The organism is Pisciglobus halotolerans (assembly GCF_900113675.1).
Lineage (GTDB): Bacteria > Bacillota > Bacilli > Lactobacillales > Carnobacteriaceae > Pisciglobus > Pisciglobus halotolerans.
Genome location: NZ_FOQE01000003.1, coordinates 1 through 43,134, shown reverse-complemented (window position 1 = coordinate 43,134; position 43,134 = coordinate 1). Strand labels below are relative to the sequence as shown.

At 39.4% G+C, this 43,134-nt stretch carries 38 protein-coding genes and 1 pseudogene; 11 read left to right on the top strand and 28 right to left on the bottom strand.

Going from position 1 to position 43,134, the window contains the following annotated elements:
• Positions 1-26: 26 nt before the first annotated feature.
• The 9 genes from BM057_RS01745 to BM057_RS01705 form a co-directional block, all read right to left on the bottom strand.
• A complete protein-coding gene (locus BM057_RS01745) occupies positions 27-569 on the bottom strand; it encodes a helix-turn-helix domain-containing protein (RefSeq protein ID WP_047390253.1) in 543 nt (180 codons plus the stop codon).
• Between the two features lie 229 nt (positions 570-798).
• On the bottom strand, positions 799-1,230 hold the full coding sequence (locus tag BM057_RS01740) for a DUF3284 domain-containing protein (RefSeq protein ID WP_092091065.1): 432 nt from the start codon (positions 1,228-1,230) through the stop codon (positions 799-801).
• Positions 1,230-1,427 (bottom strand): hypothetical protein, encoded by a 198-nt coding sequence (locus BM057_RS01735; RefSeq protein ID WP_092091063.1) that lies wholly within the window; start codon positions 1,425-1,427, stop codon positions 1,230-1,232. The genes BM057_RS01740 and BM057_RS01735 overlap by 1 nt, the downstream gene beginning before the upstream one ends.
• A 15-nt stretch (positions 1,428-1,442) precedes the next feature.
• Positions 1,443-1,667, bottom strand: coding sequence for a hypothetical protein (locus tag BM057_RS01730; protein WP_047390256.1), 225 nt, complete (start codon positions 1,665-1,667; stop codon positions 1,443-1,445).
• A gap of 76 nt (positions 1,668-1,743) precedes the next feature.
• Positions 1,744-3,168: a PTS sugar transporter subunit IIC gene (locus BM057_RS01725; RefSeq protein ID WP_092091061.1), complete on the bottom strand. Its 1,425-nt coding sequence runs from the start codon at positions 3,166-3,168 to the stop codon at positions 1,744-1,746.
• A gap of 698 nt (positions 3,169-3,866) precedes the next feature.
• Complete coding sequence (gene murB / locus BM057_RS01720) at positions 3,867-4,775, bottom strand: UDP-N-acetylmuramate dehydrogenase (RefSeq protein WP_052181764.1); 909 nt, start codon at positions 4,773-4,775, stop codon at positions 3,867-3,869.
• Between the two features lie 121 nt (positions 4,776-4,896).
• Positions 4,897-5,568 (bottom strand): potassium channel family protein, encoded by a 672-nt coding sequence (locus BM057_RS01715; RefSeq protein WP_047390259.1) that lies wholly within the window; start codon positions 5,566-5,568, stop codon positions 4,897-4,899.
• A gap of 12 nt (positions 5,569-5,580) precedes the next feature.
• The gene (locus BM057_RS01710; RefSeq protein WP_245741768.1) at positions 5,581-6,966 is read right to left on the bottom strand and encodes a TrkH family potassium uptake protein; all 1,386 of its coding nucleotides are present in this window, start codon (positions 6,964-6,966) and stop codon (positions 5,581-5,583) included.
• A gap of 69 nt (positions 6,967-7,035) precedes the next feature.
• Positions 7,036-7,947, bottom strand: a complete 912-nt coding sequence (locus tag BM057_RS01705; protein WP_092091059.1) for a Gfo/Idh/MocA family protein — start codon at positions 7,945-7,947, stop codon at positions 7,036-7,038.
• A 93-nt stretch (positions 7,948-8,040) separates the two neighbouring features.
• Between BM057_RS01705 and BM057_RS01700 the strand changes: the two genes are divergently transcribed.
• On the top strand, positions 8,041-8,793 hold the full coding sequence (locus BM057_RS01700) for an exodeoxyribonuclease III (RefSeq protein WP_092091057.1): 753 nt from the start codon (positions 8,041-8,043) through the stop codon (positions 8,791-8,793).
• A gap of 133 nt (positions 8,794-8,926) precedes the next feature.
• Here the strand turns inward: BM057_RS01700 and BM057_RS01695 are convergent, their stop codons facing one another.
• The 3 genes from BM057_RS01695 to BM057_RS01680 form a co-directional block, all read right to left on the bottom strand.
• The gene (locus BM057_RS01695; protein WP_425439008.1) at positions 8,927-9,631 is read right to left on the bottom strand and encodes a GntR family transcriptional regulator; all 705 of its coding nucleotides are present in this window, start codon (positions 9,629-9,631) and stop codon (positions 8,927-8,929) included.
• 341 nt (positions 9,632-9,972) lie between these two features.
• Positions 9,973-11,259: a PTS cellobiose transporter subunit IIC gene (gene celB, locus BM057_RS01690; protein ID WP_092091055.1), complete on the bottom strand. Its 1,287-nt coding sequence runs from the start codon at positions 11,257-11,259 to the stop codon at positions 9,973-9,975.
• A 1,287-nt stretch (positions 11,260-12,546) separates the two neighbouring features.
• Positions 12,547-13,941, bottom strand: a complete 1,395-nt coding sequence (locus BM057_RS01680) for a glycoside hydrolase family 1 protein (protein ID WP_092091051.1) — start codon at positions 13,939-13,941, stop codon at positions 12,547-12,549.
• Between the two features lie 1,027 nt (positions 13,942-14,968).
• On the opposite strand from BM057_RS01680, the gene BM057_RS01675 reads away from it, so the two are divergent.
• Positions 14,969-17,659, top strand: coding sequence for a cation-translocating P-type ATPase (locus BM057_RS01675; protein ID WP_425439007.1), 2,691 nt, complete (start codon positions 14,969-14,971; stop codon positions 17,657-17,659).
• Between the two features lie 107 nt (positions 17,660-17,766).
• On the opposite strand, the gene BM057_RS01670 is transcribed toward BM057_RS01675, so the two are convergent.
• On the bottom strand, positions 17,767-19,170 hold the full coding sequence (locus BM057_RS01670; protein WP_092091047.1) for a glycoside hydrolase family 1 protein: 1,404 nt from the start codon (positions 19,168-19,170) through the stop codon (positions 17,767-17,769).
• A gap of 172 nt (positions 19,171-19,342) precedes the next feature.
• Between BM057_RS01670 and BM057_RS01665 the strand changes: the two genes are divergently transcribed.
• From BM057_RS01665 to BM057_RS01655, 3 genes are all read left to right on the top strand, one after another.
• Complete coding sequence (locus tag BM057_RS01665) at positions 19,343-19,876, top strand: 3'-5' exonuclease (RefSeq protein ID WP_047390268.1); 534 nt, start codon at positions 19,343-19,345, stop codon at positions 19,874-19,876.
• 543 nt (positions 19,877-20,419) lie between these two features.
• Complete coding sequence (locus BM057_RS01660) at positions 20,420-21,886, top strand: amino acid ABC transporter substrate-binding protein/permease (RefSeq protein ID WP_245741767.1); 1,467 nt, start codon at positions 20,420-20,422, stop codon at positions 21,884-21,886.
• Complete coding sequence (locus tag BM057_RS01655) at positions 21,879-22,610, top strand: amino acid ABC transporter ATP-binding protein (RefSeq protein ID WP_092091045.1); 732 nt, start codon at positions 21,879-21,881, stop codon at positions 22,608-22,610. The genes BM057_RS01660 and BM057_RS01655 overlap by 8 nt, the downstream gene beginning before the upstream one ends.
• Before the next feature lie 183 nt (positions 22,611-22,793).
• On the opposite strand, the gene tnpB is transcribed toward BM057_RS01655, so the two are convergent.
• The 6 genes from tnpB to BM057_RS01625 all read right to left on the bottom strand — a co-directional run bounded on the left by tnpB (position 22,794) and on the right by BM057_RS01625 (position 28,409).
• Positions 22,794-23,960: an IS200/IS605 family element RNA-guided endonuclease TnpB gene (tnpB, locus tag BM057_RS01650; RefSeq protein ID WP_092091043.1), complete on the bottom strand. Its 1,167-nt coding sequence runs from the start codon at positions 23,958-23,960 to the stop codon at positions 22,794-22,796.
• Positions 23,961-24,416: 456 nt separating this feature from the next.
• Positions 24,417-24,938, bottom strand: coding sequence for a GNAT family N-acetyltransferase (locus BM057_RS01645; RefSeq protein ID WP_047390271.1), 522 nt, complete (start codon positions 24,936-24,938; stop codon positions 24,417-24,419).
• 63 nt (positions 24,939-25,001) lie between these two features.
• A complete protein-coding gene (gene tsaE, locus BM057_RS01640; RefSeq protein ID WP_092091041.1) occupies positions 25,002-25,460 on the bottom strand; it encodes a tRNA (adenosine(37)-N6)-threonylcarbamoyltransferase complex ATPase subunit type 1 TsaE in 459 nt (152 codons plus the stop codon).
• 163 nt (positions 25,461-25,623) lie between these two features.
• On the bottom strand, positions 25,624-26,259 hold the full coding sequence (locus BM057_RS01635; protein ID WP_047390273.1) for an NAD(P)-dependent oxidoreductase: 636 nt from the start codon (positions 26,257-26,259) through the stop codon (positions 25,624-25,626).
• Between the two features lie 331 nt (positions 26,260-26,590).
• Positions 26,591-27,568, bottom strand: a complete 978-nt coding sequence (pta, locus tag BM057_RS01630) for a phosphate acetyltransferase (protein WP_047390275.1) — start codon at positions 27,566-27,568, stop codon at positions 26,591-26,593.
• Positions 27,569-27,689: 121 nt separating this feature from the next.
• Positions 27,690-28,409 (bottom strand): uracil-DNA glycosylase, encoded by a 720-nt coding sequence (locus BM057_RS01625; protein ID WP_092091039.1) that lies wholly within the window; start codon positions 28,407-28,409, stop codon positions 27,690-27,692.
• Between the two features lie 128 nt (positions 28,410-28,537).
• On the opposite strand from BM057_RS01625, the gene BM057_RS01620 reads away from it, so the two are divergent.
• Together BM057_RS01620 and BM057_RS01615 are read left to right on the top strand one after the other, a co-directional pair.
• Positions 28,538-29,407 (top strand): Cof-type HAD-IIB family hydrolase, encoded by an 870-nt coding sequence (locus BM057_RS01620; protein WP_047390277.1) that lies wholly within the window; start codon positions 28,538-28,540, stop codon positions 29,405-29,407.
• A gap of 95 nt (positions 29,408-29,502) precedes the next feature.
• Positions 29,503-29,667: a YvrJ family protein gene (locus tag BM057_RS01615; RefSeq protein WP_081981906.1), complete on the top strand. Its 165-nt coding sequence runs from the start codon at positions 29,503-29,505 to the stop codon at positions 29,665-29,667.
• 86 nt (positions 29,668-29,753) lie between these two features.
• On the opposite strand, the gene BM057_RS01610 is transcribed toward BM057_RS01615, so the two are convergent.
• Entirely contained in the window at positions 29,754-30,152 is a 399-nt protein-coding gene (locus BM057_RS01610; RefSeq protein ID WP_092091037.1) for a VOC family protein, read from the bottom strand.
• Positions 30,153-30,541: 389 nt separating this feature from the next.
• Between BM057_RS01610 and BM057_RS01605 the strand changes: the two genes are divergently transcribed.
• Positions 30,542-31,063, top strand: a complete 522-nt coding sequence (locus tag BM057_RS01605) for an LURP-one-related/scramblase family protein (RefSeq protein WP_177186147.1) — start codon at positions 30,542-30,544, stop codon at positions 31,061-31,063.
• A gap of 379 nt (positions 31,064-31,442) precedes the next feature.
• On the opposite strand, the gene BM057_RS01600 is transcribed toward BM057_RS01605, so the two are convergent.
• Positions 31,443-32,012: a GNAT family N-acetyltransferase gene (locus BM057_RS01600; protein ID WP_092091035.1), complete on the bottom strand. Its 570-nt coding sequence runs from the start codon at positions 32,010-32,012 to the stop codon at positions 31,443-31,445.
• Between the two features lie 184 nt (positions 32,013-32,196).
• Between BM057_RS01600 and BM057_RS01595 the strand changes: the two genes are divergently transcribed.
• Together BM057_RS01595 and BM057_RS01590 are read left to right on the top strand one after the other, a co-directional pair.
• Positions 32,197-32,541, top strand: a complete 345-nt coding sequence (locus BM057_RS01595; protein WP_092091033.1) for an iron-sulfur cluster biosynthesis family protein — start codon at positions 32,197-32,199, stop codon at positions 32,539-32,541.
• A gap of 327 nt (positions 32,542-32,868) precedes the next feature.
• Positions 32,869-33,598 (top strand): annotated as a pseudogene (locus BM057_RS01590) (DUF554 domain-containing protein).
• Positions 33,599-33,766: 168 nt separating this feature from the next.
• On the opposite strand, the gene uvrC reads toward BM057_RS01590, so the two are convergent.
• Both uvrC and BM057_RS12020 read right to left on the bottom strand, forming a co-directional pair.
• Positions 33,767-35,545 (bottom strand): excinuclease ABC subunit UvrC, encoded by a 1,779-nt coding sequence (gene uvrC, locus BM057_RS01585; protein ID WP_092091031.1) that lies wholly within the window; start codon positions 35,543-35,545, stop codon positions 33,767-33,769.
• A 125-nt stretch (positions 35,546-35,670) separates the two neighbouring features.
• Positions 35,671-36,858, bottom strand: coding sequence for a 3D domain-containing protein (locus tag BM057_RS12020; RefSeq protein WP_092091029.1), 1,188 nt, complete (start codon positions 36,856-36,858; stop codon positions 35,671-35,673).
• A gap of 167 nt (positions 36,859-37,025) precedes the next feature.
• Here BM057_RS12020 and BM057_RS01575 point away from each other — a divergent pair, with 167 nt between their 5' ends.
• Complete coding sequence (locus tag BM057_RS01575; RefSeq protein ID WP_177186146.1) at positions 37,026-37,502, top strand: nucleoside 2-deoxyribosyltransferase; 477 nt, start codon at positions 37,026-37,028, stop codon at positions 37,500-37,502.
• A gap of 379 nt (positions 37,503-37,881) precedes the next feature.
• Here the strand turns inward: BM057_RS01575 and brnQ are convergent, their stop codons facing one another.
• From brnQ to BM057_RS01550, 5 genes are all read right to left on the bottom strand, one after another.
• On the bottom strand, positions 37,882-39,240 hold the full coding sequence (brnQ, locus tag BM057_RS01570) for a branched-chain amino acid transport system II carrier protein (protein ID WP_092091025.1): 1,359 nt from the start codon (positions 39,238-39,240) through the stop codon (positions 37,882-37,884).
• Positions 39,241-39,528: 288 nt separating this feature from the next.
• Positions 39,529-40,212 carry an amino acid ABC transporter permease gene (locus BM057_RS01565; protein ID WP_092091023.1) on the bottom strand — a complete coding sequence of 228 codons (684 nt, stop codon included), beginning with the start codon at positions 40,210-40,212 and terminating at the stop codon, positions 39,529-39,531.
• Positions 40,213-40,224: 12 nt separating this feature from the next.
• Positions 40,225-41,091 carry a transporter substrate-binding domain-containing protein gene (locus tag BM057_RS01560; RefSeq protein ID WP_092091021.1) on the bottom strand — a complete coding sequence of 289 codons (867 nt, stop codon included), beginning with the start codon at positions 41,089-41,091 and terminating at the stop codon, positions 40,225-40,227.
• Between the two features lie 226 nt (positions 41,092-41,317).
• Positions 41,318-41,995, bottom strand: a complete 678-nt coding sequence (locus tag BM057_RS01555) for an MgtC/SapB family protein (protein ID WP_092091019.1) — start codon at positions 41,993-41,995, stop codon at positions 41,318-41,320.
• A 114-nt stretch (positions 41,996-42,109) separates the two neighbouring features.
• Positions 42,110-43,134, bottom strand: a 1,025-nt coding sequence (locus BM057_RS01550) for a phosphoglycerate dehydrogenase (RefSeq protein ID WP_342708078.1), incomplete at its 5' end; no start/stop codon positions are given.

Below are 43,134 nucleotides of genomic sequence, written 5' to 3'. Positions count from 1 at the left end.
TCGTTACTCGCCTAGTTTCCTAGCCCTTATAAATAGGAATCAGTTACCACCATCAGTAGCTCAGTCTCCCCTTTGGCATCATTGAAGATTTGATGAGGATCCGAAGCATGATAATAAATCGCTTCGCCTTCTTTAGCATAGTAACGCTTCATTCCTATCTCTATACATACCGCACCTTTTTGTACAAATGCAAATGTTTCGGCTAGAGAGGGACCAAATTCTTTAAACGAACCATTTTTCTGCAATCTGAGCAAAATAGGTTCCATCTCATTTTCATTAGATTCCGGCACTAACCATTCCAGCACGTATTGTTTGTCTATTTCTTCAAAAAACGTGCGATCTTCTTTTGTATACACTACACGCTGTTCTTTTTGACTTTCATCAAAGAAATCCTTAGGCGTACATCCTAAAACTTCCAGCATATCAAAAAAAACTTCCATTGAAGGCATACTCAAATCACGCTCTACTTGAGAAATATAGCCTTTGCTCAAATCAGTCCGTTCTGCCAATTCCTCTTGAGTTAAATTCTTTTGGATACGCAAATTTTTGATCCGATTTCCGATCTCCATGATTTCCATCCTTTTTCTTTTTAGTTTACCTTAAGTGAACTTCCAAGCACAAATGTTTTCTACTACTAATCTTTTTGTTTAGTAAGACCTCTTTTATTATAATCGAAATGTTGATAAATACAATAAAAAAAATATTCTTTAGAATCAGTCCACAAAAAATCCCCTACTTGAATGTATCTGTCTCGTTCAAGTAAGGGACTTTTTATAAGTGCCGTAAGCTATTTTTTGTTTATTCATATGCTGCAGTCTGATAGGATTGCTCCATTTGTTTGAGCATTTCCTTAAATCGTTTCTTTTTAAAATGAGACAATAGCATTCCAACGATCATATCGTTCATTTTTTGGATAGAACCAGTTGACTCCATCTTTTCGATGTAATGAAGTTCGCAGACCGTATCACTGATTGGAACAATATCATATTGGACAAAAAACTGATTTCTATTCGTAGCTGTACTGTAATGATAAGCTTGATCTTTATGGTATTTTTCAATTCTGATATTGGCTCGTTGATTTTTGGAGAATTCCTTCACGTATTCAAAGCCATCCAACTGTTTCTCGGTTAGTTTCTTCCCAGTTGCCTGTTGGATATCATACAGCACAGAATTTGTGATTTGATCAAATAGAAACGGAACCGGGACCTGCATTTTCTTAACAATGTCCATTAAACTTCACCTTTTTCTTTTCCTAAATTTTCCTGTTTTTTCTTTTTATTCGCCTTATACATCAGCCAGCTTCCTGTTCCAATGAAGAAAACAGCAGTCGTCATACTTAAAACATCATAAGCCAACGTTTGCTGGTTCACACTGAACATGAATAACAATAAACCGAGGCTGAGCAGGAATAGGCCATTCTTTGACATAACAGACCCTCTTTTCTATTTGACAGGAACAGCTTGGAAATAAAGAACGCTCCCCCAAGTTTGAGCTTTAATAGCTGCTTTTGCTATTTTACAAGCTTTTTCAAGATCTTCTGCATTCGTTTCAAAGTATAATTTGATACCTTTCTTTTCTTTATAGTCAAATGTGACCCCGTCTTCTTCGTAATGATCCAGCAGTTCAATCACATTTTCCTGTTGCATCGCCATCGTAATTTCAATCATATGGTTTCTTCCTTTCTATTCAGTTAAATATGCTACCGCTTCCATTATAACAGAAACGGCAGCATCTTCCGCAGAATTATTCTGCGTCTTCCATTTTACCTTCACCTAAAGCAGGGTCCATTTTGTTCGCAGCAATGACAAATGGTATCCAAATCACAAAGGTAGCAAGGAATGCCACTAAAGTAACGATTGGTGCCCGCCAGTCAGCTCCTGTTGCCAAGAAGGATAACAAGAACGGCGGCGTGACCCAAGCCACTTGTTGCGAGACAGGGTTGACCCATCCCCAGATCGTTGCAAAGTAACCAATCGAAACTGAAACGATCGGCCCAATAAGGAATGGGATAAACATGATCGGATTCAATACGATCGGCAAACCAAACATGACTGGTTCATTGATATTGAAGATACCAGGTCCTACTGATAGATTGGCAACTGTACGATAGTCAGCGCGTTTAGAGAAGATCAAGATTGCTAGAATCAAAACGATCGTTCCGCCAGAACCACCAAACCAAGAGTAAGCGTCAAATGAACCACGTACCCATTTGTAGCCTTCTGCGTTGACGAGTGCGGCGCCGCCTTCTTGGAACAAGTTAACGTTTTTCAACTGAGCGACTCCGAACACGCCTTCAAGAATAGGCGCCAACACATTTGGACCATGGATCCCAAAGAACCAGAAGAGTTGCACAAAGAAGGTAACAAGAATAACAGCACCAAAACCTTGCGACAAACCTAATAGCGGCTTAGCAATCGTTTCTTGCAGCCAATCTAGGAACGTCATATCTGGTACAAGTTTTGCAAATAACCAGTAGAAAACAGCAACAGCATACAATGCGGCTGTAGCTGGGATGATAGAAGCGAAAGCTTTTGATACAGCTGGCGGTACAGATTCAGGAAGCTTGATGGTGATATCTGCCAACATTAATTTGACAAAAATCATCGTTGCCACAAATCCGATGATCATAGCTGTAAAGAAGAAGTTACTATCTAAGTTGCTCAGCGGCAACCAGCCCCAGCCATTTGCTGTAATGCCAGTCGTTGTCGCTGTCCAGCCTGCCTCATTGCTATTGATCGCATCAACTGTTGTTGGATCTAATGTTAGATCTGTGATTTCACCAGCGAAAGAGAAAGTGATGCCGGCAATCGAAGCAGCTAGTGCAACGATCCCGCCTGACAGTTCATTGACGCCATAAGCACGGGCGATATTGTATCCCCATGAAAAGACAAAAATGATCCCGGCGATCGCCAATGTCCCATTCCAAACGAATCCATTGATCGCAATGATCTCTTTGATCACAGGTATCGTATTTCCGTCATAACCGTCAATAAACTGTGGCGGTAAGTCACGAATAATAGCGTTGATCATAACGGCCACTGAACCTGCCATTGTAGCAGGAAGCGTACCGATAAAGGCATCCCGTAAAGCAACTAAGTGCTTTTGAGCACCAATCTTGGCAGCAACTGGAAGAATATATTTTTCTAACCAAGTTGTTAAAGCATCCATTAAAAAAACCTCCTAAAGATTATGATTAAAAGATCTTTATTACATACTGCATCTTGTTGTACATATCGATTTCTAAAAAGTAGGCGCTCATTCTTTTCTTTACAGGAACCTCTTCCCTCACTTTCTTGAACTCATATTAGACGGTTCGCTTTTCAATTTAGCTCACTCAATCTGTTAACGCTTTCTTTTGTTGGAATAGAAATCGTTCCCCTCTTCTTATTTATGTACACATCTTAAAATAAAGCAATTTTTGTGCCAGTCTTACTTTTTGCAAAAAAGAGTCGAAAACCTTTTTAGCTTAAGCAATCGGCCGATACCCACAACAATTCTTTACATTACACACTTTATTAAAATGATACACACTATTTTACTTGCCGGATAAAACGTTTTTGTTATTTGAAGCTTTTATATTTTTTTAGATTCTTTAGAAGCCATCTTTGAAATTTCTGTAGGAATAAGGGCTGCTTGAAGCCATGTACAAGGACTCAATGCGAATAATGAAGCGTTGGTGCTTCAGCACTTACGCTTCGTCTGAGGCTTGAAAGTCTGGAGACCTTGGCTCCAGACGGTCCCATGGCTCCTGTCAAGCAAGCCCGTTCATTCTGAAAGAAATTTCTTTTGAACAAAATCACTATTAAAATATAAAAAACGCCTTTTCAAAAAGCTGCAAAAGCTTTTGAAAAGGCATTTCAGCTGATTTATTTTGCTACTTCTTCTCCGATAATGCGAACTTCCGTCTCCAAACGTACTTGATTTTTTTCATAAATCACTTCTTGAATATGATGGATCAGTTCGATGTAATCGGTCGCTGTTGCATGATTGATATTAACAATAAACCCAGCATGTTTTTCGGAAATTTGTGCGCCGCCCCACATCAATCCTTGCAAGCCTGCTTCTTGGATCAATTTGCCAGTAAAGTAGCCGGTCGGGCGTTTAAATACACTCCCGCAGGAAGGATATTCTAATGGTTGCTTAGACTCACGCAGTAAAGTCAGTTCATCCATACGTTCTTTAATGGCTTCTTCTTTTCCTTTTTTAAGATCAAAAACAACTTCAAGAACGATGTCATGGGTTTCTTGCAAAATACTATGACGATAACTAAAATCTAAAGCTTTATTTTTTAATTTCTTCACTTCGCCGTCTCTTGTTAGAACCGTAACAGATTCGATCACTTCTTTTACTTCGCCGTCATAAGCGCCCGCATTCATGAAAACAGCGCCGCCGATGCTGCCTGGAATCCCACAAGCAAACTCAAGTCCAGTCAATTGATGTTCATAAGCAGCATAGGAAGTATCGATCAAGCGAGCACCGCTTTGAACGGTCAGCGTCGTTTTTTCGACGTCGATGCGATCCATCTTGGTCAAAATCATCACAACTCCGCGAATCCCTCCATCTTTAACGATCAAATTGCTGGCATTTCCTAGAACAGTCAATGGCAGTTCATGGGCTTTGATCCATTGCACCAGTTCAGCAACTTCTTCAGGTGATTGCGGAAAGACCAGGATATCGGCTGGACCGCCTGTTTTTGTATAAGTATAACGTGACAAAGGCTCATGTTCTTTTATGATCGAACTTGGAAAACGTTCTTGTATCTTTTCTTCTATCATCAATAGCTTACCCTCTCAAATTGATTTCTATCTGACATTCTACCATGCTGAATGAAAAAAAGGCAAAATACCATGCGTTTTTAATCAAAATCCTTTTTAGCAGCGTTTTTATTTCAACCTTTTATCTTAACTTGTTTAAATAATCGTACCGTTCGATCTTATCCGACTCCGCGATCCCAACAAAAATATCATCTGCTTGTACTTGATGATCTGGACCAAACGATACATCGAGTTTTCCATCATCTTTATTCCGCAGCCCGATGATATTGATCTCATATCTTTTGCGCAAGTCTAGCGTTTCAATGGTTTCTCCAATCCAAGTTTTTGGCGGAAAAAATTCCACAACAGCGTAGTTTTCGTCTAGCTCTACCATATCTGTGATGTGGCGTCTTAATAAACTTTTCGCAACACGTTTGCCCATTTCTTTTTCGGGCTGAATCACTGTGTTCGCTCCGATCGCCACCAATACATCACGGTAATCTTTATCTTGAGCTTTTGCTACGATGCTATTGATTCCCAATTTTTTACAATTCATGATTCCCAAGACACTAGATTCTAAGCTGTCGCCTGTCGCCACTACTGCTACATCACAATTGGCCATACCGATATTTTCTAAAAAGTCAAAGTCTCTAATATCGCCTTGGATTGCTTGAGTCACATAAGGTTCGATCCACTCTACATTTTCTTGATTTTTATCGATGACGATCACTTCACAGTCAAAGGTACTCAGTTCTTGTGCGACTGCTCTGCCAAATCGCCCCAACCCTAGAATACCGATCGTTATGGTTGCCATTTTTATCTCTTCCTATCCAATTAGTATATTTGTCGTCGCATATTTTACATCTGTTACTTCTCTGTTTTTACGTTCTAGACTCAAGAAGATCGTGATTGGACCAATTCTTCCAACAAACATGATCACCATCAGCACGACCTGACTCATCCAAGAAAGTTCTGTCGTCAAGTTGATGGAAGCACCAGTTGAAAAAGCTGCTACTGTTTCAAATAACAGCCGCAAAGGTTCTTTGTCTGGTTCAAATAGGAACAACAAGCCTGCCCCTAAGACTAGAAAAACAAAGAAAGCACCGATAACAACGATGGCCTTCCGAACAGTTGCGATCGCGATGGTATGATAGTGGTAATTGATATTTTTCTGTCCTCTGACGTCGTTATAAATCAGCAGCACGAGCAAAGCCAAGGTTGTCGTTTTGACACCACCAGCTGTCCCACCCGGTGATCCGCCGATAAACATATTCAATATAAAGTAAAGCAACGTGAAAGGCCTCATATTAGCTAAATCAATTGTAGTAAATCCACCCGAACGCATCGTCACGGTTTCAAAAAAAGCCGTCAATAATTTTTCTCCAAATGTAAAATCTCCAATGGTGACTGAATTATTCCATTCTACTAAAAGAAACAAAATGATCCCTGTTACGACCAATATAAAAGACATTGTTAAAGCTAACCGTGAATGGACTTGTAACCGTCTAAAGAAACTTTTGGTCCGGATTCTTCTCTTTCTCTTAAAAAGAGAGCGAAAATTATTAGACAAATCAAACCAAACAGGAAAACCGATGCCCCCCAATACGATCAACGACCCGACAACAAGATTCACCACAGGTTGATGAACATATTCTTGAAGACTTCCAGCACCGAACAAATCGAAACCAGCATTACAAAAAGCAGACACTGCTAAAAATAATGACATAAAGAATCCGCGATCCCAACCAAATTCCGGAACAAAATGCGTAAGCAGCAATAACGTTCCGATTCCTTCAAAAAGTGCTGTATATAAAACAATCGAAATGAGATAAGGTTTAAAATCACCCATTTTTTCTCGGTTCAATGCTTCTTGGACTGCGATCGTATTAGCATAACTCATCTTTTTCCCGATGCCCATTACTAAAGCTGCCAGCAGGGTCATCAAACCCAGTCCACCGATTTGAATCAACCCTAAGCTGATCACTTGACCAAAAAAAGAATACGTCGAGGCGATTGGAACAGAAAACAACCCTGTTACACACACCATTGAAGTGGCCATGAAAAGATGGTCAAAATAAGTAGCCTCTGAAAAAGAGGTTTGACTGATCGGAAGTGCTAATAAAAACGAACCAATCAAAATCATGATTAAAAAGCTCAAAGCAATCTTAGCAGCAGGTGATAGTTTTTTTATTTTACCGATGATTATCCCCACCTTCTTCCTTACTTATTTAGTAGTATAACGAAGACACTCTTCTTTTAAAACCATTGCACAAAAAATTGTTTATTTGTCTCCTTTTTCATAGCTAGAAACGATCTCAGCACAAATTTGATGGCTTTTCAATGAAGATGCAAGGCTGACGGGGTTTTCTCCTGTTTGGACAGCTTGAACGAAAGAACGAATCAGTGGTGAAAAACCTCTTTTTTCTAAAGTCGTTTCCCAATCACCAAATGTTTTTTGAGCGTGCTTTTCAAAGGAATGACTTTCATATTCTGTCAAGTTGGTCACACGATAAGTTCCTTCAGTAGACTGTACTTCTGCTGTTTCTAAGTTTGCGCCGCTCACATAATTCATAGAAGCCACACAAATCGTGTGGGCTGTTTTCAACTGCAGCACGCAGTTTTTTAATTGGCCTTCTTCTTCATAAAGGCGATGACTGATTTCTTCCACCGGTTCATCCAATAAATACAAAGCTGTATCTACCACATGTATAAAGAGATCAAAAATAGCAAATTGTACACTGCCTGAACTAGCTGGCTTATTTTTTTGGATAAAGAGCATATTTTTATGCGGTACCTTTTTGAGCTCTTGGATCATGGGCGCAAAACGGCGGTTAAACCCTGTCACTAGCAGCAATTCTTTTTCTTTGGCAAATGCCATCAGCTCTTCTACTTCTTCCAACTGCTCACTGATTGGCTTATCAACATATACATGAATCCCTTGTTCTAAGCATTGACGAATCAGTGCAGCATGGGTGTGGGTTGCTGTATGGATAAAGACAGCTTCGATCCCACTTTGGATCAATGCTTCAACTGACGGATACAAATAAGCTGTACGATACCGTTGGCCAATCTGTTTCAATTTTTCTTGATCACGCGTATAAAGGTGCCACTCTACTTGATCACTCATCTCCATCATAACGGGCAAATAAGCTTTTTGCGCAATGTTGCCTAATCCTACTATTCCTATTTTCATGCTGCTGCCTCATTTCAAATTTATTTATTCGTTTTTTACATTTTTTCTTGTACAATTATTGTAATACGTTTTTTAAAAGGAGTTTGAAAATCAATGAAATTTGTTTCATGGAATGTCAATGGTCTGCGTGCCATTGTTAAAAAAGGGTTTCTGGATATTTTTGATGCCTTAGATGCAGATTTTTTTTGTATTCAAGAAACCAAATTACAAGAAGGTCAAATCGATTTAGAGCTTCCAGGTTATTATGATTATTGGAATTATGCTGAAAGAAAAGGTTATTCAGGAACAGCTATTTTTACAAAACATCAGCCTTTATCCGTGGCTTATGGAATGGGGATCCCTGAACATGATACTGAAGGGCGTTTGATTACTTTAGAATACCCTGAATACTATGTCGTGACCTGCTATACACCAAACTCTCAGTCTGAACTGAAACGCCTCGACTATCGCGTTCAGTGGGAAAAAGATTTTTTAGCTTATTTAAAAGAACTAGATGCAAAAAAACCGGTTATTTTATGTGGTGACTTAAATGTAGCACATCAAGAGATCGATTTGAAAAATCCCGCCCGCAATCGCACCAGCGCAGGTTTTTCAGATGCAGAAAGAACACGTTTTTCCATGCTTTTAGATAATGGATTTGTAGATACTTTCCGCTATTTTTATCCTGATCAAACGGGCGCTTATTCATGGTGGAACTATCGCTTCAATGCGCGCAAAAATAATTCCGGCTGGCGAATCGATTACTTTTGTGTATCCGAACGACTGGCACCTAGATTAGAAGACGCAGCCATTCTTTCTTCGATTTACGGCTCAGACCATTGCCCTGTCCAATTAGAACTCAAATAGAAAAACAAGTACAGTGAACTTTGGGTTTTACTGTACTTGTTTTTTTTAGATGCTTGAAAAGATCCTCTATTCCTATCTTGAAAATAAATTTTCATTTTCCTGACGTCTCTATCGACCTCGCTCCACGCCCTCTTTATTTTTGGCGGCGTTGGATGTCTACAATAGTGTAACTGCGTGTGTCGTATCGGTTGCGGCTGCGTGAGTATTCGAATGGTGTGCCGTCTTCTAGATGCACGATTTGTTCAACTTCTAAAACAGGGTCGTTTTCTTGGCAAGCTAAGTATTTTTTGTCATATTCAGATGGTTTAACGGCTTGGATTTTGCGGTAAGCTCCTCCAAATGATAATCCTAAGTTTTGGTGGATAAATTCGTAAACGGATTTGTTCAAAATTTCTTCTGTTAGTCCTGGTACTAGAGCCGTTGGAAAGTAAGTATGTTCAATCACGTAAGGTTTTCCATCCACTAATCTTAGACGAACAATATTATACACTGGGTCATTTTTTTCCAGTTGTAAAGCTTCTCTGATTTTTTCATCAGGAAATTCTACATTAAAAGAAATGGCTTTGCCTTCTACCTTGTAGCCAGAAAGCTGTTTTGTCAGTCCTTCATATTCCATTGCGTTAGAATCTGAACTGTTGAGGAGTGCATTTTTTTTAACATACGTACCAGAGCCGCGTTTTCGAAAGATCAGTCCTTCCATCGCCAGAATATCCATCGCTTTTTTGACGGTCATCCGGCTTACGCCAAATTCCTTAGACAAGGTGACTTGATCAGGGATCAACGTATCTTCTGCGTATTCTCCTTTTTGGATTCGCTCTCTGATTTTATTGGCGATCATTTCATATTTTATCAAGCTGCTTTCCCCTCATCTTTCTATGTCGTTTTTCGTTTATCTTCTGTTTCAACTAAAGGCTATCCTATTATTAGGATACTCTATTTGATACAAAAAGACTAGTCTTTATTATACTTTTGACAGCGTTCGCTTATGCCGGCGTTGATTTGCTTTTCTTGGTCATTTCTATCTCTTGCACCTTCTTTTCAAGAAACTTCCTCAATCAAAATAACCACCAGTCTATAAACATTTCCTACTTTTATACTTGGGCGCCCATTTGCAAATCATTCGACAAAAAAACAGCTCCAAAAATAACATTTTCAGAACTGCTCCTATCGATTCAAACTTTATTCTGCTGTGCTCATATCAACTTGTTGCAAATTGGTTCTATCCAAAATCTTCAAGAATGGATACCAAATGACACCGATCAAAGCCATATCGATCAGCTGTAATACGCCGCCCATTATAGAGTTTGTTGCCAACATGCCATTAAAGAAGACAGGTACGGTCCACGGAACAGTGACTCCAGTTGGTGTCGGGAAAATACCAGCTGCCATAACCAAGTAGTTAAAAGTAGTAGAAACAAGCGGTGCTAACAGCCATGGGATAAAGATCGCCGCATTTAGCACGATCGGCATCCCGAAGATCACCGGCTCATTAACGTTGAAGATCCCAGGTGCCAAAGCTAAACGGCCCACATCTTTCAACTGCCGACTCTTCATAACAAAAGCCATCAAAATCACTACGATCAATGTGCTACCAGATCCACCCATACCCACTGTAAAGATTTCCATGAACGGTTTTGTTACGATATGCGGCAAAGTTTCTCCCTTTTGAAACGCTTCAAAGTTATCCAGCATCAGCGTATTCCAAATCGGATCCATCACAGAATTTACAATGATTTGTCCATGCAAGCCAAAGAACCAAAGCAACTGGACAAAGAAAACAGCAATTAAGGTTGCAGGCAGTCCGCTACCTAACCCAACTAACGGTTTTTGAATCACATTATAAACCACGTCATGCAAGTTTGTATCAAAAACGCCGGTAACAAAAGCGTTTACAAGAGTGAAAATTGTTAATGTAATAATAGCAGGAATCATAGCAGCAAATGACTTAGCTACTGCAGCAGGTACGGCTTCAGGCATTTTGATGACAATACCCTTTTTCGTGATTCTTGAATAAATTTCAGCCGCAAGAAAAGCAGCAATGATCCCAATGAACATTCCTTTTGCACCTAAACGATCCGTTGTTAATACCCCAGTGACCGTTTCTCCACCTTCTGTTACAGTAGCAAATGGCGTTACGATCAAATAAGCAGCCAACGATACTGCTCCGCCAAAGATAGGTTCTACATCATGCGTTTTCGTTAAATAATAACCAATACCAAATGTTACAAATAAAGTCATGATCGACATGGTTGCGTTTTGCCCATTGCCAAATAAGTTGCCTAGTGTACCTTTCAACTCGTCGCTAAAGAAAGGCAAATTATTGATTACAACGACTAGTGAACCAAACATCGTCAAGGGGAAGGCCAGCATAAATGCATCGCGCAAAACTAATAAATACTTATTTTGTCCTAGTTTACTTGCAATAGGAACCAACTTTTCACTCAGCTTGTCTATAAAACCATTCACATGAATCCCTCTTTCTTTTTTTAAGTTACTTGCTTGTATCTTAAGTGGCCACAAAAGATCGGAACCAAAAAGTATCCGTTTACAACATTTCTAACTAAAGTATAACATTCTATAGCTATATGTATATACTTATTTAATAAAAAAATGTACTTTATCTTTTTGATTCGTCACATTTTGTTCATTTTTTTTAAAGCGTTTTCTTTCCATAAAGATAAGACTCGTCTATGACGAGTCTTTTCCTATTTATCTTATTATATTTCAGCTATTTTGCTTCCTTAAAAACTGCTCAGATACGTTATTGAAACCTTGGTATAGCTGCTCATTTGTTTATTGGCCAACTCAATGACACTTATGCTCCTGAGTTGGAACGATAATCTTTTTCCACTCCCACTCAAATGAGTTTCTGCTCCTGAGTTGGAACGATAACCTTTTTCCACTCCCACTCAAATGCGTTTCCGACCCTGAGTTGCAACGATAGCTTTTTTCCGTTCCTACTCAAATCAGTTGCTGTGCCTGAGTTGAAACGATAACTCGTTTCCGCTCCTACTCAAATGAGTTTCTGCTCCTGAGTTGGAACGGTAACCTTTTTCCGTTCCTACTCAAATCAGTTGCTGTGCCTGAGTTGAAACGATAACTCGTTTCCGCTCCTACTCAAACTATTGCACCCACTTAAGCATAGACTAATTAAGCTTTTGCCATTCATTTAACTTCTTCCTCTTTTAAGAAAGCTTTAAGAAGCTTAATCAGCAAAAATCAGCTGTCAGACTAAAATGTTTGAAGATGCTTTTGAAGCATCGATCCATTCTTAGTCTAACAGCTGATGTTAGCGTTTTGATTGCTTGCGTTGTTCCTACGTTAGTGCTTGCTACCGAGCTTGATTTATAAAACAATTCTTAGCGAAATAATACAAAGCGAGCATAGCGAGTCTTTGCGACTTAATTATTCTTGCAGGGTCGCTGCGTTCCCTGTGGTTGAGTTGCGCCGCGCTTTTTCATTTTCCTGTCGCCTCTGTCGACCTCGCTCCGAATCCTTGTAGTTGAACTGCGAAAGCCAGATTCTTTGCAAAAAAGATAAGTTGTTTTGATGCGCGCTGCGCTGCTCTCTTCAACAACTTCTTGTTTTTGCGGTGACTCTTTCAAGCATTCTCCGTATCCTTATATTTTAGTTGAGCTGCGCGAGGTAGAGTCTCGGGTAAAATTCAAAAGACGCTCGCATGCGCGGGATGCTCTGCGCCGCGCTTTTTCATTTTCCTGTCGCCTCTGTCGACCTCGCTCCGCATCCTTGTTTTTAGTCGTCGAAGCCGTTGTTGTCTGTCATTTGTTTGAACCATTGGCCGCTCTTTTTGATGGTTCGTTTGCAGTCGTTGTCTAAGTCAACTGCGATGAAGCCGTAGCGGTTTTTGTAAGCGTTCAGCCATGACCAGTTATCCATGCAAGTCCACATATGATAGCCTTGTACATTGCTGCCTTCTTGGATAGCTTGGTGCACATATTTCAAATGGTCTTTGACAAATTCGATTCGGTAGTCATCATCGATGCGGCCGTCTTCGTTGATATAACGTTCTTCGCCTTCAACGCCCATACCGTTTTCCGAAATGAAGCAGCGAATGTTGCCATAGTTTTCGCGCAGATTTGTCAAAATATCATAAATTCCTTTTTCGTAAATTTCCCATCCACGATAAGGATTCATTTTGCGGCCAGGCATTTCGTAGTTGTCGAAGTAGTCATCTGGCATTGGACCATCTGACAACTTTTCAGCAGATTCTTTCGCTTTGATACGACGCGGTTGATAGTAGTTGACCCCTAGCAGATCAACGGTATTTTCTTTGATAATGTCCAAGTCGCCTTCTTCAATAACAGGCAAATAATCGATTTCTTTCAGCAAATCTACCAAGTCAGTTGGAAAGACACCTTTTACAGCCGGTTCTAAGAAAGAGCGGTTAAAGATGGCATCTGCGATTCTTGCTGCTTTGACATCTTCAGGATTATTTTCATCACGCGGATAACTTGGCGTCAAGTTTAAAATGATGCCGATTTCGCCGCCTTGATTCAATTCATGATAAACTTTGATGGCTTTCGCACTCGCCAACGCTTCATGATAACCAACTTGCGCAGCCTTTTTCATATCAACGATGGCTGGATAATGGAATTGGTATAAATAGCCACCTTCAACTGGTACGATCGGTTCGTTGTGTGTAAACCATTTTTTTACACGATCACCAAATAGTTCAAAACAAGTTTTCGCAAAATGAACATAGGCTTCTACTGTTTCTCTATTTTCCCATCCACCTTTTTCCTGCATCTTCATAGGCATATCAAAGTGGTAGAGGTTCATGAAGGGCTCAACATCATTAGCAATCAACTCATCAATAACTGAATTATAAAAATCAACCGCTTTCTGGTTTACTTCTCCTGTACCATTTGGAATCAAACGGCTCCATTGAATAGACGTCCGAAAACTATTGTGTCCTGTTTGTTTCATTAACTGAATGTCTGCTTTGTAGTTCTTGTAAAAAGCTGACGTCCGATTTGGTCCAACTTGATCGAAAAATGCTTCAGGCTGTTCTGCATACCAGTGATCCCAAATATTTGCTCCTTTTTGATCTCCTTCATATGTACCTTCTGTTTGCGGTCCACTTGCAGCCGATCCCCACCAGAAGTTTTCTGGAAATGTATATTTCATTTAACAACGCTCCCCTTTTTAATAGGACTATACTTTTTATTTTTAATATTATACTTTTTTAGTTTAACAAAAATGGATACATTTGTCTTGCTTTTTTCTTCTTTATTAAACGTTTTCTAACCAGTTGCATTCTCTATTGCTCAAATGAATCCCTTCAACATAAAAAAATAGGTCTCCCTATTCCTATGAAGTTAAGTGTCACTTTACATTTTTGTCACTATGACTAGCATAAATGTTATAGTCAGTTTTATCAAGATGGTTTATGTGAACGGCTTCAAAAAAGTGTGCCGAGATCATGATCAAAGAATAAAGCAGCGAGACTGTTCAATGAACATCCTATTTTAATGACAAAAACCAACCGATGCAATCCAGCATGTCCGTTTATCTCATTACCCGCTTCTGCAGAAGATTTATTTTTCTTTTAGATGAAAAGCTCAATAGCAAAAGCGAAGTGTCTGCATTGCGAATAGTATCGCTTGTTAAAAAAATTAAAGTGGAAAAACTTATGGATATAAGTGCAAAAACTTTTTTCCAACCATTCATTGACACTATTCCTTTCAATTTTTTGTTGCATCCTGTATATGAATCGGCTATACTTATACAAGATGAAATCGATAATTCCCCATAAGGGAGTAACTGGCAGCTTCGGCTGTGGCAACATCACCAGCAAGTAGATGTGAACCAACTACTGGTGTTGTCTTAAATAGTGAGACTTATGCAGATTGTTTATTGATAGATAGGTTCTATCTGTCGCCTGAAACAATTTTGCATGAGTCTTTTTTTTATCGCATTTCTAAAAGTGATCTCTAAAGGAGGAATGGTCTGGATCCAACTCTACTAAGAGCTGTTTGCCGAACTTCTGCTTTTTTTATGCCCAGAAAGCTCTTGCTGACAGGGTCATTTTCTTGTTAGAAAAAAATCGGTATGGTAGTATAAACTGTAACAAAATGCATTTTTCGGCCTTTCCTTTTGGTTCTCTCACACAGAAAAATCATCTGGTCAGAAAATCAACAGGAAAACGAATTTAATGGAAAGAGAGGAGAAAACAATGTCCAAAGAACAAACAAAAAAGGATTTTTACGCTTTAGACGAAGCGGCTGTATTTTCAGAAGTTGATTCTTCCAAAAACGGTCTGACAAAAGAAGAAGCGGCTTCAAGGCTGGAAACTTATGGACCTAACGAACTGGAAGAAGGAGAAAAGCGGTCCACTCTCCAAAAGTTTATTGACCAGTTCAAAGATTTTATGATCGTTGTCTTGCTGATCGCAGCCATCATCTCTGGTACGATCGGTGGAGAAATGGCAGATGCCATCATTATTTTAGTTGTTGTTATTGTTAATGCTGTATTAGGTGTATTTCAAGAAAACAAAGCTGAGGAAGCCATCGATGCTTTGAAGAAAATGGCTTCTCCTATGGCAAACGTTAAGCGAAGCGGCGAAATCGTCCAAGTCAAATCAGGTGAACTCGTTCCCGGAGATGTCATCATTATGGAAGCCGGAGATGTCGTTCCTGCTGATATTCGTTTATACAACACAAATTCCTTGAAGGTTGAAGAAGCTGCTTTGACTGGTGAATCTGTTCCAGTTGAAAAAAGCTTGGAATCAGTTGAAGCAGGTGCTGCGATCGGTGACCGTACCAATATGGCTTTTTCAAGTACAAACGTCACATATGGCCGCGGTGAAGGTGTTGTTGTCAGCACTGGAATGAATACTGAAGTCGGAAACATTGCCAACATGTTGCAAAATACGGAAGAGAAAAAGACGCCTCTACAACAAAACCAAGATAATCTTGGTAAGTCATTGACGATCTTGATCCTGATTATTGCTGCTTTAATGTTTGTTATCGGTTTTGGATTCAATGACCGTCCTTGGTTGGATATGCTGATGGTTTCGATTTCTGTTGCCGTTGCCGCTATTCCAGAAGGTCTGCCGGCTATCTCAACGATTATCTTAGCTTTGGGTACACAAGCAATGGCTAAAGAAAATGCGTTGATCCGTAAATTGCCAGCTGTTGAAACACTTGGTGGTACGGAAGTTATTTGTTCAGACAAAACAGGTACGTTGACTCAAAACAAAATGACGATCGAAAAAGTGTACTATAACGGTCAACTTCATGGCGCAAATGAAGAAATCGATTTGAACCTTCCTGTGATGAGAGTCATGAACTTTGCCAATGATACAAAAGTTGCCGAAGATCGTTCACTGATCGGGGACCCTACTGAAACGGCTTTAGTCCAATTTGGTTTTGACAAAGGCTTTGAATTAAAAGCAGCTTTAAATGACATGCCACGTGTTTCAGAAGTACCTTTTGATTCTGACCGTAAATTAATGTCAACGATCCATAAAGACAAAGATTCATTCTATGTTGCTACTAAAGGTGCTCCTGATGAATTACTGAAACGTTGTACCTCTATTTTGAAAGATGGCGAGATTGTTCCGTTAACAAATGCAGATCGCAAAACTATTCTGGATCAAAACCATGCGCTAGCTGTTCAAGCGTTGCGTGTATTGGCAATGGCTTTTAAAACGATCGATACTGTTCCAAGTAAAGTAGATACAGAAACAGTTGAACAAGATCTAGTATTCGCTGGATTGGTTGGTATGATCGACCCTGAACGTCCTGAAGCAAAAGCCGCGATCGCAGAAGCAAAAAGCGCTGGTATCCGTACTATCATGATCACAGGTGACCATAAAGATACTGCTTCCGCTATTGCTGCTCGTTTAGGTATTTTGGACGAAAATGCAGCCAATAACGCGATCCTGACAGGTGCACAATTAGATGATATTTTAGAACATGAATTCGAAAACACGGTTCAAAATTACTCCGTTTATGCCCGTGTTTCTCCAGAACACAAGGTACGTATCGTAAAAGCTTGGCAAAAACAAGGCAAAGTTGTGGCGATGACAGGTGATGGCGTCAATGACGCACCTTCCTTGAAACAATCTGACATTGGTGTTGGTATGGGAATCACAGGTACAGAAGTTTCTAAAGGGGCCTCCGATATGGTCCTTGCTGACGATAACTTCGCTACGATCGTAAATGCGGTCAAAGAAGGACGGAAAGTATTTGCAAATATCCAAAAAGCTGTTCAATACTTGCTTTCAGCTAACTTAGGTGAAGTGTTGACCCTATTTGTCGCTACATTACTAGGATGGACGATTTTAGAGCCGATCCATCTATTGTGGATCAACTTAGTGACAGATGTCTTCCCTGCTATTGCATTGGGATTAGAAGAACCTGAAGAAGATATCATGGAACAAAAACCACGTGGTCGTTCTTCTAACTTCTTCTCAAATGGCGTTTTCCCAAGTATGATCTATCAAGGGATCTATGAAGGTGCCATCACTTTATTCGTCTTCTGGTTAGCCAATTACTACTACGGATTTGAATTGCATATTGCTGAAGCGATGGCCTTCTTGACACTTGGATTCATTCAATTGGCACATGCCTATAACAGTAAATCTGTCTTTAAATCCTTATTCTCTGTTGGGCCATTTGGTAATAAGATGTTGAATTACGCAACGATCTTGTCCTTAGGTTTGATCCTGCTCGTTGTCTTTGTTCCTGGATTGAATACTATTTTTGGTATTTACGACATGACTGGACAACAATGGATGATCGTTATTATTGCTGCTCTATCTATCATTCCATTTGTTGAAATCGTGAAAGCTATTCTTCGCGGTGTAGGATATGATGATAAAGTAAATCAAAATAAATAAACAGTGCAGACAAAAACATCCTCCTTTTAAAAAAGGGAGGATGTTTTTGTGTTCTTTTGAAGCGCAAGCATCAAAAATCTACGAGTTTTTCTGCTGCAAACTTGATATCACTTTAAGTTTTCTCCATTTGATGCAATCACGTCTTTGTACCAATAAAAGCTATCTTTGCGGATCCTGCTCAAGTCTTTTAAGTCAAAGTCGGAACGATTGACGTAAATGAAACCATAACGTTTTCTGAATCCTTCATGGGTACTGATCAAATCAATCGCACTCCATGGATGGTAACCAAATAGCTCAACACCATCTGAAATAGCCAGTTGCATTTGCTCAATGTGCTCACGCAAATAGTGAATACGATAATCATCATGCACTTTGCCGTCTTCAGTAAAGGTATCACGTCCACCTAAACCATTTTCCGTGATCATTAATGGCAAAGCATAACGAGAATAGATTTCATTTGCTGTGATCCGCAGACCGATTGGATCAATTTCCCAGCCAAATTCGGTTTTTTCTAAATCACCATGTGGAACTTGGCGGAAGAAACCTGGAATGCCTTGTCCCTTTTGCTGATCTGCGGTCTTTTCGTCGGTTGTTGCTTCTCCAACTGGGTAAGCTTCAACTGTTCCTGACGTATAATAGTTAAAGGCGATAAAGTCAGCTTTTCCTGCTTTCAACACTTCTTCATCTCCTGGTTCAAATGTTGGTAAAGCATCATTTGCTTCCAAAATAGCCCAGGCTTGATGGTTATAGCGCCCATAAACAGCCATGTCTAAGTACAACCAATTGCGCAAAGCGTTAAAGCATTGAGCAGCTTGTATATCTTCAGGTTTATTCGTTTTTGGATAAGTGATCGAAATATTAGGCGCTGGTCCAATTTTAGCCTCTGCCAGTTTGTCATGACAGTGCTTCATGGCCTTCGCCTGTGCCACTAACATATGATGGTTTTGCTGATACGTTTTCTGCATCGAATCGCTGCCGGTGCCGATCGCTGCTCCTGAAAGGATCATCATATTCTGCTCGTTGATCGTTTGCCAATATTTGACTTTATCTCCAAAGCGATCAAATAATATATCACAATAACGAACGAATGCATCAATGGTTTCTCGGTTATCCCAACCGCCTTTTTCTTCCAATGCAGCCGGCAGATCAAAATGATATACGGTCACCACTGGTTCAATCTGATGTTTTAGAAGTTCGTCGATCAAATTTTGATAAAATTGGATCCCTTCTTCGTTGATTGCTCCATCGCCATCTGGAACGATTCTTGTCCAAGCAATGGAGAAACGATAAGATTTAAAACCCATTTCCGCCATTAAAGCAACATCTTCTTGGTAATGATGATAATGGTCTGCGGCTACTTTAAAGTCGGAAGTCCCTTCTGGAAGCTGCTTGACATCTTGGACAGAAGGACCTTTTCCGCCTTCATTCCAAGCTCCTTCTACTTGATAAGCACTCGTGGAACCACCCCACAAAAAATGTTCTGGAAAAGCTTTGTGTTTTGTGTTGCTCATTTCATTTCCTCCTTATGCGATTCTTCTTTTAGTATAAATGATTCTAAACCTTCTTTACAAACGTTTTCAAAAAAAGAAATATTTTTTTCTACTTTTGCATACAACTCTTCTGCCGATTTGTGCTATACTACCTTAAGAAAAAATGCAACCTTAACATATAGAGGTGAAAAACATGAACTTTACAGCCATTGACTTTGAAACAGCAAATCGTCAACGTCATAGTGCCTGTTCTCTTGCCCTGACTGTTGTCCGCAACAGCCAAGTGGTGGATTCTTATTACACTTTGTTAAAACCTGATACTTTTTTTGATTGGCGCAATATTCAAATTCACGGCATTCATGAAACAGATGTTGCAGATGCACCGAATTTTGCTCAAATTTGGCCTACAATTGCCCCCCTGTTTACAGAAAATCAATTGATTGTCGCACACAATCTGCCGTTTGACCGAGGCGTTTTGCAAGCCTGTCTAGATTATTACGATATCACTCAACCACATTTTCAAACGTTATGTACCGTTCAATCAAGCCGCAAGTTGTTGCCTGAGATTCCAAATCATCGTTTGAATACAGTCTGTGATTACTTGGGCATCCCTTTGCATCAGCACCACAACGCTTTGGCCGACAGTACTGCTTGTGCTAATATTTTACTATCCCTAGAAAATCAGTTTGGCACTTACGATTTGAAACGATTGGTCAAACACGTTTAAGCGAAAAGCAATTGAAAAATGATATTGAAGTCCTTTCCCCTGTTATGGCGCGCCGCAACAGGGGCTTTTTGTTTTGGAATCACTTTTTGCACGTCCTTCTCCGCTTCTTAATGAAACTGTTCGGTCGTTATGGATCATCAAACACCGCAAATATTCAACTTCAGCTCACTCAAAATGAGAATAGCTCTTGAGTAAGCTGAGTCCCTCTTTTATTTACCTATTCAATCCCTCTCCAGCTTTTGAATGCGTATGAAAAACAAACTTGTTTATATCACTCACTATTTTTCTAAAGAAAAAAGTTTTTCTTCTATTTTTTTCTATGAAGAAACTCTTTTTTTGCTGAGAAGAAAGGCCTCTAAAGAAGCGAGAATAACACTATTCTTAATGCATGTGTAATAAAATGCTACAGCATAAGTCAAGCGAAATCCCTTCAAATAAAATATCTTTATCAACAATATTTAGATGTAAGATAAGCATATTGATTGAGCTGTTCTCTTTTTTCAATTATCCTTATCTTAGCTTAAATTTTAGGAGGAAGATTCATTGAGGAAAGGAAAAAGGATACATTCCTTTATTTTATACAGTATTTTATTTGCATTATTTATGGGCTTAGGTTTGCCGACTGTCGTTCAAGCTAGTGAGAGCAATGCCAAAAAAGGGACTGCCCAAAACCCCTATATCATCACCACTGATATAACTTACCCACCTTTTGAATTTCAAAACGATAAAAAAGAATACGTTGGTATAGATGCAGACATTATCAATGCGATCGCAAAAGACCAAGGTTTTGAAATTGAGTTTCGTCCATTGAACTTTAGTGCAGGTTTGCAAGCTTTAGAGGCTAACCAGGTTGATGGCATGATTTCTGCAATGAGTATCAATCCAGAAAGAGAAGAATCTTTTGATTTTTCTGACCCTTATTACGAAGCTGGAACAGTAATGGCTATTTCAGAAAACAACAAAGAGATTCAATCATATGATGATTTGAATGGCAAAACAGTTGCTGTAAAAGTTGGTACCACTGGTGCAACGTTTGTGGAAAAATTACAAGAAAAGTATAGCATCAAGGTCAATCAATTCGAAGATTCTGCTACTATGTATCAAGACGTTGTTTCAGGTCATTCCGATGCAGTATTTGATGATTATCCAGTTATGGCTTACGCGATCCAACAAGGTCTCAAGCTTCAATTGCCATTAGAACCTGAAAAGGGAGACGTCTATGGATTTGCCGTTAACAAAGGCCAAAATGCTGAACTGCTAGACATGTTCAATACAGGACTGGCGAATATAAAAGAAGACGGTACATACGATAACATTATCGATCAGTATCTTGACAGTGACGAAAAAGGTTCTCAAAATGGCTTTTTCGCTTTGATTCAAAAAAATTGGCGTGAATTGCTGAATGGTTTAAGCAAAACGTTGCTGCTCACCGTTATTTCTTTCGCTATCGCCCTTCTTTTCGGAGTTGTTCTTGGATTCTTTGCCGCTTCCCCTTATGCTATTTTGAGAGGGATCTCGCGTCTTTATGTAACCATTATGCGAGGATTGCCAATGCTCGTATTAGCCTTCTTTATTTATTTTTCGATCCCAGAACTGCTCAATATTAAATTAACGGCATTTATTGCCGGAGTAGCTACTTTGACACTGAGTTCTGCAGCCTATATTTCTGAGCAAGTACGCGGCGGAATCGAAGCCGTATCTGGAGGCCAATTAGAGGCGGCTAGAAGTTTGGGAATGTCTTACGGAAAATCCATGGTTAGAGTTGTGATCCCGCAAGCTATCAAAATAATGATCCCATCCTTGATCAACCAATTTGTTATCACTTTGAAAGATACTTCTATTCTATCCATTATCGGAATTGTTGAATTAACACAAGCTGGAAAAATCATTATTGCGCGTACCTACTCTTCAGGCTCTATGTGGATCATTATTGGTCTTATCTACATTTTGATCATTACGTTCTTGACATGGTTGTCCACGTTTATTGAAAGGAAAATGATAAATGCCTAAATTAGTTGTAAAACATTTAAAGAAAAATTTTGGTGATCTTGAAGTTTTAAAAGACTTGAACTTTGAAGTAGAAGAAGGAGAAGTTGTCTGCATCATTGGACCATCTGGATCAGGAAAAAGTACTTTTCTTCGTTGTATGAACCGCTTAGAAGAAATCACAGGCGGTTCGGTGATCATTGACGGGGTCGATTTAGCAGATCCTTCTCAAAACATCAATAAAGTTCGAGAAAACATTGGCATGGTATTTCAACACTTTAATTTGTTTCCTCATTTGACAGTTTTGGAAAATATTATGTTAGCTCCTGATGAATTAAAAGATGAAACATCAGAGGAAACAAGAAAGACGGCACTCAGCCTTTTAGAAACGGTTGGACTATCAGATAAAGCGGATGTTTACCCTAAGTCTCTTTCAGGAGGACAAAAACAACGGGTAGCCATTGCTCGTGCTTTAGCGATGAAGCCAGATATCATGCTATTTGATGAACCAACCAGTGCTTTGGACCCAGAAATGGTCGGCGACGTACTGGAAGTAATGAAAAAGTTGGCTCGAGAAGGCATGACGATGTTAGTGGTCACACACGAAATGGGCTTTGCTAAAGAAGTAGCTGACCATGTTGTCTTTATGGATGAAGGATATATCATGGAAGAAGGAACACCTGACCAAGTCTTCAATCATCCGCAAAACGAACGAACAAAAGATTTCTTAGAAAAAGTACTTGTTTAACAAAAAACTGGTGTTGCCAGCAGCTTTTGAGCTGTTAGCAACACCAGTTTTTTTGTATAGAATTTTGTTGGAGTGAAAGACATTTGCTAAGTCATTGGACTAAGTTGAACTACTCCACCTTAAATCCTAACGGTTTTTGAAGATGGAGATTCCTAAGAACTCTGCTCTACTAAACAGATATGATTAGGCTAGCCCCGTAGTCCCTACGGTTTTGGAAGCTAACAGGCTGATTGCTTCCTGCTTCAGATTTATACTTGCATTAAGATCTCTGTCATGGTGAGTATGGCAATTCGGACACGCCCATTCACGAACAGCGAGATTCTTAACGGCTTTGTTTTGATACCCACACTCAGAACATAGTTGGCTGGATGGGAAGTTTCGAGCGACAGCTACGACTTCTTTCCCATACCATTTCGCTTTGTATTCAAGCAAGGTGCGAAACACTGCCCAGCTCACTTCTGAAATAGATTTGGCTAACTTGCGATTCAAAACCATATTTTTCACCAGCAAATCTTCTATTCCGATGATGTCGTGGTTTTTGACGATCTCGGTGGAGATTTTGTGCAGGTAATCCATGCGTTTGTTTTTGATCGTTTCATATATCTTCGCCACTTTGATTCGCTGTTTTTGATAATTCTTGGACTCTGATAATTGATGACCAGTTTTGAGTGCTTGTACTTTCCGTCTGGACAGCTTTCGTTGTTCTCTTGCGAGCTTCTTTTCTAAAGAACGGAAGAACTTTGGATTTTTATAGATTGTCCCATCGGAAAGTACCGCAAAATCTTTCAATCCAACATCGATCCCTACAGAAGAACCTGTTTTCTTGATCGGATCTGCTTCCGTTTCGACCAATAGGGAAACAAAATATTTCCCAGCAGGATTTCTACGGATTGTAGCGTTGAATATCCTTCCTTTCACTTCACGGCTCTTGGCGAAACGTACAAAGCCTAGTTTAGGAAGCTTTAACTGATTCCCCAAAACAGCGATGTTTCCATTGGTTGATTTAGTCGTATAAGACTGGACAGGATTCTGTTTGCTTTTGAAGCGAGGATACTGGTTCTGTTTCTTAAAGAAACGGTCAAAACTATCCGAAAGATTTCGCAAAGAAGATTGCAAGGCAATACTGTCGACTTCTTTGAGCCACTCTGTTTCTTCCTGTTTCTTCAAAGTGGGCAGTTGAGCAGAACACTTACCATAAGACAAGCCCTTGTTTGTTTCCTTATAGGTTTCTTTCCATTGATTCAGGAAGTGGTTGTAAACAAATCGAGAACAGCCGATGGTTTTGTTGATGAGGATAGATTGTTCTTTGTTTGGATAGAGCCGGAACTGATACGCCTTATGAATCTTCATTTAATGATCACCTCCTTGTATATGCCAGTTATATAATAATGAAAGAGAAAGATCAATGGAAACGATTAAAAAGTTCATCAGCCTACCAAGTCGAAGCAATTGAACAGGATCAAAAACAAAATGATTGGCAACATTACGTCAAGTTTATTCGTGTTAGCGCGAAAAGACTCAAAAATGGAAGTCTAGTTTTGAGCTGACACTCAACCGGCATTCATCTCCCACTTTCACTGGTGCTTTGCACCAAAACGTTTAGAAGTGGGCGTCTTCTGCCGGAAAATGATAAAGATAAGTTGTTTTGCTGTAGCTCTTTTGCCATTGAGCTTAATTTATGCAATAAATTTTAGCGAAATGGTACAAAGCGAGCATAGCGAGACTTTGCGACTTAATTATTCTTTCGACCTCGCTCCGTATCCTGTTTTTGTTGTGACTCTTTCAGGCTTTTTCCGTATCCTGTTTTTAAAGGAGTTTGCTCATGAGGCAGACGTCGTGGTATTGTCCTTCGTCTTTTACGCCGCGTTGCATGGTGGCTTCGAGTTGGAAGCCCATTTTTTCGTAGAGGTGTCTGGCTTTTTTGTTGCGGGCTTGCACGGTTAGTTCGAGGCGTTTGATGATACCCGAGTTTGTTGCCCAGTCTAGGATTTCTTCCAGCATTAGTGTACCTAGTCCTAACCCCCAGTATTCTTTGGCAATCACGATGCCGACTTCTCCAATGTGCTCAATTTTCGGGCTGCTATCTGCATGAACGGAAGCTGAGCCGATTACTTCTTCTTGATGAACAGCAACAAGAAGAACATTGTTGCAAGAAGCTTGTAGTCTTGCCAGCTGCTTTTTCTCTTCATTAGCTGTTATTCTTGGACCTTCTTTACCCATTGTCATAAATCCAGTTTCTGTTGCTGTCGTTTTTAAGTGTTGAAGCAAACTTTCTGCATCACTTGGTTTTGCTTCTCGTATAACGATATCTAAGGCTTCTTGGGTCATATTCGGTATTCAACGCTCCTTTTGAAACTTTTTAGTTCTTTTCTTCTATCGTGCTGTTTTATTTTATTGCCAATTTTTCAACAGTAATTCATATCTTTTTCCTTGAGGGATAAAAGCAATTTCGCGTTCCATTAAGTCTTCTCCGATAGGCGTTAGCTGTATGGTCAAAAAGCTTACAGGAAGATTTTCTTGCACATATTTTGCCCATTCGACAACTGAAACGCCATTGCCTTCAAAGTATTCTTCCAAACCTAGATCTGTACTCCCAGATTCTTCTAATCGATAAACATCCATGTGATAAAGCGGAAGCCGTCCATCTTCATATTCGCGAATCAATGTATAAGTAGGACTTTTGATCACACGGTTAATGCCTAGTCCTTCTGCTAACCCTTTCGTAAAAGTCGTTTTTCCAGCACCAAGATTGCCTTCTAATAGCAGCACATCTCCCGGTTGCAGGTATTGTGCCAAGTCAGCTGCGATTTTTTTAGTCTCTTCTTCATTTTTTGCGTGGAATGTTTTCATTTGTCACACCTTCTCTTTAATTTGCAATCAGTTCTTCAATGGTTCAATTCTAATCTATTTATAAACAAAAATAAACCTTCTTCTTTTTGCAGCAAAAAAGCAAAACAGCCGCCTTGAAAAGAATACTTTATTCCTTTCAAAGAACTATTTTGCTTGATGACTCTTATTTGCTGCAGACGGTGATCCGTTGATTTAAATACTTGGCTCGTTCGATCTCATCTACCAGTGCCAGTGCATAATCAGCATAACTGATCTCGCTATTGCCTTCACTATTGGTCAAGAGCTCATCTTTGCCGATTTGATACTCTTCCGTTCGCTCTCCTTCTGGGAAAAACATGGCAGACGGACTGATATAGGTCCACACAAAATCACTATGTTTTTTTAATTCTTCAAATGCTTTGGCCATATTTTCAGCGGTAGGTTTAAAGCTTTCTGGAAAATCAGGTGTATCTTGCAGTCTAGTTTGGTGGGCCTTATCCACATATAGACTGCCTGCTCCTCCTACTACGATCAAACGCGGCTTTCCTCTCCCTCTCAATAAGGTGATCAAATGATGCAAGCTCTTTTGATGCAGCTCTTCTTTTCCTGCCGGAGCATTAAAGGCATCTACAATAACATCTAAGTTTGCGATATCCTCTTCAGTCAAATCAAACAAATCTTTTTCGACATACGTAAAATCTCCATCTGGCAAGCGTTTGGCATTACGAACTAACGGAATGACTTCCATCCCTCTATGCATGGCTTCTGACGTGATGCGTGATCCAGCTTTACCAGTCGCTCCAATAATCCCTACTTTCATATGGGACCCTCCTCACTTTACTCTTTGAACCTTCTAGTCTCATTATAAGAGTCCTTAGAATAGGTTGCAATCAACAGCTATCCTATTTTCTGTTTTCTGCTTCAACATCGATAGTATCTGCTGAACGAAGGGAAACAGTTTTTTGACAAGAACACCGATTCTTCGAAATAGCTGCACCGCTTTAACAGGTGTTGTTAAAAAATAATATAGATGCTCAACAGATTTGCTCCTAGTACCATAAAAAGTCAAAAAAAAGCTGCTCATTTAAAGCAGCCGGTCATCTCTTTCAACTCGGCTCTTTTCGTGAGCAGCTCGTATATTCATTTTTTTATTACATGATCGTTTGGTTAGCTGTGATGATCGCTGTCTTATAAACGTCTTCTTCGTTACATCCGCGAGACAGGTCAGAAACAGGTTTGTTTAACCCTTGCAAGATTGGTCCAATGGCTTCAAAGTTACCGAAGCGTTGTGCAATTTTATAGCCGATATTTCCTGATTGTAATTCAGGGAAAACAAAGACTGTTGCTTGTCCAGCTACGTTTGAATCTGGCGCTTTTTGTTGTGCAACAGATTTAACGAAAGCTGCGTCAAATTGCAACTCGCCGTCAATGTCAAACTCAGGTGCCATTTCTTTAGCCAATTTAGCTGCTTCTTCAACTTTAGAAGCTTCTTCGCCTTTAGCAGAGCCTTTCGTTGAGAAGCTCAATAAAGCAACTTTAGGGTCAATGCCAAACATTTCAGCTGTACGTGCACTTTCTACTGCGATTTCAGCAAGTTCTTGCGCGTTTGGATTGATATTGATCGCACAGTCAGAGAACAAGTATTTTTCTTGTCCGCGTCCACGCATCATGATGAAAGCACCACTTGTACGGCTAACGCCTGGTTTTGTTTTGATGATTTGTAAAGCAGGACGTACAGTATCACCTGTAGAGTGAACAGCTCCGCTCACTAAAGCATCTACTTCGCCCATGTAAGTCAACATCGTGCCAAAGTAGTTTTCGTCTTTCAGCATTTCTCTTGCTTTTTCTTCTGTTGCTTTTCCTTTACGGCGTTCAACAAATGAAGCAACCATTTCATCAAATTTTTCGTAGTGATTAGGGTCGATGATTTCGATGTTTTCTACATCAAAGCCATGCGCTTTCGCTACAGTTTGGATTTCTTCAGGTTTTCCGATCACAACAGGGTGCAACAATTGCTCAGCTTGCAAGCGCACGACTGCTCCTAAAATACGTGGTTCTGTTCCTTCTGGAAAAACGACACGAATTTGTTTACCAGAGATTTTTTCTTTTAAACTATCAAATAGTTCCAAGGTGATTCCCTCCAATATTTTTATTCCTACCTTTCTATGATACTATATTCAGCAAAAAAAATCAGGTTTTCTACTGAATTTATATCTAAAAAGTTATCATAGAATAACATAGCAATTATGTTTAAAAACGATTTTGTGGTTTTGCTTCTACCTCATCTTCGCTCACTGTTTCCGGCAAACGCCAATCAATTGGTTCTTCTCCAAACTGCTGCAAAGCTGCGTTGGTTTTAGAAAAAACTTTTGATCCAAAGAAACCTTTGTGTGCTGAAAAAGGGCTAGGATGCGGTGAAGTCAATACAACGTGGCGGCTTTCATCGATCAGCGCTCTTTTTTTAATCGAAGCATTTCCCCATAAAATGAAGACGATCGGCTTTTCACGGTCATTGAGTTTTTCGATAACAAAATCGGTCAATACTTCCCAACCTTTGTCTTTATGTGAATTGGCTTTTCCTTTTTGGACCGTCAATACTGTATTGAGCAGTAGGACACCTTGTTCTGCCCATGATTTCAAAAAGCCATGCTGAACGGGCGGGATCCCTAAGTCACTATCCAATTCTTTGTAGATATTTCTTAAAGAAGGCGGAACGTTGACCTTTGGCTGAACTGAAAAGCTGAGACCATGTGCTTGATTAGGCCCATGATAAGGATCTTGGCCTAAAATCACGACTTTCACTTGATGATAAGGTGTCCACTCAAATGCTGTCCAAATGTGATGAATATCTGGATAAATGGTCTTGGTTTCATATTCTTCTTTTAAAAAAGCCCGCAGCTTTTGATAAGAAGGATCTTTTGCAGCTTCTTTCAAAATCGGTTCCCAGTCATTGATTACAGGTATCGTCATCTTACTATCTCCTTTCCTATTAGCAGATCTGGACTTATTATCTTATATCTGGCTGGACTTAACAAGTAGCAAGTCTTTTGCATCCATGCTACACTGGAAGAGTAAAATTTTCTTTGGGAGGATGGAGCATGTTACAGTTAATCGTTTCAGATATGGATGGTACATTGCTAAATGAAGTGATGAGTATTTCACAATCAAATGTGGAAGCGATCCGTGCAGCAGAAAAACAAGGTGCCTCTTTTATGGTCGCTACCGGCAGAGGTTATACAGAAGCTAAGCCATTGTTAGAAAAAGCAGGACTTTCATGTCCGCTTATTTCATTAAATGGCGGTCAGATTTTCAATGAAGAAGGAGAAGTTGTCAAAAATATTGGGTTGACGAAAGATTCCGTTCGTAGCATGGTAAATATCATCGAAGAAGCTGGTTTATACTATGAAATGACGACTTCAAAAGGTATTTTTTCCAATAACAAAGCCAAACGTATTGAGACTGTAGCCTCATTACTAGTTGAATTGAATCCAGACACCTCTTATAAAATGGCTGTCATTTTGGCGTCTGCCCGTCTAGAAGTGATGAATATTCACTATATCGATGACTATAGTGAGCTGATCGAAGATGATACCATTGAAATCATTAAAGTGATCGTATTTAGTGAAGGAGGTCAACCAGTTTTACAACCTTTAGCCAAACAGATCAATAAAACGGGTGAGTTGGCGATTACTTCTTCCTTTGAAAATAATATTGAGATCAACCATATCAATGCACAAAAAGGAATTGCTGTTAAAGAATTCGCTAAAGACTTAAACATTCCTCTAGAAAATATCATGACGATCGGTGACAACAATAATGACCTATCGATGCTTGAAGTGGCTGGTTATAGCTTTGCAATGGGTAATGGAACGGTTGAGGCAAAAGCTGCAGCTAAGTACACGACCTCTACCAATAATGAAAATGGTGTAGGAGAAGCCATCATGCGCGTTTTGAACAACAACTTATAATCCTTCACCTCTGCAAAAAAAGCAAAAAAGGTTACAGTTCTCCTTTTTCTTTCGTTACTATCCATAGAACGATCAAGAATGAAAGGAGAATGTAAATGGATCCAAGTACAGAATGGCTGTCTGCGACGGTCGAACTTGTCAGCAATATCGGCTTTCCTATCTTTATTTCTCTATACTTGCTGCAGCGTATGGAAACAAAGTTAGATGCAGTCGTTAAAGCTTTACAAGAGCTCAGCACTGTCATAAAGACAGCAAAATAAAGAAAACCCAAAAAACTCTTTCCAGGCGGAAAAGATTGGTCGTGATCCCACTCACGCCTTTCTCCCCTTTTTGGCAAGAGTTTTTTTCATTCGGTGGTTGTATGTGCTACCACTTCTACTTTGATTCGATCAGGATCTTCAAAAAAGACTGCATAATGATTTTCCCCTCCAGCAAATGGAAACCGATCAGAATAAAGAATCGGGCACTCTCTTTCAAGCAATTCTGCTCGCAATTGATTTACTTCTTCTTCTGTATCCACCCAAAAAGCTAAGTGATTCAGTCCTATCTGTTTCCGGTGGTAGCCGTCTTTTAAAAACGCTGTTTCTGCTTGCACAAAAACGAGATAATTTTCCTTGTCTTTGTAACTGAAACCTTTATCCCACTCTTGAAAAAGCTGATACCCTAACCTTTCTAGCAACCATGACCAAAAAACACGGCTTTTCTTCAAATTACTGACGTTTAACTCAACATGGTGTAAGGGCATTGGCTATTCTCCCATCTACTATTTTTTTCAGTATAAGGGAAAAAGCTCTTCTTGTCAGTTGATCTGCGGATAGATTCTTCTCTGCTCACCCATACCCTTTCGCTAAGATATAGAATAAGCCTGATAGCAAAAGCGACATATCTAAGCTGCGAATAAGATCGTCGACTTAAAATAAAAAAGAATAAAAAATAGAACCCCTCGTCATCGCAAATATGAAAGTTTTTAACCATTCATTAGATCGAACCTTTTTTTACCTTCCCTTCGATTTCGTCCTTTTTTTTGTTATAATAGATTAAAGGACGAAAAAAACTTTTTCGTTAGCTGTTCGACGAGTTAATGTAACCAAGAAAACTTTTTAGAAGAATGAATCCTTTAAGGTGATGATAAAAATGGTTCGTCTTTATATGAAAGAAGCATTCGTCTCAAAAAAAGAAAGAGTTATTGTCAAAAACGAATCTGGACAAGATATTTTTTTGGTTGTCGGCAAATGGGGAAGAATCGGCGATACACTCTCACTATATGCCATGAATGGATCCTTACTGGTTGAAGTGAAGCAAGTAACGCTCTCTCTTTTACCCAAGTTTGATTTATACGTTCACAACAAAAAAATCGGCTCGATCACTAAACATCTAGGTTATCGAAAGCCTTACTTTAAGGTCAGCCACTTAAACTGGATCGTTTCGGGAGATTTTGAAGCACATTGTTACTATATCAAACACTTACAGAAAACCATTATGGAAATGGAAAAGACTTCCATTTCTTTTGGTGATTTTTATATGCTGACAATCTCGGACCCTTACTATGCCCCTATTTGTGTAGTGATCTCGCTGATTGTGGATCACTATGCAAAAGACAAGAAAAAAGACGGTAAAAAGGCCCCTGAAAAATTACAAATCATTCAACCAGTGTAAACTAAAAAAGCACGTCCGCTACTGAACCATTTGTTCACTAGTGGACGTGCATTTTTCTATGTATTTATTAAAACGAACGAAAGCAGGACTGCTTTTTTTCATGTATCTTCTACTAACCGGGTAAATTTGGATTAAAAATTGAAAAACTAACATAGAAAAGGTTAAGGACTAAATTTTCTATAAATTTTTTGTTTTTTTTTATTTACTTAACACTACATTAATTTTTAGGTTTCCATCAACCTTATTAGGGGTAATGAGGTTGTTTTTGTAAAAAAGAGAGCTAAATAAAGCATCTAAAAAAAGTAATTGCATTTATGCAATTACCTTTTTTCTAGCTACTGAGAGGTTTTGTCCCAGTCTCTTTAGTTCAATGCTGCTTTTATTGCATGACGCTTTTTTCCATATGGTCATATAGGTGCGTGCCAAGCAATACTTCGCCAACTTTTTTAAAGCCTTGTTTTTCATACAAACGTTTGGCTCTTTCATTGTTTTGGTCACAGTTCAGACCAATCACTGTTTCTCCAGCTGCCAAAGCTCTTTCAGGTAAACTTTCAAGCAGCTCAGACGCTACCCCTTGTCTGCGAAACGCAGGATCAGTCAACAATAAGTCTAAGTACCATTCTCCAGCATGTGTCTCTAAATCAAAGGCATCTGCGATCAAAAAACCGTATCCGTTCTCTTCCATCAACGCTTTAAAACTTTGATCTTGCTCTTTCTCCAGCTCTCCTTTGTACCCAAAGACCATACCAGCTACTTTCCCATCACGAATGGCTACTTGTGCATTTTCATAACGATAACGATAATCTTCCTTATCCATACAAATGTTGATCCATTCCTCCAACTTCTCAAGTGGAATCTCTTGGATCAATGGTGATTCCATATCTCGATAAGTTTGCAAGATGCCTTGCAGTAAAGCTTCACTATCTTGTTCATTTGCTGTGCGAATCATTTTTTCACTTTCCTTTCTGTCCCTTTTAGCATACTGAATCCGCAGATAATGTGCAAGAGGCTGGGGTTTAGATGCACTGGAAATTTTTTCATGTTTGCGGTAAAATAGAGGTAAGGAGAAAGTTTAAATAGTTGTTTTCCTACATCCTCACTATTGTTAGATGAAACAAAAGGAGGTCATCAGGATGTTTTTAACAATCACAGATGCAGCACAAAAACGGATCGAAAAAGCAGAAAATAAGCACCCAGGAAAGCTTTCCTTTTACTATGAAAGTAAAATTGGTTGTGAGTGCGGAAATACTGGTATCTTCACACTGCGCCTTTTAGATCATGAAGATAAAGACATGGATGGCTCATTAGATACAACGATCGGTCAACTTCCAATTCAAGAATGGTCTTTGTCCTATCTAGATGAAGAAATGACTTTAGACTATAAACCCGAAAAAAATACTTTAGTGCTCAAAGGACAAAGCGGATTGATCAATCCAAACGTCATCGTTACAGATGAAGATGGAAAACTTGTTCTATAAACCCTCTATACAAGACATGCATTAAAACAACTTTCAAAGAACTTTCTAAGGCAGCAAAATACAAACCATAGAATTGATTTATTAAACCCAAAAGCTGCTATTCATCTTATAATGGATGGATAGCAGCTTTTTTGTGATTGGCTTTTTTTGGATCTACCCTATTTCATGTTGGCCAGTAAAAAATCCTTTCTTTTTGATGTTAACCCCTTAAAAACTCATGGCTTTCCATCAGCAATTCCATCGAACAGAGGAAATTTCTTTACCAATAGTCGCTTTTTTATATTCAACACAAGACTCATTCTAGTATGAACGAAAGGAGAAATACATATGCCAACTGGCGTGATCATTAGTGCAAGTTCCGTTTTATTGGGCGGACTATTAGGAGGGTTTTTTGGGCAACAAACTATCAGAAAAATTCAAAACCGAAATGATGTTGATTTTCGGCGTGTGTTCTATGGGGATGGGAATCGCTTCTATTGCTCCTATGAAGTATATGCCGGCTGTTATTTTCGCTCTAGTGATCGGAACAGCTATTGGATTAGCTGTCCACTTAGGGGAATGGATCAACAAAGGCGGGGCTTTGATGCATCGCCCCATTTCAAAAATATTCCCGAATGAAAAACTAGAGATCTCTCATGAAGAATTTATGAACAGCCTTGTTACGATCATTGTATTGTTCTGCGCAAGCGGTACAGGCATTTATGGCAGTTTAGATGCTGGAATGACCGGAGACAGTACGATTTTAATCTCCAAATCAATTTTAGATTTCTTTACTGCTGCTATTTTTGCTTGCAATGTAGGGTATGTTGTCTCTGTTATTGCTATTCCGCAATTTATCCTCTTATTTCTTTTATTCTTACTCGCTAAGTTTATCTTTCCTTTGACGACTCCAGAGATGATCTTGGATTTCAAAGCTTGCGGTGGATTTTTGATGCTGGCTACCGGCTTTCGGTTGATCAAATTAAAAATGTTTCCTATTGCTGACATGATTCCTGCCATGATTCTTGTGATGCCATTGAGTTGGGCTTGGGCTAATTGGATTTTGCCTTTACTGTAACCAATCCCTGCTACTGAGCAGCTCGCATCTATTCTAATTTTCAGCAGTAAATCAAGCTGCAGTGCGTTGTCGGCAGTACAAGGAAAACATGTAAAAAGCACGCTTATCTGATCATTGGATTGGTCAGTAAGCGTGCTTTTTATTATTCTCATTTCATTTTTAAGACTATTAATCTGTTTTCAATTCTTCTTTGATTCTTTCAGCTACTTTAACCGGAATGCCTAAGCTGCTGATTTCCTCCACAGAAGCTTCTTTGACCTTTTTGACTGACTTGTAATGGCGCAAAATCCTGGTTCTTGTCTTTGGCCCTACGCCGTCGATTCGGTCTAAGCGAGAAGAAAAGCTATTCTTGCTGCGCACATTACGATGAAATGTGATCGCAAAACGATGGACTTCATCTTGAATACGTTGAACCAAGTAAAAAGCTTGACTAGTCGGGGCTAATGGTACAAGGTCATGCGTTTCACCAAAAATGAGCGAAGCCGTTCTGTGCTTATTGTCTTTGACCATTCCCGCTACAGGAATATCTAAACCTAGCTCATTTTCTAATACGTCCATTGCTCCATTTACTTGGATTTTTCCACCATCCATTAAAATTAAATCAGGCAAGGGTTTATTTTCTTTCAGCAAACGAGAATAGCGTCTTCTAATGACTTCTTGAGTTGTTGCCAATTCATTGCTGCCTTTGACTGTTTTGATATTATACTTGCGGTATTGATTTTTATCTGGTGACCCATCTTTAAAAGAAACCATTGCAGAAACGGGATTGGTTCCTTGAATATTTGAATGGTCAAATGCTTCGATCCTAGAAATAAACGGCAGTTGTAAAGCTTCTGATAATTCTTCTACTGCCCCGATCGTTTTCTTGTCATCCATTTCGATCAGCTTGAATTTTTCATTCAAAGCAATCTCACTATTTTTTGTTGCGAGATCTAACATGTCTCTCTTACGCCCTTTTAGCGGCACCTTAACCGTCACACCAAGCACCTCCGCCAGCAATTCAGTATCGATCCCTTCAGGAACAAGTACTTCTTTCGGCAAAATATGGTTGTTTTCTTGATAGAATTGCACGATATAAGAAGCTAATTCTTCTTCAGGCGTATTGTAACATGGAAAAAGTGTAGCCTCTCTTTTAATGAGCGTTGCTTGTCGAATAAAGAAAGTCTGGATGGAGATCCAGCCTTTATTCATGTAATAACTGAAAACATCTCTTGTCGTAAAGTCATTCGAAATGATATTTTGTTTTTCGACAGTCGTTTCGATATAGCGCATTTGGTTGCGGTATTCAGCCGCACGTTCAAATTCCATGCTTTCAGAAGCTTCCAGCATTTTTTGTTTCAATGCTCTTTTCACTTCTTTTACATCTCCATTTAAGAAGCGTTTGATTTTTTCAATTTGTGCTGCATATTCTTCTACCGGCACTTCATGGTCGCATGGACCGATGCATTGACCAATATGGTAGTAAAGACAAGCGCGTTTCTGCTTTCCGTTGCATTTGCGTAATGGATAGATCTTTTGGATAAACTGCTGAGTTTCAGTCGCTGCATACACATTAGGATAAGGACCAAAATATAAAGCCCCATCTTTTTCGACATCCGACGTGATGATCAGCTGCGGATCTCGTTCGTTAGTGATTTTTAAGTAAGGATAATTGGTTCCTTGTTTCAGCTTGATATTGTACTTCGGCTGATGCTTTTTGATCAGTGTGATTTCCAATAGCAAAGCTTCTTTATCCGATCCGGTGATGATCGTTTCAAAATCCACGATCTCTTCCACTAATAGCTGTGTTTTACCTTCATGACTTCCTCTAAAATAAGAACGGACGCGATTTTTTAAGTTTTTGGCTTTTCCGATGTAAATAATCTCTTTGCTTTTGTTTTTCATAATGTAGCAGCCCGGCAAGTCCGGAAGTAATGCTAATTTATGATCAATGTACTCACTGGCCATTTTTTCTCAATCCTTTTGATTTTTAACTCGATATTGTCTCTATTATAGACTCTTCCAGCTTATTCGTCCACAGCACGCAAAAGCGACGGAAATAGACTTTTCCCGTCGCTTTTAGCTTTTGCTCTTTAATTCAATATTTTGATGGTTACCGTTTTTCTTCCCCAGTTCATCGCTTGTTGAACAGTTGGGAAATGCACGTCAATTCTGTTTCCTTTGATCGCGCCGCCTGTATCTCCAGCAATCGCTACGCCATAACCTGGGATCTCAACTTTTGAACCTAATGGAATAACACTAGGGTCAACAGCGATCACGCGTGGGTTTTTCGTTAAGTCAATGCCTGTAGCTGTGTGTGTACTCAACCCTGCTTCTTTGGTTGAATAACCTGTAGCAGAAACAACGATTGTTTTTGCTGAAGAAGAAGATTCCTTCTTATCTGTTTCTTCTTTAGCTTTTTCAGTTGCTTGAGGTTTTTCCTTTTTAGCTGGCGTTGAAGAAGATGTTGTTTCTTTTTCTTCTTTAGCAGCTACTTTAGTTTCTTGTTTAGCAGGCTCAGCTTGTTGTTTTTCTTTCTTGCTGACTTGTTGTGCCACTACTTTTTCTTGTTTGGCTTTTTCAGCGGCTGCCTTTTCTTGTGCCGCTTTTTCAGCAGCTGCTTTTGCATCAGCAATACGTTTTTCTTCTGTTGCTCTTTGTTTGTCTAATTCATTTAACAAGGCTTGGTTTTCATCCATTGTTTTTTGCAAACCAGCCACTTGTTTGTCTAAAGCTTCTTTTTGTTGAGCAGCAGCTGTTGTTTCTTTTTCCAAAGCTGTTTTATCTGCTTTTTGTTTTTCTTCTAAAGCCAATAATTTGTCTGCTTCTTCCTTAGCCACATCAACTTGTTCATTACCGGCTGATTGAAGTGTCATCAATACATATGCCCGGTTGAAGAAGTCTGTTAAACTTTCAGATTCCATTAAAGCTAAAACAGTGTTTTGATTCACTTCAGTTGTTTGAATGGATTTCAAGCGGTTCTTTGCTTGTTCTACACGTTCTTCTACAACTTGTTTTTGTTCTGTGATCTCTTCGCCTGTTTGTTTGATCGTGCTTTCTAAATCTGTGATTTTCCCTTGCAAGGCTGTTAGTTCTTCATTTTTGTCATTTACTTCTACTAGTGTCCGATTGATTTGGTAATCCAAATCTGCCATTTCTTTTTCTTTAGATTGTTGTTGTGATTTGATTTCATCTAATGTTGCTGCTGAACCATTCACTGGCATAGCTGTAAAAATCAAAAATCCTGTCAGCAAGCTAGCAACCAGTTTCCTCTTTTTCATAAACAACGCCCTTCTGTTCTTTTTTTATTTAATACCCTTTTTTTCTTAACTGCCTACTTATTATAACCAATAAATCTCTTTTGTATGTTTCTTATCCTTTACTTTTTGTTACAGTATGTTTTTAATGTATAATGGTTTTGTAACATTAGTTAAAGGAGGAAAAAATAATGAAAAAACTTTATTATGCAAGTCCGATCTTTTCTGAAATGGAATACACGTATAATGATTTTCTAGTCAAAAAAATTCGTGAAGAATATCCAGAATTGACCGTCTACTCCCCTCAAGAACAAGGAGAAATCAACGATAAGGAAAGCTATGCGGATTCTATTGCCATTGCTAAATATGATACTGAAGCTCTACTTTCAAGCGACATCATGATTGCCGTTTTAGACGGTGTCACGATCGATGCTGGCGTCGCTTCTGAAATTGGTGTGGCCTATCAAGCTGGTATTCCGATCATTGGATTGTTTACGGATTCACGCCAACAAGGTGCAACCAATAAACAAAAGCTGGAAGCCTTACAAAGCACAGCAGAATCACAATTTGCCTATGTCAACCTTTATACAGTCGGTTTGATTAAAATGAATGGGCAAGTTTATAATACCTCAAAAGAAATGATTCAAGCTATTCAGTCATACTTGTAATATGATTGTTACATTTCTGTCAGTTTTGTCTTTTCAAACAGGCAACAAATAAGTCAAAAAATAAACAAAAACCTCATTTCAACCTTTTTTCATTGAAATGAGGTTTTTGTTTAGGCCATGATTTCATTCATCCTTCGCTTAGTCACAAGATTTTAGCTGAGGATCAAGTAGGTGCTCGTGACCGCTTTGCTTGTTGCCAAATGCCTACCTGATGCCATGAAGAAACTATTCAACGTCGGCTAGGTAGAAACAAGGCCTCTTTAAACGAAATAAAAATGAAATTTAGGTTAAATCATTGTTTCAACCCCATCCATTCGCAAGGAATGCTGAACTGGCAGCTGCAGCAACAAAAAAACCGGGAAATAGTTCTCGACTTCCATTATGAGGGTTTCTTTTTGACCAAAAGGCTTAGCAACCAGCCTAAAATAAAGCCGATTAGACTTGGAATAAGCCATCCCATGCCGATGTCAAACAAAGGAACGTAACGGCTGTAAAAAGCCAAAACCTTTTGTGCCCAATCTTGTTCGCTGATAAAGCTTGGCAAATAATGAAGGAAATCTGCCGCACTGACAAGTAACGTAAACATTGTCGTTGTAACGTAAACGATCTGCCGGTTCTTGAATAAAGGCGATAAAATGGCCATGAGGATCAATACAATCGCTAATGGATACAAAAACATTAATACCGGTAAGGAATAAGCTATGATATTGGTTAATCCTACGTTAGCAGCTAGGCAGGAAACGGCACTAAACAAAACGACATAGGTCCGATAGCTGAATGAGTGCGGAAAGAGTTGATAAAAAGTCTCAGCCCCCGCCGTAATCAAGCCAATAGCAGTTTTTAAGCAAGCCAAAGTCACGATAATCGCTAATAAGAAACTGCCGAAACCGCCGAAGTAATGATGAGCGATTTGCGCTAAAGCGATCCCACCGTTTTCTGACACGGCAAATGTTCCGGTGCTCATCGTTCCAATATAAGCTAAACAGGCATAAATGATCGCCATCAGCACCACACTGATAAAGCCTGCTTTTATAGTATCTTTGGCAATATCCGCTGGTTTCGTTACACCTAGTCCTTTGATCGTTTGGACTACGATCACTCCAAATGCCAGCGATGCCAAAGCGTCCATTGTATTATATCCTTCTAAAAAACCATTGTTAAAAGCTCCTGAAACATAAGATGGATCTGGCATTTCATTTGCCACACTACCCATGGGCTTGAAAAAAGCAAAAAGGATCAGTAATCCTAGAAAAAGTAGGAACAAAGGATTCAGCACTTTCCCAACATAGACTAAGATTTTCGTCGGTTTCAGCGACAACAGCAAAGCAACACTGAAAAAAGTAATCGTAAAAACGGCTAGTCCCACTGTTTGGAATCGCTCAGGAATGTGTTGCGCAAAACCTACCTCAAAAGATGTCGTACCCAAACGCGGGGTCGCAAAAAATGGACCAATCGTTAAATACAATGCAATGGTCATCAAATAGGCATAGATCGGATGAACGCGGCTTGCCAATTGAAATAGGCTGCTGCTATTGGTCATCGCTAAGGCAACGACTCCTAAGAAGGGCAGCCCTGTCGCTGTGATCAAAAAGCCGATCGTAGCTGCCCCAACATTTGTACCTGCAAGCTGTCCCATATGTACAGGAAAAATCAAGTTCCCCGCTCCAAAAAATAAGCCAAACAACAGCGATCCTACCATTAAATAAGAAGATAGGGATAATTTTTTACTCTCTTGCATTCTTTTTTTAGCCTCCAATGCTTTTTCCTGTTTTTCCTATAATAACTTTTTTTCTGCCGCCTGACCAGTTAAAAATTCAGAAAATTCTGTTATTTCCTTTCTAGATGGATCATATAAGGTTTTCTCTTGCTTGCTCAAGCTTTTAACGGCTTGTGAATTTGTAAAATAGAGGCGTATTTCGCAAATTCACTCGAGCGGCATTCAAAAAGAGAACCTAACAATTGAACATTTTTTGCTCAATCGTGAAGTTCTCTTTCGTATTTGTGCTTCAAATTTGCTTTCTATTCATTATTCTGTATAGACTCTCGCTTTTTTTTCAAGGTGGTTTTGCAGTACAGTAAATGAACTGCAGATGGCCCAATAAACCAATGCCACTAAGATATACATCGTCATATAATCGTATTCTCTTCCGCCAACAATTTTTGCGTTTTGGAAAATCTCCGGTACAGTGATCATGGCAGCAAGTGATGTTCCTTTGATCACATCTAGCAAGACATTGCTCATCGGTGGAATAGCGATTCGAAATGCTTGAGGAACAATGATTTTCCGCATGATAAAGTTCCACTTCAATCCTAATGCATAAGCAGCTTCCCACTGTCCATCATCAACGGATGACAGAGCTGAACGAATAATTTCAGCGATGTAGGCTGCTGAACTGAGACTAAAGCCGATCACTGCAGCTACTTCTGCTTTAAACTGGACCCCGATAAATGGAAAACCAAAATATAACAGAAATAAAAAGACCAACGTTGGCGTTCCCCGCATAAAAGAGATGTAAGTTCGCGCGAGTAATTCTAAAATTTTAATAGGCGACATCCGCATAACAGCTAACACAAATCCAATCAACGTTCCAAACAAAACACTCAAGACTGCGATTCCTAATGTATACGGGATGCCTTTTAAGACGTAAGGCAGGCTGTCAAGAGCTAGCGTAGGATTGAAAATGAGATGCCAATCAATATTTCCAAGCATACTTTTTCGCTCCTATTCTACTTCGATGACAGGCAAATCTTCAAAACCTTCTACTGGCTTAGTAATGTCCTGTCCATTGTAAAATTCTTTTGAAACATCAGATAGAATCTGTTCCTCTTTCAATTCTTTTAAGATTTTATTGATCTCATCTCTTAAAGAAGTGTCTTCTTTGCTGAAAATCATGCCTGAAGTAGTAGGATTATATTGAACATCCGACATTTTCACTCCTAATTCAGAAAACTTTTGAACTGCAGACGAAGAAAGGAAGTAATCATGCATCACGATATCGATCCGTCCGCTGGCAATGTCTCTGAAGTAAACATCATTGGTTGCATTATCGTAAGGGACAACTTCAGCACCTAATGTTGTCGCCATGTCTGACCAAATCGAAGTTGCTGCGCCTCCAGCTTTCTTTCCTTTTACATCTTCCAGTTTTTGAATCCCTGAATCATCTGATTCGCGGACAACGATCCCTCCGACTGTATACTTGGTCGGGTCAGAAAAGTAAAATTTTTCTTGTCGGTCTTCAGTGATATCGATCCCGGCTGCCACGTCTGCTGTACCATTCAAAACAGCCGTTAAAATTCCATCAAATCCCATCTCGTCAAATTCGATCTCTACTCCTAAACGTTCTGCGATTTCGCGCAGTACTTCTGTTTCATAACCCGTTAATTCATTCGTTTTTTCGTCATGATAGGAACTAGGAAATAAGGTGCCAGAAGTTGCGACTTTCAGCACACCCGCTTCTTTCACTTTTTCCAATTTTGTCTGTTCTACGCTTTTTTCAGAATCAGCAGAAGAACCTGTCTTCGCAGTTTCGCAACCTGATAAAAGCAACAAACCCATCGCCAAAAACAAACCTGTCCATTTTTTTAACACTTTATTTTCATCCTCTACTCTTCTTTTCTGTGCACCTCATTAGGGTAGCAACCGAGTAAAAAACAGTCAATGTTTGCAGACAAATCCCTTTTCAGTTTAGGCGTTCATTGCTTCCAAAAACGCGAGAATAAGCTGTTTGCTTACTGAGTAGACAAACAATTTTGTTTTTTGGGGGGGGAAATTTGATAGATCTTTTATGACTTGCACCTTATCCACATCTATCTTTTCAGTTGTCAGCAGTGTGATCGCCTTTTTTGATTTTAATGGTAGGGATAGACTTGATCTCATCTATCAAGGTTCCTTCTTCTTTGGCAGTTTGCGAACGGACAAGATAAGTAGCGTAGTATACTTTTTCTCCATCTTCTTTCCCATGCCCCAATTCGTATTTCATTAAGTACCGCCTTTTCTTTTGCAACAGTTCAAAAACATGCTCCAACTCTTTTTCATTTGATGCGGAAACGCTGAAGCTAACTGTTTCCGTTCCAAATTTCTTAAAAATAAACGTGGACAACTCAAAGGCAACTAGCGTTAAAATGGTCGCTGCGATACTGACCGCATACAGACCTCCGCCTACTGTCAACCCGATACCAGCTGTTGTCCAGATACCGGCCGCACTGTTCAGTCCTCTGACTGATTTTTGTTGAATAATGATCATACCTGCTCCAATAAACCCAATGCCGCTGACGACTTGAGCCGCTACACGCGCTGGGTCTAATTCGTATCCAGGCAAATTGATCACATCATTAAAACCATGTTGGGAGATGATCATGACTAAAGCACTTCCCAGCGAAACAAGGAAGTGTGTTCGAATGCCTGCTTCTTTTGCACGCATTTCTCGGTCGATACCGATCATTCCTCCCAAGATGGCAGCTAAAATCAATCGCACCATAAATACAGCATTCATTCGTCTTCCCTTCTTTCCCGATCACTCATTTCATTTTCTTACGATCATCGCAAACCTTTCAGCAGCACCAAGAAGAGAACGCAGCTGTCTTAACTGGTTCTCTCAAAAAGTATTTTAATAACTCTTATTATAATCGACTAGGTTTCTTGGTAATGCTTCACCTTCCAAATATGCTTGGAGGTTTTCTTTGAAGATCGTAAATAGACGCGTTTTGTAGTGCTCTGCTATCCCAGAAATGTGCGGCGTGATCAGCACATTTTCCATTTCCCAAAGTGGGCTTTCTTTCGGCAAAGGTTCTTCATCAAATACATCCAGCCCAGCAAAAGCCACCGGCCCATTTTGAAGTGCTGCGATCAAATCTTCTGTTTTCACAGAAGGTCCGCGTCCCACATTGATAAATAGCGATCCCTCTTTCATTTTAGAGAAAATCTTTTGATCAAAGAAATGTTTGGTTTCGTCAGTCAAGGGCAAAATATTGACAAGGACATCTGCTTCATCAACGTGATCGATCAAATCTTTTTGTTGATAGATTTCATCCATCGTTTCTACATTTCTGCCGCTACGGTTGATACCGATCGTTTTCATATTAAAAGCTTTAGCTAAACGACCGACTTCTTTGCCGATGTGACCTGTTCCAACGATCATGATCGTCTTATTGTTCAGCTCTTCCATCCCAGTAGGCTCTTCCCACTGTTTTTCTGTTTGTTGTCGAATCGATTGTTGGATGCCTCTCACATAAGCCAGCAACATGCCCAGCACAGATTCTGAAATGGGAACGCTATGTATACCGCTGGCTGTTGTTAAGCGAATGTCTTTTTCAGCTAGCAAGTCTAAATTCATGTAATCTACGCCAGCAGATGGCATTTGGATCCATTTAAGCTGACTCTTTTCATCCTCAAGAAGCGTTTGCCCTTTCTCTTTGTCCCATCCATACAAAATATCGATCTTTTCTGTTGGAAAGTCAGACTCATTGTCCCAACCCTTAATCACTTCATAATCTGAGGCCATTTTTTCTAGTTCTTCTAATTGTTGCGGTTTCATTTCTTTCGGCTCTTTGACAAGTAGTGTTGGTGGGTCAAAAAAGTCAGAGCGATTACATCGCTTTGGCTTTTTTATTTTATGCTGCTTTTTCATCTTTA

Bases quoted from the DNA above. Each gene is read 5' to 3' on its own strand.
- BM057_RS01745 (WP_047390253.1), bottom strand. From the start codon at position 569: ATGGAGATCGGAAATCGGATCAAAAATTTGCGTATCCAAAAGAATTTA.
- BM057_RS01740 (WP_092091065.1), bottom strand. From the start codon at position 1,230: ATGGACATTGTTAAGAAAATGCAGGTCCCGGTTCCGTTTCTATTTGAT.
- BM057_RS01735 (WP_092091063.1), bottom strand. From the start codon at position 1,427: ATGTCAAAGAATGGCCTATTCCTGCTCAGCCTCGGTTTATTGTTATTC.
- BM057_RS01730 (WP_047390256.1), bottom strand. From the start codon at position 1,667: ATGATTGAAATTACGATGGCGATGCAACAGGAAAATGTGATTGAACTG.
- BM057_RS01725 (WP_092091061.1), bottom strand. From the start codon at position 3,168: ATGGATGCTTTAACAACTTGGTTAGAAAAATATATTCTTCCAGTTGCT.
- murB (WP_052181764.1), bottom strand. From the start codon at position 4,775: ATGATAGAAGAAAAGATACAAGAACGTTTTCCAAGTTCGATCATAAAA.
- BM057_RS01715 (WP_047390259.1), bottom strand. From the start codon at position 5,568: ATGGCAACCATAACGATCGGTATTCTAGGGTTGGGGCGATTTGGCAGA.
- BM057_RS01705 (WP_092091059.1), bottom strand. From the start codon at position 7,947: ATGAAAATAGGAATAGTAGGATTAGGCAACATTGCGCAAAAAGCTTAT.
- BM057_RS01700 (WP_092091057.1), top strand. From the start codon at position 8,041: ATGAAATTTGTTTCATGGAATGTCAATGGTCTGCGTGCCATTGTTAAA.
- BM057_RS01695 (WP_425439008.1), bottom strand. From the start codon at position 9,631: ATGATCGCCAATAAAATCAGAGAGCGAATCCAAAAAGGAGAATACGCA.
- BM057_RS01680 (WP_092091051.1), bottom strand. From the start codon at position 13,941: ATGAAATATACATTTCCAGAAAACTTCTGGTGGGGATCGGCTGCAAGT.
- BM057_RS01675 (WP_425439007.1), top strand. From the start codon at position 14,969: ATGGAAAGAGAGGAGAAAACAATGTCCAAAGAACAAACAAAAAAGGAT.
- BM057_RS01670 (WP_092091047.1), bottom strand. From the start codon at position 19,170: ATGAGCAACACAAAACACAAAGCTTTTCCAGAACATTTTTTGTGGGGT.
- BM057_RS01665 (WP_047390268.1), top strand. From the start codon at position 19,343: ATGAACTTTACAGCCATTGACTTTGAAACAGCAAATCGTCAACGTCAT.
- BM057_RS01655 (WP_092091045.1), top strand. From the start codon at position 21,879: ATGCCTAAATTAGTTGTAAAACATTTAAAGAAAAATTTTGGTGATCTT.
- tnpB (WP_092091043.1), bottom strand. From the start codon at position 23,960: ATGAAGATTCATAAGGCGTATCAGTTCCGGCTCTATCCAAACAAAGAA.
- BM057_RS01645 (WP_047390271.1), bottom strand. From the start codon at position 24,938: ATGACCCAAGAAGCCTTAGATATCGTTATACGAGAAGCAAAACCAAGT.
- tsaE (WP_092091041.1), bottom strand. From the start codon at position 25,460: ATGAAAACATTCCACGCAAAAAATGAAGAAGAGACTAAAAAAATCGCA.
- BM057_RS01635 (WP_047390273.1), bottom strand. From the start codon at position 26,259: ATGAAAGTAGGGATTATTGGAGCGACTGGTAAAGCTGGATCACGCATC.
- BM057_RS01625 (WP_092091039.1), bottom strand. From the start codon at position 28,409: ATGACGATACCTGTAATCAATGACTGGGAACCGATTTTGAAAGAAGCT.
- BM057_RS01620 (WP_047390277.1), top strand. From the start codon at position 28,538: ATGTTACAGTTAATCGTTTCAGATATGGATGGTACATTGCTAAATGAA.
- BM057_RS01615 (WP_081981906.1), top strand. From the start codon at position 29,503: ATGGATCCAAGTACAGAATGGCTGTCTGCGACGGTCGAACTTGTCAGC.
- BM057_RS01610 (WP_092091037.1), bottom strand. From the start codon at position 30,152: ATGCCCTTACACCATGTTGAGTTAAACGTCAGTAATTTGAAGAAAAGC.
- BM057_RS01605 (WP_177186147.1), top strand. From the start codon at position 30,542: ATGGTTCGTCTTTATATGAAAGAAGCATTCGTCTCAAAAAAAGAAAGA.
- BM057_RS01600 (WP_092091035.1), bottom strand. From the start codon at position 32,012: ATGATTCGCACAGCAAATGAACAAGATAGTGAAGCTTTACTGCAAGGC.
- BM057_RS01595 (WP_092091033.1), top strand. From the start codon at position 32,197: ATGTTTTTAACAATCACAGATGCAGCACAAAAACGGATCGAAAAAGCA.
- uvrC (WP_092091031.1), bottom strand. From the start codon at position 35,545: ATGGCCAGTGAGTACATTGATCATAAATTAGCATTACTTCCGGACTTG.
- BM057_RS12020 (WP_092091029.1), bottom strand. From the start codon at position 36,858: ATGAAAAAGAGGAAACTGGTTGCTAGCTTGCTGACAGGATTTTTGATT.
- BM057_RS01575 (WP_177186146.1), top strand. From the start codon at position 37,026: ATGAAAAAACTTTATTATGCAAGTCCGATCTTTTCTGAAATGGAATAC.
- brnQ (WP_092091025.1), bottom strand. From the start codon at position 39,240: ATGCAAGAGAGTAAAAAATTATCCCTATCTTCTTATTTAATGGTAGGA.
- BM057_RS01565 (WP_092091023.1), bottom strand. From the start codon at position 40,212: ATGCTTGGAAATATTGATTGGCATCTCATTTTCAATCCTACGCTAGCT.
- BM057_RS01555 (WP_092091019.1), bottom strand. From the start codon at position 41,995: ATGAATGCTGTATTTATGGTGCGATTGATTTTAGCTGCCATCTTGGGA.